This window comes from Halothiobacillus sp., from assembly GCF_028710545.1.
Lineage (GTDB): Bacteria > Pseudomonadota > Gammaproteobacteria > Halothiobacillales > Halothiobacillaceae > Halothiobacillus.
This window is the reverse complement of sequence record NZ_JAQTTX010000013.1, coordinates 1-57671: the sequence shown is the minus strand read 5'-3', so window position 1 is coordinate 57671 and position 57671 is coordinate 1. Positions and strand designations below refer to the sequence as shown.

Genomic DNA, 57671 nt, shown 5'->3' with positions numbered 1-57671 from the left:
AAGCTACTGCATTCCAGTTTTCCCGAACGTGGCATCAAGCTTCGGCTTCTGTTCAGCGAAGGTCCCCCATATTGCATTGCCTGCAATAACGGTAATCGGTGCGACACGCACACCGTAACGGGATTTGGCCTCATCGGCCACACCGGGGTTAGCCACGCTGCGCTCTTCGAAATCAATCCGGTGTTCATTGAGGTAGTTGCGTACGGCAGCACAATCAGGACAACCGGGACTGGTGTAAAGCAATACCGAAGTGCTCGTGGTCTGAGGTGCTGCACTCAAGACTGAACCTCCGCTGTATAGCCTTCACTGGTCACCGCAGAGATGAGATCGGCCGGGTCCATCTCACCATGAATAACTGCGGAACCCGGTTGCAGAGTTACTTCAACATCGGTTACACCCGGCACGTCCCCAAGCGCCTTGTTGACGGCGCGAACGCAGTGTTCGCAGGTCATGCCGGTAATTTTTAACTTGATTTCACTCATTGTTGATCCCCCTGATTCAAAGTGCTTTCATCACATCAACCGCGTACAGCTTCGGCGACGCGCATGAGTTTTTCACGCACCTCGTGACCGATCTTATCCACGCCGGGGTGGTTGACCATCCCCAGAACGGATACCGGATCCATGAATACGACGCTCACCGTGTCATCCGGTTCGGTGCGCACGACAACATTGCAGGGTAAAAGAGCGCCGATATCCGGTTCGGCTTCCATTGCCTGATGGGCGAAGTTCGGGTTGCAGGCGCCCAGAATAATGTATGGCTTTCGTTCGAGACCTAATTTTGCCTTGAGTGTTGCAGCCACATCGATCGTAGTCAGCACACCAAAGCCTTCCTGCTTTAATGCCTCGGTAACCATCGGGATGGTTGATTCGTAATCTTTCGGGCTGGTGACGGAGAAAACATAAGAACTCATGGGAAATACCTCTAGGTTTTGGGGTGAGACGGGATATTGGTTGATTGGGTGATTGGATCTGGTTGGAATGCTTTGAGCCTTTTAAGACGAAGACTGTTCCCCAGCACGAACACCGAGGATAAGCCCATTGCCACCCCGGCCACCATTGGATTGAGATGAATGCCGATCGAAACGGCAACGCCCGCAGCAATCGGTATCAAAAGAATGTTGTAAAAGAAGGCCCAGAACAGATTGCCGCGAATATTGGAGAGGGTGTGTCGCGCGACTGTTATTGCCGTAACCACCTCGCGCAATTGGCCTCGCGTGAGCGTGACATCGGCCGCCTCGATGGCGATATCTGTCCCTGAAGCCAGCGCGATGCCAACATCGGCCTGAGCCAATGCAGGCGCATCATTGATACCGTCGCCAACAAATGCAACGCGACGTCCCTTGGATTGAAGTTCAGAAACCACCCTGGCCTTATCCTGTGGGCGAATTTCTGCGTGTACTTCGTCGATACCCAGCATGGCGGCAACCGTTTGAGCGGTCCGCTTCGCGTCTCCGGTGACCATCGCAATATGGATGCCCCGCTGGCGCAAGGCATCAACCACGCTTTTTGCCTCGGGTTTGATTCGATCAGCAATCGCCAGCCAGCCGAGAAACGTGCTGTCTGCAGAGACAAATACGGTCGTTTGGCCTGCCTCTTCAAATTGAGCGGCTTCTGTGGAATTCGAGCCGAGATCCACGCCTTCACGTTCAAGAAAATGGCGAGAACCGACACGCACCCTGTGCCCTTCGATCATGCCTTCGATGCCATCACCGACGATAGAGCGGAAGTCCTCGGCAGCAGGCAATATGACACCTCGCTGTTCTGCAGCAGTCACGATGGCACGCCCCAGAGGATGCTCGGATGCTCCTTCAAGAGCCGCCGCCAAGCGTAGGGCTTCATCGGGCGAAGGGCCGCCGATATCCGATAAAGTCGGGCGGCCTTCCGTCAATGTGCCTGTTTTATCGAACAGTACCGTATCCACACGGGAAAGCGTTTCCAATGCTTCGCCTTTGCGAAAAAGCACACCCAACTCTGCTGCACGACCCGTGCCCACCATAATGGCGGCGGGCGTTGCCAAGCCCATGGCACAGGGACAAGCGACCACCAGCACGGCGACAGCGGCGACAAGCGCCACACTGACATTGCCGGTCAATACAATCCAGGTAATGAAGGTAATCAGCGCAATGGCCAGCACAACAGGCGTGAACACGCGAACCACGCGATCGGCCAGACCCTGTATCGGCAACTTGCCCGTTTGCGCACTTTCAACCAGCTTGATGATTTGAGCCAGAACGGTATCTCGACCAACCGAAGTCGCCTCAATCAGCAAGCGCCCGTCCTGATCGACCGTACCGCCGACAACCTCGTCACCCTGCCCCTTGGCGACAGGCAATGGCTCGCCCGTCAGCATCGATTGATCGATGTGGGCACGTCCCTCGATCACGCGCCCATCCGTCGGAATACGCTCGCCGGGACGCACGACAAATCGATCACCTTTGTGCAGTTGTGCCAAGGACACATCCCGCTCAACACCGGATTCATCGAGGATATGCGCCGTTTTCGCCTGCAAATCAATCAGTTTGCGTATCGCGGCGGAGGTTCTGCTCTTGGCGAGCGCTTCCAGATATTTGCCTGCCAATACGGCCGCAATGACTACTGCGGACGAGTCAAAATAGACATGCCTGGCCTCGACCGGAAACAAGAAGGGGAAAACCAGCACCAACACACTGTAAGCGTAAGCCGCTCCTGTGCCGGTCGCGACAAGTGAGTTCATATCCGGCGAGAGATGACGATAGGCGATAAAGCCCGGTTTGAAAAAACGTCGCCCCGGGCCGAACAGTACAACCGAAGCGAGGAGCAGTTGAACCCAGTCCCAAAAATTCGGGAACGGGCTGATTCCTGCCAACACGCGCTCCAGCCCGGGGATGAACATGGCGCCCATGGATAGGAACATGATAACCAGAGAGAATCCGGCAGCCAGAATCACGTCACGCTTCATGGCAGAGAGGTTCTTCTGCTGACGGTTATCATCCGGCTCCACACCATTGGTGTGACCATCAGCAAAATCATCGACAAGGCTGGCGCCATAACCCGCCTCTATCACTGCGACGATCAACTCATCCGGCCCAACCATCGCCGGGATATAGCGAACATGGGCGCGTTCGGTCGCCAGATTCACCACGGCATCCAGCACAGCAGGCAAATGCTTCAGTGCACGCTCAACGCGCCCGACGCAAGAAGCGCAGGTCATCCCTTCGATGGCGAGATCTATCTCGGCGACAACCGGTGTATAGCCGACATCCCTGATGACTTCGATCAAGTCGGCGGGATGCACCTGTTGCGGGTCGAATTTGATCGTTGCCTGTTCGGTGGCGAGGTTCAAACTGGCAGAGGCCACGCCTGGAAGTTTGGCAAGACCACGCTCCACTCGCGAACTGCACGAGGCGCAAGTCATGCCATCTACACCGATATCCAGTTCACTGAATTTGGTCATGGCAATCGACGCTCACAAGGTATTAATAAATTCATAGGCAAAGAGTAAACGATTACCAGTTGAAAATCCGGCTTTCGCAGGTTATGGGCGCACGAACCTAAGTAAATGCAGATTTATTCCATCCTTGGAATAAATCAGCTCGCTCATCGCGGTACACGCCCGCGATGGCGCTCACGAATCAAAGACTTATGTCTTTGTTCGTGTTGGGGCATCCTGCCCCAAGCGGGAAGCACTGAATAAATCAGCGCTTCCCTAAGAATCACCTCAGGTTCAAACACAAGCCAGTGCAGAACGTACAGCCGCGTAAATTTTTTGGGCGGTATAGAGATTTGATACGGTGGATCGGCTAATTCCAGTTCAAAACCTGATAGATTGGCGAGTTTACCCATTTCAGTAAGCCCATCCCTTGAAAGACGATTTCCACCAAATTTTGCTCAAACGTATTGCTGCCAGCCCCGATTTTCCCGCCTTTGCACGTACTGTTCAGGAGGCCTATCGCGTCATAGAAAATGATCTCGCCTCATCGCACGAACTCGTCAAGCTCATCCTCAAGGATCCGGCACTGACGCATCGGATTTTGCGACTGGCCAATGCCGTCGAATATCGACATCTCGGTGGTCAGGTCACAACCATCTCTCGCGCAGTCACCTTGATGGGATTCGAAGAAATCCGCATGGCAGCTCTGGCCATGTCGCTTTTCGAGCAAATCGAGTGCAAGCAACACGGCAAGTTGCTTCAAAGCCGTTTCCTGCAAGCCCTCTTTCAGGCCTTCCTTGCCAAGAACCTGGCCAGTCATATCGGTGGTTTCACTGTAGAGGAGATGTTCCTGAGTGCACTTTTCCAAGACCTTGGGGCCTTACTGATCTTCCGCCATGCCCCAGAGTTGCTTTCGGAAATTGAGCGTGCCCGGAATGTTGATGGTTTGGATGAATCGAGCGCGATCCATGCCGTGACCGGTGTTCTACCTGCGGCGCTTGCGCGGGATGTCTGTCAGCAGTGGGGATTGCCCGAATCGGCGCGACGTTTTCTGACCACGCGCGCAACGCCCGGCAAGCTTATGGGGCTCAACCCCACGGCAAAAGCTCAGGCCATCGGTCGTTTGGCCAACGAGACGGCATCGCTCATGGCCAATGCGGCGACCTTTGCGCAAATGCAGCAGGGAATGGCGGAACTGGCCAGGGCGGCGGGGATCGATCCAATCCTGTATCAAAAAGCGATCACCGATGCACGAGCGCACATTCGGGAATACGAGTCCATGCTGGTTCAAACCCAGGTGAAGCCGGCGTTTTTACAACGCATGAGCATGGAAAATGATGATCAACTCCCCATCGACACCATGCCGACAGCCGTCTCCAACGAACAGCGTTCAGAGGTACTGACTCGCTGCATTGAAGACGTCACCGCCAAATTGATGAGCGATTACAAGCTGGGCGATATATTCGGTCTGATACTGAAAGCAATGGCCGAGGGACTCAATCTGGACCTGGCTGCGCTCTACATGCTGGATCGGAATAACTGGCAACTGATACCGAAAATGGGTGAAGGCACCTTGTACGCAAAGCTTCATACACAAATGCCCATATCGCTGAAGGGAAATTCCCGGATTGCCCAAACGTTCCAGTCGGCCGAGGATCGAGCGCTGCTCCGCCCCGCCATGCCTGTTGATGACATCGCAGATTGGCAGTTTTCAGGCAAAGCGGATAGGGCGGAAGTCTTGCCGCTTTACATCAATCGCGCACCTTTCGGGCTTATCTACCTGGAAGGCAAAAGCAATGTCTTTCACGAAGGGAACGCCAACAGCTTGCGCACCCTGCGCAACCAGGCAATTCTCGCAGTCAAATCGAAATCGGTTCGGTAGGTAAACCAGTCACCTGTTTCTGATTTCTCCAATTAAAACCCGTTTCGACGGAACATCGATACAGCACAAGTCCATCTCCGTGACACCATGCCCCAAACCGCATTGGGGCAGGTTGGTTGCTGGCAGGCTGCTAGCTTCGCCGAAGCGGCTCAGAACAGCAACTGAACCCCAGCAGACAATGCGCGCCCGGGTTTCGGCGCCAAAAACCGCATCGTATCGATACTGCCAGCCGAGTACACGGTCCGGTCGGTGAGATTGGACAATGCGACATACCACTGTCCGCCCACGCGCCCGCCTCCAAATGGCGGCGTGAACTGCCGTGTCAACCGGGCATTGACCATGACATACCCCGGCGTTTCCCCAGCCGCGTCACTCGCGGGTACGCGCGTCTGTCGGGCGGCCATGGGCAACTCGAGTTGCGCCGTCCACAAACCGTACTGCCACAACAATGCAGGCGTGACCGTAAGCGGCGCAATGCGGGGTAAAGGTTCATCCGCACTGCGATTTTCGGCACGGACAACATCGGCAACGATACGCGCATCCACGGAATGCCCGGCATGAGAAAATACAGGCCACAACCCGCTGAATTCCAGACCGTAAATCCGCGCACGAACGCCGCTGTAATCGTACTCGGGCAAGGCATCGGCGTTGGTGCAGCCAATGAACCCGCCATCCTCGTCACGACAGCTATCGGTTCCGAGCAAGCCAATGTAATTCTGGTAATCACTCAGATAGGCCGTGGTGGAGAACTGGGCCTTTTCATGTTGCCAGCGCAAACCAAGCTCGACCGTATTGCTGCGTTCGGTCTTCAAGTTAGGATCACCGAGTTCATAAGCGCCGGTCGCATCGTGCGGGCCATTGGCGTAGAGTTCGTCAAATGCCGGAGCCCTTTCGTTATGACTCAACTGGCCGATCACATGCCACTGCGGCAAGAATTGATAAGCCAGACTCAGCGAGGCACTGGCGGGAGTGAATGTGCTTGAACTTGGCGAGCCAAAACGATCAACGCCGGTATCGCCTGCACCATCGGATTGCACCCGAACCCGCTCGACGCGGGCACCGACGCTGTACGACCAGGCACCGCGCTTGCCCTCGCCCACCGCAAATCCACCGATGTTGCGCGTGTGGGTTTTCGGCAAGAAACCCTCATCACCCAGCGCCGAAAAATCAAACTGGCTGTATTGCAGGCCGTATTGCCAGTTCAATCCCATCAACTCACTCTGTAGTGCCAAACGCAGGCTGTTGCCCTTGTTTTTGAAGGTGGTGGCGGGCACGCCGTCATTCAATTCCTGATGTTGATAGTCCGTGTGGTTCGCTTCCAGGGTGACCTGCTGCACGAATCCGGACAAATTCCGTTGTTGCGCTTTGAAATCATATTGGGTGGAACGCATATCGATTCGTGTGGCAGGATCAACGATCACGCCGTAGTAGTCCCGGCTTTGACCAATGGAGAACCCGATGGCCGAATCGGTGCCTGTCAAGCTGAAACCGACCGTGCCGCCGCGCTGACGATCGGCCGAATTACGAATCTTGCCGCCATCCAGTGATGGCCCAGCGTAACCATCAGGCGCATTGTAATCGCCCGAATTTTGCAAAAATCCATCCAGATGCAAGGCATAAAGACCATTACCCGCATTAACGGACGCCGCTGTCGATGATCGACTGTACCCGGTATCCCCTTGCAACTGGGCTCGACCGGATACACCTTCGACTGGCTGCATGGCGATGGCGGAATTATCCGTTTTAATCACGCCACCCGCCGCACCGCCGCTGTAGAGCAATGCCTGCGGGCCACGTAAAATCTCAACGCGATCAAACGATAAGGGATTGACCGGAGCATTGTGATCGTAACTGACCGCAGAGGCATCCAACGCAGGCAACCCATTGCTGAATAGATCCACTCGGTGGGCATCCAGGCCACGAATGACGGGGCGATTGCTGTTTGGCCCATACCAGGTTGAACTCAATCCGGGCAGACCATCGAGCAAACCACCCAAAGTGCTGGCCCCCTGACGCTCGAACAGTGCGGGACCATCGAGCACCATCGTCGGCGCGCCCGGCAAACCGATCACTGTCGCGGGCGCGTTGACCGTAATGCTGCCAAGGTCCGCGGCCTGTGCCACCTGGGTTATCCCACCTGTGATTGTCATCAATAGTGCCGAAACGATGGCTGAAGCCATTGGGGCAGGTTTCGACAAATGAAGGGGTTGGTTCACGTTGAAAAAACAATCAGACATGGAATGCTCTCTGAACTTGTTACAAATAGAACGTTATATTGTTACATTTCCTGCCGCTGCACAAGCCACAGATCCATGGAAAGACTATTAGTTTTATTGATTAATACATAATTAATGCAGTAGAAAAAATTTGTATAGTCCTGCTTTACCCGATAGATTCAGTTGGTCTTTTTAACCCGACGACGGAGACCGATATGAAACGAATGATTATTGCAGCCGCACTTCTAACCACCACCTTGCCCGCACTGGCCAACGATCCCAAGCCGTTGACTCTGGGCGAACAATTCATCGTGCGCGCTTATGCCGGTCAACTCGAAGGCTTGGCACTCAACAACGTTGTCAAAGCAAAAACCCTGGGCATTGCCGTCAACGACAGCACCATTTGTGTCGCCTTGGCTGCATCTATGGCTGGTGAATTTGTTGCCCATAACAAAGCCGATGGTCTGGCTGATAAAACCGAAAACCCCGAGCGCCGACTGGACATCGTGGCTTTTAACAAGCCGGATTCTGCCGCATTCGCCGCCCAGCAGTTCAAAAATAAAGATGCCATTGCTTTGGTATTCGGCGGTCAAATAAGCGATGAAACCAACGCCAGGGAAGTCAAGATGCTGCTGGCAGATTTGGCGAAGCAGGATTACAAAGGCACCCTCTTCCTGCATTTGACTGTATTTGGCAAAAAATGGGTTGAAATGGCCGCGCAAGAAGACAAAGCAGTGGGAACATGGCTGGCAGGCAAAGACAATATCTTCGCACTCGGTGTAAACCCCAAAGAGAAAAAAGGCGTAGTGAACCAAGTCAGCTACAAAGATGGCAAACAAACCGTGACCGGGGCTGTGTTTACCACCGATTTGAACAACGGTTTCATCAACCTGTTCAATCGCCGCTTGCTTAAATAATTCCAGCAGTCATAGCCATGAGCCGTTAGCGCGATGAGCCAAACACGGACAGGCATTTTTATCACACACAACCGAAGCCAAATGCTTCGGTTTTTTATGCTTGAAATATCGTACCAATTTGGTACAGTTAACTTAAGTCAAGAAGGTGATCAAAATGCTCAAAATCAGCCGCATGAGTGATTATGCCATTGTGCTGTTGACGGCCATGGCACGAACAGAAGCCGCGCAATCTACCGCACGGATTCTGGCTGTCGACACCGGGCTTACCCTGCCCACGGTTGGCAAGCTGCTGAAAATGCTTTCTGCCGGTGGCTTGTTGCTCTCTCAACAAGGGAGAAACGGTGGGTATCGCCTCGCGCGCGGCGCAAACGAGATCAGTCTGGCCAATATCATCGAGGCCATAGATGGCCCGATCGCCCTGACAGAATGCTTTACGGTCGATCATGATTGTGATCGTGAAGCCAATTGCGGCTTAAGACCGCACTGGCAAGCCATAAATCAGGGCGTTCGCCAGTTGCTGGACAGCACATCGCTGGCGGCATTGATTCAGCCCGCGCCTCAAGTGCCGGTTTGGTTTGAACGCCAGCCTACAAACATGAATCAAATAGCAAGCAAGACACCGCGCCGCCAAGCCAGCACACAATAGACAAGATCAGATATCGCCGATTCGGGAGAAATAACATGACCGAGCAACACATCACAGAGCAGCAGGAAATCGAACACCTGATGCAACGGGAATACAAATACGGCTTCACGACAGACATCGAGCAGGACATCATCCCGCCGGGTTTGAATGAAGATGTCATCCGGCTGATTTCCGCCAAGAAGAACGAGCCCGAATTCCTGCTCGAATGGCGGCTCAAGGCTTATCGTCATTGGCTGACGATGACCCCGCCGACCTGGGCGCATGTACATTACCCGCCGATTGATTATCAGGCCTTGTCTTATTACGCGGCGCCGAAAACCGCAGACGAGTTGGCCGAAATCGAGGCAAGCAAACCGCAAAGTCTCGATGAAGTTGATCCCAAGTTACTCGAAACCTACGAGAAACTGGGCATCCCGCTGCATGAGCGCGCCGTTTTGGCGGGCGTGGTGCAACCATCAAATGTTGCCGTCGATGCGGTATTCGACAGCGTTTCCGTCACCACGACCTTCAAGGCAAAGCTGGCCGAAGCGGGCGTGATTTTCTGTTCTTTTTCGGAAGCTGTGCACAACCACCCGGATCTGATCAAAAAATATCTGGGCACGGTCGTACCCGCAGGCGATAACTACTACGCCGCGCTCAACTCTGCCGTGTTTTCTGACGGGTCGTTCGTGTTTGTTCCCAAGGGCGTACGCTGCCCGATGGAGCTTTCCACCTATTTCCGCATCAACGCCAAGAACACAGGCCAGTTCGAACGCACGCTGATCGTCGCCGAAGAAGGCGCGCACGTGAGTTATCTCGAAGGCTGCACGGCCCCGCAACGCGATGAAAACCAACTGCACGCCGCCGTGGTCGAATTGGTCGCATTGGACGATGCCACCATCAAGTACTCCACCGTGCAGAACTGGTATCCGGGCGACGAAGAAGGCAAAGGCGGCATTTACAACTTCGTAACCAAACGCGGTGACGCGCGCGGTGCACGCAGCAAGATCACCTGGACGCAAGTCGAGGCCGGTTCGGCGATTACCTGGAAATATCCGAGCTGCATCCTGCGCGGTGATGATTCGGTCGGCGAGTTCTATTCCGTTGCCGTCAGTAATAACTATCAGCAGGTCGATTCGGGCACCAAGATGATTCATCTGGGCAAACGTACCCGCAGCACGATCGTTTCGAAAAGTATTTCGGCGGGCCATTCGCAGAATGCCTATCGCGGCCTGGTACACATTGCCAAATCGGCCGATGACGCGCGCAACTACACTCAATGTGACGCGCTTTTGATTGGTGATCGTAACGGGGCACACACCTTCCCGTACATCGAGGCCAAGAATTCGACCGCGCAGATCGAGCACGAGGCCACCACGTCCAAAATCAGCGACGATCAGATTTTTTATCTGCAATCACGCGGCATCAGTGAAGAAAATGCGACGAACATGATCGTCAACGGGTTTTGCAAGGAAGTATTCAATGAGTTGCCGATGGAATTTGCAGTAGAGGCCCAGGCCTTGCTGGCCGTATCGCTCGAAGGCTCCGTAGGTTAATTCCCGTTCGTTGTTCCCGGACGGTAAATTTTAGAGATAAAGACAATGAAATTATTAGAAATCAAAAATCTGCACGCAAAAATTGGCGACAAGCCCATCTTGCGCGGTATCAATCTTTGCATCAACGCCGGTGAAGTTCACGCCATCATGGGGCCGAACGGATCGGGGAAAAGTACGCTGTGCCAAGTGCTGGGCGGGCGCGAAGGTTTTGAAGTAACCGAAGGCAGCGTCACCTACGACGGCAAGAATCTGCTCGAACTTTCAACCGAAGAACGCGCCACCGCCGGTCTGCTGCTCGGCTTCCAGCACCCGGTCGAAATTCCGGGCGTCAAGAACATCTACCTGCTCAAGGAAGCGCTCAACGCGCAACGTGCGGCACGTGGCCTGGATGAAATCGACACCTTCGCCTTTATGAAGCAGGTGCGCGAACTCACCAAAACGATGGGCATGGACGATGCGTTCCTGCACCGGGGCGTGAACGCGGGCTTCTCCGGTGGCGAGAAAAAGCGCAACGAGATTCTGCAGATGTTGCTGTTGCAACCCAAACTCGCCTTGCTGGATGAAACCGACTCCGGCCTCGACATCGATGCGCTGAAAGTGGTTTCCGAGGGCATCAACATGCTTCGTGGTGCCGATCGTGGCATTGTGCTCGTGACCCACTATCAACGTCTGCTGAGCTATGTGGAACCTGATTTCGTCCACATCCTGTACAAAGGGAAAATCATCAAGTCCGGTGACAAATCACTTGCCCTGCAACTGGAAGCCGAGGGCTATCAGGACATCCTTGAGGCCGCATCATGAGTCGCGCACCGCTTCCCGAATGGCTGGTCAGCACGCTGGATCAGCAGGAACCCGCGGCACCGGGGGAAATCCACACCACAGCGCGTGTGCAAGTGGTCGAGTGGGGCCTGCCCACCCTGCGTGATGAGGAATGGCGTTGGACGAATCTGCGCGCCCTAACGCGTCCTCTGCCAAAACCGCAACAAACCGCGACACCGGAAGGCTCCGGCCTGAACGCCATCCTGCCGCAGGCAATTTTCATTCGCTTTGCCGGAGGCAAACTCGTCGAGTGCCCCGGTGAACTTCCGGATGGTTTGCGTCTGACGCCGTTACGCGAGGCCGATCTCGACCAGCGCGCAGCCGCCTTTGCCCCCAAGGCCGTCACGCCGAACGACGCATTGCTGGCCCTCAATACGGCCACGGCAGCAGAAGGACTGATCATCGATATTGCTGCAAACGCCGATATCAAGCCGCCCATCGTGCTCGAATTTCTCGACGCACCCAGCGAAACCGCCGCACAAACGCGCGTTCTGGTTCGATGCGGCCCGCACAGCCGCGCCACATTGATTGAAACGGCAACAGGTGCCGATGGCGTCACTTCATGGCGCAATTCGGTGCTGGTGGCTGCATTGGCCGCTAACAGCCAGTTGACGCATCTGTCACTGGGGCTGGATGGCGATGCCCGGCTGCTGACCGACCGCAGTTTCGTCACACTCGCGCGCGATGCCCGCTATCGCTCGATCAACATTCAACTGGGCGGGCAACTGGTTCGACGAGAAATTGATGTCAACATCACCGACACGGGCGCGCACTGCGATCTGTTCGGCCTGATGATGCCGCGGGCCAAGCAGGTTCTGGATACCCACACGCGACTTACGCATGGCGCGGCACATACCACCAGCGACGAACGCTATCAGGTCATTGCCGACGAATCCGGACGCGGCATCTTCAAGGGCCGGATTCTCGTGGCGCAGGACGCACAGAAGATCGAGGCTTACCAAAGCAGCCGGAACCTTCTGCTTTCGGACTCGGCCGAAATCGATACCAAACCGGAACTCGAAATCTACGCCGACGACGTGAAATGCAGCCACGGCGCCACGATTGGCCGACTGGACGACGAGGCGCTCTATTACCTGCAAAGCCGGGGGATTTCAACGGCCAACGCCCGCAAGCTGCTGATCGCCGGTTTTGCCCAGGAGATCGTTGACCTGCTTGTGACACCGGAACTGGTCGAATGGATGGGCGGGATCATTTCACGGCGCCTCGAACGCCAGAACGCGCAGTAGGAAGGCACCCATGTCCGCTACCCCTTTCGACCTTGATGCCATACGTCGGCAATTTCCAGCACTGGATCAAACCGTCAACGGCAAGCCGCTGGTGTACCTCGACAATGCCGCCACCACGCAAAAACCGGAATGCGTCATCGAGGCGGTGCGCACGTTTTATCGTCACGATAATGCCAATATCCATCGTGGCGTGCACACGTTATCTGCACGTGCCACCGATCAATATGAAGCGGCACGCGAACGTGTCCGCCTAAGTCTGAATGCGTCCGCCACGGAAGAAATCGTGTTTGTTCGCGGCACCACCGAAGCCATCAATCTGGTGGCCTCAAGCTTCGGTCAAACACTCAAGGCCGGTGACGAGATCCTGATTTCCGCGCTGGAGCATCACGCCAACATCGTGCCCTGGCATCTGCTGAGAATCCGGATCGGCGTGGTTCTGAAGGTGATCCCCGTCACGATCGAAGGCGAACTCGATCTTGGTGCCCTACCCGCTCTGATTACCGATCGCACACGCCTGATTGCCGTCAATCATGTCTCGAATGCCTTGGGCACAATCAATCCGGTTGCACAGATTGCCGCCATCGCCAAACAGCATGGTGTGCCGATATTGATTGATGGCGCTCAGGGCCTACCGCATGGCCCGGTGGATGTTCAGGCCATTGATTGTGATTTTTACACGCTCTCCGGGCATAAGGTGTTTGCCCCCAGCGGCGTCGGCGTTCTGTACGCGCGCCGTCCCTGGCTGGATGACTTGCCCCCCTATCAGGGCGGTGGCGACATGATCGAAACGGTCAGTTTCGAAGCGGTGCGCTACGCGCCGCCGCCAGCCAAATTCGAGGCAGGCACGCCTAATATTGAAGGGGCCATCGGCCTCAAAGCGGCACTCGATTGGCACGCAGCGCTTGATTGGCAAGCCCTCAAGGCACACGAAGCCGCTCTGCTCGAACGAGCGACAGAATCGCTGCAAGGCATCAATGGCGTCAGAATTATTGGCACAGCCAAACATAAGGTGCCGGTACTCTCCTTTATCATTGAAGGCAGCCACCCGCACGATATCGGCACCTTGCTGGATGCCCAGGGCATCGCCGTACGCACCGGCCAACACTGCGCCATGCCGGTCTTGCAGTTTTTGGGCGCGCCGCAAGGCACCGTGCGCGCCTCATTTGCTTTTTACAACACGCTGGATGAAGTCGATGCGCTGGTTCGTGCCGTGCATCGCGCCCGGCAAATGCTGAGCTGAGAAATCGTATGGAACCCCTGGAACGCGTTCGACTGACTCGTGATTGTGTCGCCACCATGGTCCCTTCCGGCCAGAAGGTATTGGCCTCGAAAGATACGCCCGTCGAGATCATGCAGGCTTTGGGCGGCAGCTTTACCATCAAGGCACGCGGGCACCTGCTGAGGTTGGAAGGCAAAGATGCCGACGCGCTCGGTAAAGAGCCACCGCCAAAGCCGGAGTTACCCGAAAATGCCACAGATGCCGATATCGAAAACATGGTATGGGAGCAGCTCCGTGGCGTATTCGACCCGGAAATCCCCATAAATATCGTAGAGTTAGGACTTGTTTACAAGGTAAAGGTTGAATCTTTGCCGGTTTCCGGTCGTCGGGTAGAGGTGGACATGACCCTGACCGCGCCCGGTTGCGGCATGGGCGGCGTAATCGCATCCGATGCGCATCAACGCATCATGGAAATCCCGACCGTGGAAGAAGCCGCCGTCGAGTTGGTGTTCGATCCGCCCTGGCATCGAGAGATGATGTCCGAAGCAGCCAGACTCGCCACGGGCATGTTTTAAATCAGGTTTATGAGCTTATCTGACATGAATTCAAATACCGAAGAACAACAAGGGAACTGGCTTTTCGTTGCAGAAACACGCGAGTTGGCCGAAGGCGAACGGCGCGTTGTCGCCGGGCCTGATGAAGACATCCTGGTTGTTAACGCCGATGGCATCATTCTGGCTGTGAGCAACCAATGCAGCCATCAGGCGCTGCCGCTCGACGAAGGTTCGCTCGATGGCGACCTCATCACCTGCCCGTATCACAACGCCCAGTTCTGTCTTCGCACAGGCGAGGCATTATCCGCACCCGCGTACGAACCCATTGGCTGTTACGACATCAAGATCGAAAATGACCGGATCTATGTCGCCAGTGCGCCTCGTTCGATTTGAATCACAGGTTGCGTCCAACAGGCGCTTTCGGAGATAAACAATGAACACCGTAATCGACACCGCAGTAAAGCAAGCGCAGCAACGCGCGCAGAACCTTCCAACCGATGAGCGATTGAAAATCACCCCCGCAGCGGCATCGCATATTCAGCGGACACTGGCGGATCAGCAGAATGCCCTCGGCCTGCGCGTTGGTGTTGCCAAATCTGGGTGCTCCGGATTCGGTTATGTCATGGATTTCGCTCAATCTGTAACGCCGAATGATTTCGTATTCGTTACCCAGACACCATCGGGCGATGAGGTACTCGTCGTCTGTGATGAATCCAGCTTTACGATGCTCAAAGGCTCAACACTGGATTATGTCGTCAACGGCCTTTCTCGTTTATTGCAATTTTCCAACCCCAATGTCGTCGATAGCTGTGGTTGTGGCGAGAGCTTCACCGTCAAAGAAGAGAATCCGACTCATGTCTGATACACAATCACCAACCGCTGCCATCCAGACGCTTGCCGACGAATTCGCTTTTTTCGATGACTGGACCGATCGGTACCAGTACATCATCGACATGGGCAAGCAACTGCCCGAATTTCCCTCGGATAAACTGGATGACGCGCATAAGTTCCACGGTTGCCAGTCTCAAGTGTGGTTCGATTACGCGTGGCGTGATGGCCGAATCCATCTGCAAGGCACGAGTGATGCAGCGATTGTCAAGGGGCTGATCGCCCTGCTCTTTCGCGTGTACGACCAACGCACACCCCAGGAAATTCTGGACACCTCGCCCGATTTTCTCGATCAGCTTGGTCTTAAATCACATCTTTCCGCCAATCGGGCAACGGGCTTGATGGGCATGATTCAGAAGATTCGCTCGATCGCAATGGAAGACAAATAAAACCTACATCAGGTTCTATTGTCCAAAAGATCAGCGATATAGCTGCCATCCAGATGGATTTGCAGCCAATTTCCATAAGGAAACTCTGCACGAATCCATCCATGGCTTCGCGGGCTTGCGCCATCTCAATGCGAATCAGGCGTAAGCCCGCGTTCACGCCCGTCTTGTGCTCAGCATTTCAATGACTTGCGTCATTGAGCGGCATTGCATCCATACCCTGCACGGGAAGGTCAGCATTTGTGCGGACCTTCGCTAAGGCCAGGCAGGCGGCTAATCTTCAGGGTTTCGATTTGGATTACCGGGAACCTCGAAGGGTTTTCGGGGTACTGTACTGCGCATTTCGACCAGGCATTCACGCGCAACAACGGCTATGTTCAAAGCCAAATCTCAACGGACCAGTGCCTGAATATCCTCGGCCATATGAAAGTACGCAATCATTAACTCGAACATCATGCGCCAGAACAATTCCATCATGAAAAAACACAATATGCAGCCGATGACTATCCCGGCCCTCTGCGCCGGCGAGAGGTAGTCACGCCCCAGTGTGCCGAGTTTATCCCGGGCTTGAGACAACCTGATATATCTTCGCTTTAACCATATCCAAAAAAACCACATTGCCAACGGCATCATCACCGCGCCCAAATAATAGAAGACCATCAGCGCATAAGGGCTGATCAAGTATCTAAAAGTCAAAAAATCCAGAATATGATCAAGCATGGTCGCCGTTTTCATTGAGAGCGAATGAGTAAATATCCATCATATACAGTACGCGACCTGCTGTCATTTGCCCCACACACAACACATCGACGAGTCATTAAACTCTATAAATATTTCTAATATTTATTAATTACAATAACTTACAGTTGGCATAATCAATGCAATATCGCTCCAGCATTAGAAAATGCTGAAAAACAAAAACTTGAGGAGCGATATCTATGAATGAAATGCTTGGGCTCTATCCGCAATGGTATGTGCCCGGAATCGGTACGGCATGGGTCATGGGAATCATAGGCACGATTCATGTGCTTGCCTCCCATACCTCGGTTGGAGCGGCTTGGCTTTTTGCCTTGCTCGCAACCAAATCTGTCCATGAAAACAAACCGGAAATCATGGTGTATCTGAAAAAATATGGCATGTTCCTGCTGGTTTTTTCATACATCATCGGCTCGATCACCGGCCCTGGCATCTGGTATTCGGTTACCGTCGCCAGCCCCCGGGGGATCAGTGGCCTGATTCACAATTTTGTCTGGCTATGGGCATCTGAGTGGGTGTTCTTCTTTGTCGAGGTGATCGGCGTTTATGCCATGGTGTACCTGATCGGCAAGATTGATAACAAAACCTATTTGAAGCTGGCATGGTCTTTCGCTGTGGCGTCCTGGGCCACGATGATTCTGATCGTTCCCATCTTAAGTTTCATGATGTGGCCGGGGAATGATCATTGGTTCCAGACGGGTTCGACCTTCGATGCTGCATTCAATCTGAATTACTTCGCGCATCTCGGGGTACGCACGGCGTTCATGTTCGCGGTTGCCGGAGCTGTGGGCGGTATTATCGCCTCGACCCTCAAAGATCGAGAAACCCGTATCGAAATTACGCGTTTTCTTTCGAAAATGGGTTTGGCTGGCCTGGTCTTAATGAGCTTCATGTTCATGTGGTACACCCTGACCCTGCCCGACAATGCACGGTTGATCATGGATACTCAGATGATGCCGAGATACGGCAAAGTATTGTTGGTGCTGCTCACGACCACCGCTCTTTATTTTATGTTCACGGCATGGAAACCCTTGCAGTTGCGCCAGTCAATGGCAGGCGCGATGACTCTGGCCATCGCGCTGTTCGGTTTGTGGCCCGAGGAGCGTTCACGCGAATCCATGCGCAAACCCTATGTGGCAGGGCAGTACATTTACTCCAATCAGTTCTTCTCTCGCGATGTTCCGGGCAAGGGCGTTAAATCAGATATGCCGCTCATCAAAGCCAATGGTGTACTGGCGACGGATTATTTCGTACCCGCAGATTTGCACACAATTACACCGGAGAATCAGTTGCGCGCAGGCAGTCTGCTTACCCATGTGATGTGTGCCAACTGCCATAGTCTGGAGCCCAATGGTGCGCTGAGGCCACTACCTGCACTCTTTGGTTACTCGAAAGAGCCCAAAATGATCAAGGCATATCTCGATGGTGCCTTGTATCACGGCATGGTTCCTTACATGCCCAAAATGCCTTTACCCGAAGATGAACGGGAAGCCATGGCTGTTTACATCGCCTCGTTACCCGGTGGCAGCAAAAAGCCGGCCAGCGTAGCCATTAATCAAACTGAAATCGAAGCAAAAGGAGTCAACTAATGGATGCCGCAACAACCGCAAACATGCTCCAGACCATGCAGGATCAGGCGGGTATACCGTCGCATCCACTGATTTTCCAGATTCTCATGGTATTTACCTGGATTCCGCACATCCTGTTTGTAAACATCAGCCTGGGCGCCGCTCTGGTGGGATTGTATGCCTTCACCAAAAGGCAGGATCCCAACTGGCAACTGCTCTCCGAAGCCATGACCAAAGTCGCCAAAGTGGGGGTTTCATTGTTGGTGGTACTGGGGGTTGCGCCGCTGCTCTTCACCCAAACCATTTATGATCCATCGTGGTACGCATCTAATGTGCTATCCGCCGCCTGGGTTATTGGTTTCATCTTTACACTTACCATCGGCTATCTCGCCTGGTTCACGTTTTACCTCAAAAATCACGGGGCTCAGGCACCGGGCTGGATTTTCTGGCTGGGTGTGTTCGGTTTAGCCATGTTCCTGCTAGATGGCTTCATCATGCATGTCCTGGCATATCAGGGATTGCACCCAGAAAAATGGCTCTCCTGGTACACACCGGGTGGCCACGTCGATATGTCAGGCACTGCTATTCATGCCTTTGAACTCCCACGTTGGGGATTCTTCATGGCCATGAGTCTGACCGTATTCGGTGCCTTCCTGATCGCTTATGGCGATTATTTCAAAGTACGTGCAGACCGGGCCCCTGCCTACCTTGATTTCGCCCGGGCCTTGGGGGCCAAAATCGCCATCACCGGGGCGCTTCTTCAGGTGGTTTTGTTGCTCTGGTGGTTAATCGATGTGCCCGCTCAAGTTCATGTTTGGACACACCCGATGACATGGTTGCTCGCAGCCTATCTATTTGTTCTGTTAGCAGCGTTTTGGTTGGCGCGCTCAAACAATGCCGGACAGGGCTACCGTCTGCTTGCCATGAGTATTGGCATGGCCGCCTTGGTGTCCATCTTCCGCGAAGTTCTGCGCATGGCGTACCTGCATCCGTTCAATTACGACATTCTGAACTACAAAGTCTTGTGGGATATACCCTCTTTTGCCCTCTTCCTCTTCACCATCGTCGTCGTCGGTGGATTGATGGGCGGCTTCATCATCACCCTCGTATACAAAGCCGGTCGGGTTCAAGGACCCTATGAAGCCGATGCCACGGTGACCAAACTCGGCAACGGCTCACTGGCATCAACCGCCATCTGGGTTGTCGTGTTTATCGGCACAGGCATCTGGATATGGCTGAGAAATAACGGTTAATCAGACAATCACAGGGGCCAGTAACGCTTGGCCCTCGACAGAACATTTCAAACACAAGGAACCAAAATGAAACCATTGATTTTAATCACTGCTCTAATCGCTCTCACCTCGGTCAATGCGCTGGCTGCCGATATAGCCGCGGGCAAGGAAAAGGCCGCTGTTTGTATCGCCTGTCATGGTGCCAATGGCAAGGCGGCAATACCCACTTATCCCAATCTTGCCGGACAACATCCACAATACCTGGTTGATGCGCTCAAACAGTATCGTGACGGCGGACGGAACAATCCAATCATGGTACCAATGGCCAAAGCACTGACCGATGAAGACATGAAAAACGTTGCCGCTTATTTTGCAAGTTTCAAATAAGTTCTAGCACTGAATTGAATGGAAAAAAGCCTCGCTTCCATGCGGGGCTTTTTTATGGACGAATGCAAATTACACACAAAAGGAATCTGATTAAATCAGCAATTCCGTGCGGCATAGGGATACCGCCATGAACGATCACATAACTGATTGTTCATGAAGAAAATAAAAAATCACATTTTTTGATTATCGCCCTCTGAGAATTCCAGGATGGAATTATTCAGAGGTTTCAAAAATGATGGCAATACATCCTTATATCGCACCTCTGGATAATCAGAGATCCGAATAGCCCAATCGGCGACGAGCCTCACTATGTAATGCAGGCGTCGCCGCTGCGCACACAGTCGTCGTTTCCAACCCAACCGGCTTACCTTCAAGATCGGTAAACACGCCACCGGCCTCGCGAACAATGACCGACAGTGCGGCGATATCCAGCACGTTGACATCGGACTCGACAACCAGATCAATCGCGCCACGGGCCAGCAAATGGTAATGATAGAAATCGCCATAACCCCGCGTGCGATTGACTTCGCGCACCATACTCGCCAAACCGGCCCAGCCGGTCGGATTGGCGGCCAGCGTCTTGAGATTGCCCACAGATAATGTAGCCGCGGCTACCGTATCAATCCGGCTCACCTTCGCTGCCTTATCCATCCAGAAGGCACCGCCGCCCTGCTCCGCATAGGCATATTCGCCAAACACCGGGGCACTCGAAACACCCAGAATCAGTTCGTTGCCACGCATCAACGCAATCTGGGTCGAAAAAAACGGGTATTCCCGCACAAAGCTCTTGGTGCCATCGATGGGGTCGACCAGCCAGGTATATTCAGCATCAGGACGGGTTTTGCCCGTCTCCTCACCATAGAAACCATGATCGGGAAACTGCTTGAGAATAACCGCCTTGATGGCCTCTTCCGTTTCCACATCGGCCACCGTAACCGGCGAGGCATCCGCCTTGATGGTGATATCCACGTTCTGCCGCCAATATTTGCGAACAACCGTTTCAGCGGCACGGGCGGCGGCAAGTGCCGTTTCTAAATAGATGCTGGACATGGACCCCTCACAGATAGAAATAAAATAGCCGCTAATTTACCCGATTACCCGTTGGATTTGTGAATTACCCGCCAGCAAGCCCAGCTTGACCGACCGCCTGGCGCAAACAGCTGGATTTCATCACTACCCGAACGATCATCAAACGAGATGACCGGGGAAAAATTTAGCTGTCTGATTTTGGTGGTTCTGAAGACCCTAAGTAAATGCTGATTTATTCCATCCTTGGAATAAATCAGCTCGCTCATCGCGGTACACGCCCGCGATGGCTCTCACGAATCAAAGATTTGCGTCTTTGTTCGTGTTGGGGCATCCTGCCCCAAGCGGGAAGCACTGAATAAATCAGCGCTTCCCTAAGCTTATTGCAGTAATTGGGCATGAGCCGATTCCGAACATCATATCTGACCGGTTTCGCCTTGGGATTACATTGCGTGCCGCATCCGCTCAAACGGGCTTCGGTCACGGACGGCTCGATGTGTCTATCGAGCCGCCATTAAGAGCGGGCAAGGACGGCACTTCACGCAAACCAACGCGGAATCATGAAGCCGATGCAGAGCCGCAATCGCCTGCGGATATTTCATTCCGCTCAGAGGCACCCTCCTACAGATCGATATCAAATATGAAACTTCCCTGTGCAATTCATGATTGACATCGATTGAAATTCTGCCTAATATTCGCGCCTCAAAGCCTAGGTGGCGGAATTGGTAGACGCACTAGTTTCAGGTATTAGCGAGTAAAATCGTGGAGGTTCGAGTCCTCTCCTAGGCACCATACACACGTTAATAATCAATAAGTTAATTATTCAAAGGTGCATGTATGATGCATCGATTTCAAAAAAACCCAGCTAGTCTGGGTTTTCTTTTGCCCGGATTATTCCTCGTTCCGGGCCGCAACACGAGTTGGTTACGTTAGAAGGCATCTTGTGCTTTAGTTTTGGAGCACTAATTTCAAGCATCCCAACAGGAAAAGCCCTTAATAACAAAACATTGAATAAAATCAGGCCTTTGTGTCAATTTGATGACCGAAGGGGAATATGAAGTCTCGTGCGGAAAGATGCGGGTTCCTGCAAATCGGAGAGGGTTCATGCCCGCCCAGGCGAGGGCTGCATGAACAGCTGGCGCGGCAGCCACCACAGGTAGAACACCATCCCGAACAGTTCGACCAGCGACTGGAACACAATCACCACCACGGTCGTCTCCCAGCCTGCCGGCAGGGCCAGCGCGAACGGCAGCACGACGAAGGAGTTGCGGGTGCCGAGACTGAAGGCCAGCGTGCGCCCGGCATCTACCGGCAGCCGCAGCCAGCGCGCAAGGCCGCGTGCCAGCAGCGCGGCCACCAGCAGGAAGCCGACAAACACCGGCAACACCGTCAGCAGCACGGGCCCGGCATCGAGGACCGTACCGACCTGCGCACCTGCGATCAGGAATACCACCACAGCCAGCAATGGCACTGGCAACCAGCCGAGGCGTTCGCGCCAGACGTTTCGTTCTGGCCGGGCTTCGACCCAACGCTCGGTGAGTGCGGCAGCCGCAAGGGGCAATCCGATCAGCACCAGCGCGGCAGGCAACATATCTTCAGTCTTGAGTGCGGCGCTGAAATTCGCCGCCGGCAGCATCAGCCACAAGTAGGCCGGCAAGAGCAGCAGTTGCAGTAGCAGGTTGAGCGGCGTCACGGCGATCGCTCGCGCGGTGCTGCCGCGCCCGAGCTGGGCGAAGGTGATGAACCAGTCGGTGCAGGGCACCAGCAAGACCAGCAGCACGCCCAGTCGCAGGGCCGGGTCGTTCGGCAGAAATTGCAGCGCCAGCCACACGAGCAGCGGGATGAACACGAAGTTGCCGAGCAGGATCGCGAGGACGAAGCGGCCATCGCGAAAGGCGTCACGCACATGCAGCAGCGGCACCTGCACGAAGGTGGCGTAAAGCAGCGCCGCCAGCACCGGCCACAGCAGCGCCTCGAAGCGCGGCCCGATGCCGGGGGCGACACTGCCCAGCAGCAACCCGCCCGCGATGGCGGCGAGGTAGATCCAGACCTGGTGGCGCTCCAGACTCAGGCGATCCATCAGGCGCGCACCCGCAGCAGGGCGAGCGTGCCCGCCAGCATGAAACCGGCGGCCAGCGCAAACGCCAGCACCGGCGAGACCGCCGTCCATACCACCCCGACCGTGGCGCTGGAGAGGAACTTGGCTGCGCCGTTGACCGTGCCCAGCGCACCGATGGAGAACGACATGGTCTCGGCCTGCACCATCTCGGCGGTGACGGTGGATTCCAGCGCCTCCTGCACCGCCACATACAGACCGGCGATGAGGAAGATGCCGGCAAGCAACGCCACGCTGTCGATGTCCGACCAGAAGGCCAACGCGGTCAGCGCCGCCATGGCGACGCCCAGTGCATAGCCCACCAGCAGCACCGATGAATGGCCGACACGGTCGGCAAGCCAGCCCACGGGCCACGACGCGGCCAGCTGCACGACATTGCGCCACACGTACAAGAGCCCTGCCACCTGTGCCGCCTGCACCACGCCCATGCTGGGCGTAAGTAGCGTGGTGGCGGCCAGGATCAAGAGCGCATGGGAGAAATCACCCACCCCGAAAAGACCGACAGCGCCGAGGTAACGTTTGAATCGCAAGGGCAGCCCGCGCAAGGAGCCGAAGAACTTCAGCGCCGGGTTGGGCGAATGCTGCGGGTCCTGCACCAGGGTGAGAAAAGCCAGCACCGCCAGCACGCCGGGAACGAGCGACAACCACAGCACGAAGCGGAACGGCCCGGCATCGTCGCTCCAGTGCCAGCCCTGCGCCAGCCCCAGCAAGGCCACCCCGAGCAGCGGGCCGAGCACGGCGCCGACGGTGTCCGCCGCGCGATGAAAGCCAAAGGCCCGCCCGCGCGTTTCGGGGCTGACCGCCTGGATCACGATGGCGTCGCGCAGCGGGCCACGCAGCCCCTTGCCGAACCAGGACACCATGCGCCCGAGCAGGATCAACGGCCAGCCGACCGACAGTGCGATCAGCGCCTGGCCGAGCGGCGTCAGGCCGTAGCCCAGCAGGACCAGCAGTTTGCGATGACCCAGTTTGTCGGCGATGTAGCCCGAGACCATCTTGGTGAAGCTCGCCACCGCATCGGCGATGCCCTCGATCAACCCAAGCGCGGCGGCGGGAATGCCGAGCACGGCCAGAAAGCCGGGCAGAATCACAGTGGTGGTTTCGTAGCAGAAATCGCCCAGCGCGCTGGTGATCCCGGCGCCAACGACGGTGCGGTTCATCCATCCCTTGGGCTGGACCGAGTCGTCATTCGCGGTGTTTTCTGCCCGATCCTTTGCTGTCATCGCCGTGGTTCATTGCCTCTTTTTTGGGTCATTTTCGCGCATTCTCCACTCTCCGAATCGGGGCGGGTTCCAGTGACCTGTCATCACCAGCATTACCAAGCTAAATTAGAGAAACTCGTCAATCCAAAAGAATGACAGACCTGAATAACAGCTGCTTCCGGTAGTGAGTAACCAGTGCCGTCCTTAGTCGTGGGCACATGGCGCCCGCGAACAAATCCAGAGCTTATTTGGAGCTGGCAGACGAAGTGAAGATCACCTTAGCATCAGAATACGCCGAGCACCACTTAGCACCACCAAGCCGATAATGGTGCCAATGATCAGATCGGGGTAAGGAGAGGCGGTCAAGGCCACCAACACGCCAGCCGCGATCACGCCTAAATTTGCGATGACATCATTGGCTGAGAAGATATAGCTGGCCGTCATATGCGCGCCCCGGTCCCGCTTACGCGCGATGAGCACAAGGCACGTCACATTGGCCACGAGAGCAACGAGCCCAATAGCCATCATCAGGCTGGATTGCGGCTCGCTACCAAACGCAGCCCTGCGCGCGACTTCCACGAGAGCGCCAAGCGCCAAAGCCAATTGGAGCCAGCCAGCGATGTGGGCAGCCCTGATCTTCAGGTTTGCTCCGCGCCCGACAGCGTAAAGTGCCAAGCCGTACACTGCGGCATCAGCAAACATGTCGAGAGAATCGGCGATCAGGCCTGTCGACTGAGCGACCCATCCTGACAGCATCTCTAGGACAAACATGGCGCCGTTGATGGCCAGCAGCAGCTTGAGTGTCCTGGCTTCAGACGCATCGCCATCTGCGTCTGTGTCGGCCAATGCTTCATTGTCTTGGCGCACTGACTCGATGAGCTGCACGCCCAGATTCAGGCGTGCCAACTTTTCGAGAACTTCCTCAGACGGTCCCGCGTGGATGACCGACAACTCTCGCTTGTTCAGATCGAACGATAGCGCCCCAACGCCGGGCAAGTTCGCCAGCGCCATGCGAATAAGATTTTTCTCCGCTGCACAGTCCATCTTGGGGATCGAGAAGCGCGTAGCGTTGCGACTGGTTGGCGTTGCTTGAGCAGTCTCAACCAATGTCGCGCCAAGGTTGAGCGGCCTGAGCTTCTCGGTGATGCGCTCCGCCTCGCCGGTATGCGTAACCTTCAGACGCCGTGCTGCCAAATCAAACTCAAGTGTCGCGACGGCATCGGCTCCCGCCAATGCCATCCGGATCAGGTTCTCTTCCGACGGGCAATCCATCTTGGGTATGACAAAAACACTGGAGAAAGTTTTTGAGCGATCCACCGACACGGCATCGTTCGAAATATTTGAGTTGACCGGATTTGGTGTGCAGCTGCTCGAACAGCCACTGTTTTGGCATGTACTCATGAATTATTTCCTGACGATATCGAAACCAGTCCTGTCAACTCCCTCACCCTCCGGGCCAGCCCCAATCGCACCCGACTGAAACCTGCCGTTCTGGTTGCGATGATACCTGCATTCTCTAATCTCCGAATCGGGGCGAGTTCCTCCGCCTGCCGATGCTGAAAATCAACCGCTTGATTCGTTCGCGCGTGACCTGTTGAATCGTCAGAACTTGTATCGCGGCCTTTGCGGACTTCCGGTCACTCTCACAGAGCGAGGCCGAAGCGAGGAGAGAGTGAAAACGGGCGTTTTAGGGCGTCCGGGTGCCCAGGCGAAGTCCGTAAGAATCCGCACGAACCCGCGCAGATACGCGGGGAGGCAAGAAAAAACCCTAACCGTTCTCGGTTGGGGTTTTGATATTGGTGGAGGGAACAGCTCTCGACCGCAACTCAGTCTCCGACTCCAATCAACCCCGTAACACATTGAAAACAAAGGGCTTCACATAGGAAGTCGAGTCGCGCCCCAAGTTCCCAGCCGGGAAGCAACTTTTCTCTCCCGATTTCCAAGCTCCGGACGAGGATGCTGGGTTTGCAACCCGAGCGAATACCAAGAACAATCTCCCAACGAATCTGATTCGATTCCGAAAACGGGAATCGAATCGACCTACCTGCCCGGCAGCTCCGTGCCACGACTCATGATCTCGATATAACCCGCGTAGCTGAACAGGCGGTTGCGTTTCTGGGCGGTCAGTTCCTTGACGATGCCGAGCTGCTCCAGGTGACCAAGAGCCTTGTTGACCGTGGCCGGGGTGATGCCGGTCTTCTCCACCAGCGAGCCCGAGGTGGCAATAGGATGCTCCATAAGCGCCCGGTGGACCTGTAGGGTGGATGCCGCCGCCCGGCCGAGGCCGCTGATCTTGTCGCGATCCTGGTTCGACAGATCGAGAAGTTGCTGGGCCGTTTCCACCGCCTGGGTGGCGGTGACAATGACAGCCTCGGCAAAGAAATCGAGCCAGCCTTCCCAGTCGCCGGTCATGCGCACGTTGTTGAGCAGCTCGTAGTAATACTGGCGATGTGTTTTGAAATAGAGGCTGAGGTAGAGCATCGGCTCCCGCAGCACCTTCTGCTCGCACAGCAGCAGCGCGATCAGCAGACGACCGAGACGGCCGTTACCGTCGAGGAACGGGTGGATCGTCTCGAACTGCACATGGGCCAGCGCCGCCTTTAGCAACACTGGGGTCGGCTCCGGTTGGTCATGGAGGAAGAGCTCCAGCTTGCTCATGCACTCCAGTACCTCTTCGGCCGGAGGCGGAACGAAGGCCGCATTGCCCGGCCGGGTACCGCCGATCCAGTTCTGGCTGCGCCGGAATTCCCCCGGTGTCTGATTGCTGCCACGCCCCTTGGTCAACAATACGCCGTGGATTTCCCGGAACAGCCGCAGCGACAGTGGCAGCCCTTCTTCCAACAGCCGCAAGCCATGGTCAAGGGCGGCGACATAGTTGCTGACCTCCCGAACGTCATCCAGCGGCACGCCGGGTTCCTGGTCCAGCTCAAACAGCAGCAGATCGGACAGGGACGACTGTGTTCCCTCGATCATCGAGGAGAGTACCGCTTCCTTGCGGACGTACATGTAGAGGAACAGCGAGGTGTCCGGCAGCAAGGTCGAGACGCTGTCCAGACGTCCAAGGGCCAGCAGCGCCTGGTCAAACTTGCTGCGCAGCTCCGGCGTCCAGTCGACGGGTGGACGTGGCGGCAGCGGCGCGGGCACGAAAGCCTGGGCCTTCTCACCCACCGTCGATATGGTCACGTATCTGCCTTGGAGTTCTCGCTTCATCCTGCCTGCCTCGAACCTAAAATAAGGTTCGTCTTTATTTTATTTTCACTGCGCATCCTAAAATATAGAGCCGGGAAGGAAAAATCAAGCGGATTTCCTGAACGGCCACTTCGATTTCCTCAGACGAGCGTTCGACGCTGCAACGCATCTGCTAAAGCGGAAAAAAATTACAACCACGGCTCCGATTTTTCGGTTGCCGGAAAAGCCCTGTTATCAAATGGTTTCGGGCCGTTGGCCGAAATGGGCATTCTCCGGGGGCGGGAAGTACCGTTTCAACCCCGTTTCCTTTTCGGGGTCGCTTTCGGACGTGCGTTTTCTCCGTTCCACCGAAAAATCTCTCGAACTCGTCTTGAACCGCTCTTGACGCTCAACTCATTGTAAAATCTGGGTTTCGATGCGAGGCGGCTTCGGCGGAAGGTCGGAAACGCGGGAAATCCGGGTGAATAATTTTTGCGGTTTTGAGGTGAGTCCGATTTGCGTTAGCTCTCAGACCGGCAAAATCGGAGGGAACGTCGACCTACCGCAAAACAGTCTCAAAGCCCGCGCTCCTCGTAACTCATTGATAATAAACGCCGAAGTCATCTCGCACAACCACTTCCCGACAACCCGACCAGAGAAACGAATTTCTCCCCTGATTTCCCGGCACCGGACGAGGGTGACGGGTTTGCAGTAAAACCGGATGCCTGGTGCTTCTCAGCAACAACTTCGAATCCGGCTTTCGGACGCCGGTTCGGTTCCCAAAACGGGAATCGAATTGACCCGGGCATCAGCCCTTCGGCGGATATGGGTCGTTCCCGTGGCTGTCCTTGTTCTGGATCTTCCCGTCCTTGCCGTGGATGTAGAACTCGGTGCCTTGGTTCTGGCTGATCTTGCGCCCGGCATCGACGGCATCCTGCTTCCTGTCGAAGTGACCGCTGCTACGGGTCGCACCGTCTTTCTTGACGTCCCAGCCGCCGTCGGCGTTGGGCACAACATGATGTGATCCTGGTTTCTTTGTCATAGTCGCCTCCTGTTTACATGGTTTTCGTTGAGATGTCTGGCTAAGATTGAATCAGCATTCTCTCCTCAGCATGGTCAACGCGCCATTCCTTACCTCGGTCATCGGTCAGGATCACGGTGAAAACGGATCTGCCAATCGAGGCAGAACGCCCGTCCTCCGAATAGTCATCGATCCCAAAGTGGGCAGAGAGGACCGCCGAAACAACAGCGCCGGGTGGTGCCAGTTGCCCGGCGTTTCGGAGGAGTGTTCTCTGACACATCCCGGCAAGAATCCGGTTCCTCTCAATGTCGAAATCAGCGGGTTCGATTCGCAGTTCCAAGAGGTCAATTGTCACCGTCGGCAACCGGTGGTGGTACGCCAGCCAGGCATAATGCTGAGCCGAGCAGGCAAACATATGAGCGATGCCGCTGGCGAAGCTCTTGATATGCTTGCGACCCAATTTTTTCTGCTCGAATGGCATATCTGCCGTTTCCATTGATCAATCTCCGCGCTGTGACTCAACCAGACAGGTTCACTCCGGCTGCCAGGCGCAATCTGCCCAGTGCGCTTCGTAGCGTTTCACAAAGTCTTTCATCTCCCGGATGTTGGAGGTAGGTTCGCGGCAGGCCCGGGCGCAGGTAGAAACAACATCCCGGTAGAACTCCGGAGCGACAGTCTTGATGCCCCCATAATTCATAAGCAACTCAGGAAGGCGCTCCGTGATTTTTGCTCCGCGAGGTGCCATCACAATGCTCGGGGGCTCTCCATAAGTGTTGATCAACACGTATCGCCAGCTTGGATCGGCGGCTCCCTGACGAGGAACAATCTCACAGGGACATGCATCTCCACCGCCGGAAATGCCTTCATAGACTTCCTTGAGGGCCAGTGGTTTGTGGGCCACCAGGACATAAGGTCCGGCCTCTACATATCTGCCCATGCTTTCGTCGTATTCGATGCCGAGCAAGGCTTCCAGGTCAAAACGCGCATGCCGGTCAAGGGACGCCTTCCCCGAAGTGAACCATTGAAGTTCCCGCAGGGTGATCCCGGCACACTTGGCAATCTCTGCAGGTGAATTGGGCCAGCACGCCACGAGGTTCTTGGCGATTTCGGCCGCGTTGTCATAGTCACTGTCGGCCCAAAAATCATCATCCTCGACGATATCCTCCGGTGCCTTCTCACCTGTCAGTAGCCAGGTACAGCCATCAAACCCATCGTGGTTGAAATATCGGGGCTGATCGGGCGGCAGAGAGGTCTCCCAGGATGACAGCCATGGACCGGGTTCCCAGTCGAGTCCACCCGCCACTATTGGCACCGGCACTTGCGCCGGTAAGGTCAGCCACTGCTGGACTCTGTATTCAACCTCGCGGCTATTGACGCCTCTGTGGCCATCCCTGACACGGAAATCGTGGTCAATTTGAGCGTATCGGCAAAGGGCCTGAATGGCCCCGGCAAGAGACCGGTCATTTCCGTCGTGCTTCCTCAGCAACCACCGGCTGGAGTCCTGGGCTGAGCGCAGGGAAGCTGGAAGGGATTTCTCCTTGGCATCGGCGACCTCGACCCGGACTCCGATTTTTGCCATATCCTGTACCAGTTCAGGGCTGGCCGTCGCGAGGTGGCGGTTGATCCGCAGGATGTCCGGTCGGCCACGCAAGCCCTCGGCGTTATGCCACGCTTCCAGAAGAACCTCCCGGAATGCTCTGGGCTGAGCGACTGGAGCAAAGGTCATCCACCGAATGGGCAACCCGGCCACGGTCAATCCATAGAGTATCAGCGGGCTGAGCCCGTATCGCTCTGCGTCCTTGATCTTGATCGGGTCCCGCACTGATACGATGCCATGCTCCGGATGGTAGAAAAGGAACTTGGCTATCGCAACGTAGAAATGATGCTCTCTTGGTGAAATCATCGCCTGTCGATTCATTCTCAAGTCAACCTGCTTCTACGGCCCGTTCTGTAGCGCCCAACCTGCCGCATCCAGGCCCGGATATATGGCTTCTGCCACCGGTTTGAGGCGTTACCTGGATTTGCGTGCTGATCCGCTCCTTCAAGGCGGGCACGTGCGAAATGACGCCTATCAGCTTGCCATCCTGCTGCAGGCCCGCGAGGGTTTCCAGGGCGGTGTCGAGGGCTTCCTCGTCCAGGGTGCCGAAGCCTTCATCCAGAAACAGCGAATCCACCCGGACATTCTTGCTGGCCATATGGGACAACCCCAGCGCCAGGGACAGGCTGACGATAAAACTCTCCCCGCCGGAAAGGTTCTTCGTGGACCGAATCTCCCCAGCCTGATAGTTGTCGACCACGTTGAGCTCCAGGGGCTGAGCGTCGTCCCGGGCCAGCAAGTAGCGGTCGGTCATTTTCTGCAATTGCCGGTTGGCGTGACCAATCATCATTTCGAAGGTCAGCCCCTGGGCAAAATTGCGGTACTTCTTACCGTCTGCGGAGCCGATCAATTCGTGCAGATTTTCCCACCTGCGACACTCTTTTTTCTGGGACTCGATAGCTGTCTGCTTTTCCTTTATCCGCTCTTTTGCAGCCGTATTCTCACTTAGCTTGTGTTTGAGACCGGCGATGATGTCCCGCAGCTCTTTCAGGGCTTCCTCGTGCTCTTTGAATTGCGGCTCGAGCTCTTCCAGCGAGTTGTCGGTGATCTTTCGGGCCATCTCCGTGGTCAAGCGCGTTTCCCGATCCTTCTGCCTGGCTTTCAGATCCGTTTGGCGCTCATCCAGATCCTTGGCCGTAGCCGCCAACTCAGCCTTCCGTTCAGAGGGAAGTCTAGCCGCCAGAAACTGTTCTTCATCTGTAAAATCAACGGGCGCGAGCGCTGCGGAGAATTCGGTTTCAAGGCCCCTCAGTTCCGGCTCTCGTTGGTCGATGCGTTTCTTCAGAGATTCGACATGGGTCTTCGCGGTATTCCATTTTTGTTGGAGCTCACTGTGCAGGTCTCTGACCTGTTTTTCGGAACCTTCAGCATCCGAAATCGCCGTGTTCAAACGGTGCTCCTCATCGTCGGGCTTCTTGTCGCCGTAAAGCGCATTACGCTCATCACTTCCGGTGGCGAGTTCCTTTTTCAAGGTCTCCAGGCGCTCCAGCTTTTCGGCCAGGGCAGTACTTTGAGTTTCGATAACCGCATCCAGACGCTTCACCTCGCTGTCGATGTCGGCAATCTGTTTCTCGATGTCCGCCTTTTTCTTGACCTGGGCCTGCCACGCCTTCAGCCGCGCCTTGAGGGTTTCGATCAGTGATGAAATGTCCGTTTCAGGGATGTCCGCAATACCAAGCGGCTGGAGTTTGGTAGTAACAGCCTGCCTGCGTTCGGCAAAATCGGCACGGAGTTTCACCAGGCCGTCCTTCACCTCGTTGAGGGCTTTCTCGGCAGCCTTCTTGTCATTAGCTGCTGCTGACTCCAGCTTTTCAGACTCCGTCAGGTTCTTGCGGGCCAGGCTTTCAGCTTCTTCGAGTTTCTTGATGGCGGCTTCCTGATCCTCGGCTTTGCTGATCAGCCTGGTTAGGGCGTCGATCTTCTTTTCGGTTTCATCGGGAACAGGGACATTCCCTTCCGCAAACGGGTGCTCGGTTGCACCGCAGAGTGGACAGGGCTTGCCGTCTTCCAGTTTTTCCCGATGATCTTCAAGCTCCGCAATTTTCGTCAGGAAGGCCATTTCTCGCAGCAGGGTTTCCTTTTCGGTGCGGTATTCCCGCAACAAGCGGTCTCCCAACAACTGGCTCAAAGCATCCTTGCCCTGCTGAAGCTGTTTTGAGGCGTCCTCCAGCTCCTGCTTCCGAGTGCCGGATTGCTTCTGACAGTCGTCGAGTGACTTTGCCGACAGTTCCAGAGTCGTCGTGGCCGTTTCTTGAGCCGCCTCCTTTTGAACGATTTCATTTTGTTTGGAGAGCAGGCCGCTCAACTGTTCTTCAACACCAGCCAGACCGCCGATCAGCCATTCATCCTGTGCATGCTCCTTGAGGTAGCCGCCCACAAGCTCCAGCGTCTCGTGAGCCTTGGATCGTTTTTCCTGTTCTTCAAGTCGGGCTTTTTTGTCAGCGTCAATCTTGGCCGCATCCTTCTTACAGCCCTCATCACCTTCCGAAACAGCTTTTTTCTGATCGGCAAGTTTCTGATCCAGGGAGCGAACCTTCTGCAATGTAGGCGTGGCCGCTTTCAGCTCTTCTTTTGCCCGAGCGGTTTGTTGCTCAGCCGATTTCAGTACTTCGGCCTGTTCCTTGGCGGAGGATTCCAGTCCAGGAAGAGCCTCTTCCTCGGCTTTCAAGCCTGCTCTGTCATCCGCCTGTTGTTTGCGGGTGGTGGTGAGCGTTGCGTATGCGCCGTCCAGTGAGGCGGCATTCAAAGCCCGGCCCAACTTTTCACGATCCGGTTTGAACGCCTCGATATCGCCCTGCAGCTTGCTCGCTTCATCGGCCAGGTTGATGATTTCCTTCTTCAGCCCGTCGATGGTGGTGAGCCAGGCAATGGCCTTCCCAGTGTCAGCGGATTTGGCGGCAAGGTCTGTCTCTTCCTTCTGCTTTGTCTTGAGTGCCTGCTCAATCTCTTGTTCCTGCTCCGGCTCAAGAATCACGATGCCAGCCGTTTCAGCCTGGAGCAGGTTCAGTTTTTCCCGCTCTTCGCGCTGGCGCTCATGGACACGGATGGATATCTGGCTGTAGATCTCTGTGCCCGTTATCTGCTCCAGAATCGGAGCACGATCATCCGGTGCCGCCTGAAGGAACGCGGCAAAGCCGCCCTGGGCCAGCAACATGGAACGGGTGAAACGATCAAAGTCCATGCCGGTAGCCGACTCGATCTGGTCGGCTACACCTCTGATCTTGGATTCAAAGATTTCGCCGGAATCGGCATTGGCAATTTCGTGTTTCGGGGCCTGGAGTTCGCCATCCGGCTTCTTGCGTGCCCGGTGTTGGCTCCAGTGACAGCGGTAACGCCCGGCCTGGGTTTCGAAGGTCACCTCGGCAAAACATTCCCCGGTCTGGCGGGACATGATTTCGTTTCCGCTCTTGGTGACCTTGTTCAGGCGAGGCGTCCGCCCATAAAGGGCGAGGCATATAGCATCGAGGATGGTGGTCTTCCCCGCGCCGGTGGGGCCGGTGATGGCGAAGATGCCGTCAGACGCGAAGGCCGGATGCATCAGGTCGATTTGCCATTCGCCGACCAGTGAGTTCAGATTCTTGAAGCGTACCTGCAGGATTCTCATCGACAGCCTCTCTATTCCGCCTGCACATCGTCTTCATAGAGAGACGAGACCGTTTCTTGGTAGGCCCGAAGCAGCTCCGGCCGCTGCTCTTCGGGCACGTCATGGACGGCGAGGCATCGTTCGAACACGTCGTTCACGTTCAGATCGTCGAGCGTTTCCTCTTCATGGATTTGCCCCAGCACGCGGTCGATGATGCGGTTGTTCTTTATCCGGAGAATTTCCATTTGGGTGCCGGAAATCGCTGCCTCCAGGCGCTCACGCAGGTCGCCAATAACCTCAGTGCCGTCGTAGATGACTTCGAGCCAGACTCCTGAACCATTTGGGGAGCCCGTTGCCGACAATTCAAGGATGCGGCTTGAGATGCCGTCCCAGTCACCCTTGACGCGCTCGAGCCGTTGAAACACCGGCACGTCGATCAGTTGTACGGATGCTGCCGTGCTGTGGAACTCAACCTGGCAAACGCTCTTCGGCTGTTTTGCCTCTCCGAACCCCATGGGCAGTGGTGAGCCGCTGTAACGTATGGTTTTGGAGCCGTTCACCTCTTGCGGGACGTGGAGGTGACCAAGCGCCAGATAGTTGAAGCAGGCTGGAAAAATCCCGGCCGTCACGTGAGCCAAGGAGCCGACATAGAGTTCGCGCACGCCATCACCATCGACGGTTTGTCCGCCAGCGGTGAACAGATGCCCCGTGCCAACGATGGGAATATTGGCCCCGAGTTCCTCGCGCTTCTGTTCGGCCAAGGCGGCGACGGTGGCGTAGTGAGTGCGGATGCCGTCAATCAATTTCCGCTCCTTGTCCTCGACGCTCTCACCAGCTTCCGCCACGCGGATATCCCGGTCGCGAAGGTAGGGCACGGCACAGACAATCAATTCCGGAGTGTCCTGATCATTGCGGAGCACAAGCACTTCGTCTTCCGGGGATTCCGTGCTACTACCGACCACATGGACATCAAGGGCTTTGAGCAGCTCCTTGGGAGCATTGAGAAAGGACGGTGAATCGTGGTTGCCCGCGACGACAACAACATGCCGACAGCATGAGGCGGCCACCCGGCATAGGAAACGGTAATAGAGCTCTTGGGCGCGATTGCTCGGAGCGCTGGTGTCAAAGATATCTCCTGCCACGAGCAGTGCATCAATTTCATTCTGCTGAATCGTCTCAGCCAGCCAGGTCAGAAAAGCTCCGAACTCCTCGTAGCGTTTTCTGCCATAAAGAGTGCGCCCAATGTGCCAGTCGGATGTGTGAAGAACTTTCATACTGTTACCCGGCCACCGCAGAGGCGGGGCGCTTCGCGTATTCTTCACGCCAGTTTTTTAGCGATGTCATGTCGCCCAGAAGATCGTCTGGCTTCGGCAGCTCCACTGGTGATTCTGCTGGCTGTGAGTGTTCGAACCCGGAGTATTTGGTCATGAGCGAATCAAGGAGATTGCAATCCGTGTCCTTCAACTTGGCCAGATCCTTGAGCTTCAACGTATGCACCGGTCGCTGGAATCTTTGAACCACTCCGCACAGCAGATCATTTTCAATGGAGCGCTCCACCAATGTCCTGAAATCGCTGCATATCGACTTCAGCAAGATTTCAGCATGTTCAAATTCTCCGTTCTCACTTGCCTTCTTTGCATCCTGATACCGCTGATTCATGAGTGTGTTCAGGGCGGATTTGATGTCGCTCTGTGAAAGTGGAATGGGAGCTGGCTCTCCGGTCCCCCAGTCTGCAGAGCGAATGCTCACCACATCGGGCTTGATGGTCTTTTTCTCGGCAAAATGCCGGACCGTTCCCAGCAAGGACAGGCGGTGAGTAAAGACAATGACCTGCTTGTCCTGAGACAGCTCGATCAGTCTTTGAACCACGGCCTCCTCATAGCTTTGGTCGAGTGAGGATATTGGATCGTCAAAGATAAACGGGGCCTGGTTGCTCTTTCCGGTGACGTCGGCCAAAAAAGCCGCAATGGAAACGATCCGATTTTCTCCCTCGCTCAGCACATCGGCGAGGCCATTCTGAGAGGCCCCCCGAAGCTGGAGCTTATGAAGGACTCGGCCCTTGGAGACTTTTGATTTCACGAGCTCAACCTTGACCTGAGATGCGCCCAGGGCCTTGAGCTCCGCGTTGAACCTTTGTACGAACGCATCCGTGATCAAGGCTTCTGCCAGCTCTCCTTTCTTCTGAGACAGGGCTTTGGTGTTGGTCGACTTCTTGGCTTCCTGAATCTGGTTCAGTAGCTTCAATCGGGCGACTTCTTCATCAATAGCGGTGCGGTGCTCCGACAACCACTTTCTGGCCTGCAGGCTGTTTAGCTTTTTCTTGATCTCCTCTCGATTGTCGCTTTTGGCGTCTTCGTCATATTTTGCTGCGAGTTCGCCGAGGCTTTTCGACTGGGCGTTGGCTTCTTCGATCCATTTCGGTGAGAGCAGAGGGTCGGGAATGGCTTCTTCGGAATCGATCCCAGGGAGTTGGTCTTTCCTGGCCTGCAATTGAGCAAAGAAACCCGTCACCTGGCTGGCGACTTCATCCTGTGGAATGCCAGCCGCATCGATACGTGTCTTCAGCGTCTCCGATGTCGGTAACGCCTCAATAGTTTGACTGGCGGTCTCGTATTCCTTGGCCGCATCCGTTGCGGCTTTCTGCATTTCGCCCTTCACGAAATTTTCGAAGGAGATCAGTCTCTCTTTGGCCTCCTGGGTCAAGGTCTGGTGGCACAGGACACAACGGGAGCCATCAGAAACATTCGGGTACTCGGCCTCTTTGTATGCAGCCGATACGGAGTAGTTCCGAGCCGCTTCCCATAGCTCTTTCCAGACATCAGACCCGATGCCTTCCAGCTCGCTGCCGGAGAACACCTTTTCCGCCGCCGTATCTGCCGCTGTTTTCTTGAGGATCGACTTCTTCTTGGCAGCAATGATCCGCCGGTAATTCTCGTCCGATAATTGCTTGAGATACTTTTGGGCATCCTGGACCAGAGTGTCGATATACTGTTTCTGCTTTCTCAACTGCTTCGCTTTTTCCGCCGGTGCCTGTTCGGCAAGGCGCTGCTGCAGCGCTTGCATCTCGGTCTCGTCAGCGCTGCCAAATGTGCAATGCTTGTCGATGTCCTGGGTACTGGTTTTGGCGCTGATGGCTTCGTACCAGATGCCTTCAGGAGTTGCCTTCTTGTCAGTCGGGATATTCGGCTTTTTGGACTGGTGCCGGTTGGCCTCGGCATCCAGGGCCGATGCGACCTTTTCGCATGCGAGGATGAGCGAGCTGAAAAACGATAGAACCGGCGGCTCGTAGCTCACCTCGTCTTCGCTGCTGACAAACACCTTGCCAAAGGAGGTGTCGAAAATATCAACACTGTTGAGGTCATCGCAGATCCCTTGTCCCGACCACGTATGACTCTTTGGAATGCCGTCCTGCTCAAACGAAATGCAGGCTTTCTGTACGGCAGAGCCGGGCTTATAGACATTGCGGTGGAGGGTACCCGTCTCGCGGGCTCCGCATACATGTTTGAGGAGTCTGACGTAACCGGATTTGCCTGACCCATTGTTGCCATAAACAATCGTGATATTGCCCTTGCCAAACTCAAGTGGCTTTTTCGGAGCAAGGGCGTTTACTCCTTCGACATCACTGATTGAACACAAACGCAGGGAGCCTGCTGCGCCCGGGGAGAACGCGGTAGCAGGAAAGGAACAGGTCGTTTTGGGCAGCTTACCTTCGGCTTCCTGCTGGCATATGGTTGCGAGCTCAGAGACATCTTTGTCGGTAAGCTCAGATTGCTGAAGTAGCCGAGTAGCCGCGATCTGGAGCCACTGGGGGCGCTCTGAAAACCATTTTGTCAGTGATGCCGATATCCCGCTCATTTTATTCCCCCTCAGCTTCCCGCTTGTGTTTAATGAACGTCACCTCGAACGCCTTGCATGGGCGGTATTGCTGCAGGCGATTGGCGAAGGTGAAGGCATCGTTCATCTCGTAGTGCTGGAAGATGTCGAGGCCGCGATCCAGGGAGATTTTCCAGCCGTGGTCGGTCACGATGTGGCGGGCGTGGATCGTGCCGGTGCCGTCGAACTCCCAGGTGAAGTTCACGCCCACGCTGCCTGCGGACTCCTTCATCTTCTCGAAGTTGTCCTTCTGCTGTTCGCCTTTGAACTCGTCTTCCGTCGTCACCAGATGCACGGACACTTCCTCATCCGGGGCCTTGTGTTTGACCACGGTCTCCAAAAATTCCATGAAGTTGCGCACCTGGTAGAACAGGCGGATGTACGGATCGGTGACGGTGATCGTGGTCGCGCCCTTGAGATAAGGGCCGAGCAACGTATCGAAGGAGAGGCCCTTCTGGTTCTCCTGGAATATGAGGTGCTTTTCCTTGAGGACGGGCTCGGCCGGAGCCAGGGGCTCGGATGGACCTTGGGGCGAGTCCGGTTGCGCAGCTTCCAAGATTTCCCCGTCTTCACCCTCGGCGATGGTCTTGTGGTAGTAGCCGGGGTATTCCTCTTCTTCGAGGGTGGTGACAGGCTTGGCCCGACCATCAGTGTCTTGATAGGTAAAGCGGACGTTGCCGTAGGTGGAATCGATGCGCATTAGTTGGTCTTTGACGCGCTTGCGACCCTCAATCGCGAACCGTAGCAGCTCCTCGACCTCTTCCTTGGTTGCTCCCCCATGTGGAAAGAGGATCTTCATCAAACCAGAAAATGTCTTGTTGATGCCATCGCGGTCCCGCGTCGAGATATCGGAGGAGAGAGAGAAGTGCTCCTTGTAGCGGTCCGAGTAATCGTGATTGCGCAGCGAGCGAAGGATCTCGGCCAGGTAGTCCACTACGAAGCCGTAACCGCTGGAGAACATCTCGCCCCGGATGATGTCGACCTCCCAGCCGGGGATGTAGAAGTGGATGCGGTCCAGAAACGCGGAGTCGTAGAACTTGTCGGGCAGCTCGCAAAACAGGTCAGAGTGCTTAAGCATGTAGGGCACGGTGTGCTGAGTGTTGCCCACGAACACCATGGAGGCCTCCGCGCCCAGCGTCTCGACGCCCCGCGAGAAGGACTTGTTGGCCATGTAGTTCTTCATGATGTCGACGAGGGCCTTGTCGACGCGTTTTTGCTTTCCGGCAAACTCGTCGAAGGCGACACAATCCCAGTAGCCGACCAGGCCGATCTTTCCGGAAGAGTTGTTCACGAACAGCTTGGGAACCGTAACCTCGCCGCCGGAGATCAGGATGCCGTGAGGCGAAAACTCCGGGTAGATGTGCGATTTGCCGGTTCCCTTGGGGCCAAGCTCGATCAGGTTGTAATTGCGCTCGCAAAAAGGGATCAGGCGGACCAGTTGGGTCAGCTTGCTTCGCTTGCCGAACATCTCCGGGTTGAAGCCGATGCTTTGCACCAGCAGGTCGATCCACTCGTCGGTGGTGAACTGTTTGCGGGCCTCAACATAGCCGTCGAAATCGAAATGGGAGAGCTGGATCGGCTTGAGGGTCGATAATATCCAGGGGCTGGCGCTTTTGTCTTCGGTAAACTCATATTCCAGATCAGCGATGCACCACACGCCGCCGACCAGGAGCTTGGGGTGTTTTTTTACCGTTCCGGAATCAACAAGAACCTCTTTTAGCCCTAAGTTGGAGAACTGCGCCTGATAGACATCCTTCTTGTCGTTCAGATCGACACTGATCTTGTCGATGACCTTGTAGCGCCCCTTTTCCTTGATGTTCGAGCGGACCAATCCGGCTTCGTTCCGGTGAACATAATGCTTGGCAAGGATCTCCTTGACCGTCTCGATACCGGTCTGGATGGTCGGCTCATCGCTGGTGGCGCAATACTGGCCCAGCAGGTATTCCAGCACGTAGGAGGGAACGATGGCGTTGCCCTTGACCGTCTTGACGAGATCCTTGCGGACAACGAGTCCCGGGAAGTGTGTGTTGATTTTCTGGTCAAGTTCGTTCATCGGTCACCCGTCCTTTAAAAGTCGAAGTCGCTGGTAAATGAGCGCCGCATCAAGTACCGGAGCGACTTGTATTCCTTGTAATGTGAAGTCCCGGCGTGTTTTTCCTCCAGCCGTAGAATGACCTCCTGGCCATTGGCCTCGTCGGCCTTGCGGGTCAGCACGAAGCGCACCTGCAGCTCCCGCTCCCGGGGATTGTCCGAGCTCAGATCAAAGGTCAGGTCGTGGCTGTCGGAGATCAGGTCGCCTGCCTCGGTGTAGATACCAGCCCGCAGCACACGCGGCTGGATCTTGTCCGTTACCGGCCCGACCTGGTACATGGTCACCGCCAGTTGCCCGGAGGTAATCACCGAGCTGGCTCCACGCAGGATGTCCACCTCGACGGCGGTGACATCGCTCTGGCGCTTCTTGTTGATCTTGAGCACCGGAATCACCACCTCCTGCAGTGACGCGCCGCCATGCACAAAGCGGCTGCCGGAGCCCTTCAGGCGCAGGCGGTTGATCGATTTGGGAATCTGCACCTCCACCTCACCGGCCAGGCCAAGCTGTTCGGGGGTGAACTTGTGCAGGCTGGATGCCTCAGCAAGCCCCTTGCCGAGCACGAAGCGGCGGTCCCGGAACAGAATCTGGTCGCCCTCGGCGTCGACTCCGGAAAAGTCGCTCTCGTCGATAGCGCGGTTCTGGTAGATAAAGCCATGGTCCGAGGTCACCAGCAAGTTGTTGGCGTTGGCCCCGGTCAGCTTCTTGATCAGGCGAATCAGCTCCTGCAGGGTTTCTTCCACCGCCTCGAAAACCCGCTCCTCGGATTCCCGCTTGTCGCCCGTGGCATCGATGCGGTTGTGGTAGACGTAGATCACGTCATGATCGCGCACTAGTGCCCGGCAGTCGTCACCCTTCATGGCCATCAGCTCATCGGCCTTGCAGGCAGTAGCCCGTTGACGGATCGCCTGGCCAAGGATCTTGATGCGATTGGCCGTACCCTGCGAACTTTGCCCATCCACCAGCACGGTGCCGGTCTCGTTGTCGGCAATCGCCAGTGCCTTGTTGGGCAACAGCGCCGCCATGCCGAGCTGGGTGTAGCTGGGCAACATCGAAAGCGCCGGTTCCAGTTCGGCGCTGTACCGATCCTCCTGGCGGATCAGGCTCAGCAGCTCATCACCGATCTCGTAGCGCATGGCGTCGGAGATAATCACGCAGACCTTGTTGTCCTTGCGCAGGAACGGCCGGACCCAGTGTTCGAAAAACTCCTTCTGCTTGCGCACTGGGAAGGCTTCCCACTTGGATGCCGCATCCACGAAGGTCTGGAAACGGTCGCCCAGCTTCAGCAGGTAGTTGTTGGAGTAAAGGTTTTCGACCTGGTCGGTCAGGCTACCCATCAGCGACGCCTGTCCCGACATGCGAACATGGTAGGTGAACTTGCGGTAGAGCTGATCGAGCAGATACCAGAAGCGGCTGTAGCGCTGCACGCCTTCGGCCAGACTGTCCATGGCGAGCTTGGCCTCGCCCAGGGCATGGGTAAACTGGGCGGCGTAATCGACCGCCTCGTACAAATGCCGGTATTCGCGATACCAGTGGCCCTGCCGCCGCTGGCGAACCCAGATCGCCACGTCACCGCTGGAGGCCGTGCGGGCTGCCACTGCCCGCACCAGGTCGCTGATGATCTTCTGGTCAATCAGTCGGAAGTAATCCAGCTCGATTAACTCGCGGAAATCCCGCTTGGCCAGATCCTGCTCAATCCCGAGCACCTCGGCGCATTCCCCCGAGAGGGTCTCGAAACCGCCTTCGAACTGACGGCTGTCCTTCCAGCGCTTGAGAAACACCATGGCGTCGCCGGTCAGTTTCACCTGGCCGTCGGTGCCCATGGCGTAGCATGACTTGAACAACTCAATGGTGAAGTCGCGGATGCCCGGCTCATCGGACTTGTAGCCGTAGCAGCGGGTCATCTGTTCCCAGAGAAAGCCGTCCAGGCTGCACCGGCCGATCAGCTTGATCTTCTCATCCCGGCCGTCGGCCAGCTCCTGCAGCAGGTTTTCCACCACCGCATCCATGCGCGACTCGCTGCCGGTGCATACCGCCAGCATCTTCAGGCGAATCTGTCCGGCGGTGTCGTCCGCTTTCAGCAGTTTCTTGAGGGCGTCCTTGCGCTTGATCGCCTGGAAGAACTCCGCATGGGCCTGCACCACATCCGTGAACTCCAGGCCGAGCTCCAGTTCGGACAACCAGATGGCCACCTGATCGGTGCGGAACTCACCGTGGGCCAGTTGCACATCCAGCAGCCAGTTATCCAGATCGGCGGGCTGAGGGCCTTCGCGGTAGAGCAGGAATTTCTGTTCCGGTTGCTCGCGAAGCAGCTTGTACTTGATGCCGTACTCGTTGTTGATCAGCTCCAGCTTCTCGACGCCGGGAAGCTGAAGCGCCTCGAAATCGTCGCGCAACTCTTGCTTGGCGTCGTACCAGAAAACGATCCGGTGCCGGTCGAAGAGTTTGGTCAGGGCCTGGGCAATGCGGTTTTCCATCAATGGCGCTCCTTAATCCTCTTTCGCATCCAGGCCGACGATCTTCTTCAAGGCCGCGCCAAGCTTGGGGTAGTTGGGCAATTCTGTTCTCATTGATCAGCGTCCTCCACTTCCTTCAGCTTTGTCGCCAGAAACTGCTCGATTTCTTCCCGCTTGGGCAATTCCAGTTGGTACTTGGAGACAAAGAGCTGGTTGTCCATCCCGGCCAGGGCAAACTCGACTAACGAGTGTTTTTTGTGGGTGCAGAGCAGGATGCCGATGGGCGGGTTGTCGTTCTCGATCATCATGTTCTTCTTGTACCAGCTGACATAGGTATTGAGCTGCCCGATGTTCTCATGGCTGAACTCGGCCAGTTTCAGCTCCACCAGCACGTGGCACTTCAGGATGCGGTGATAGAACACCAGATCGATGAAGTAATGCTCGTCGCCGATCAGTATCCGTTTTTGCCGGGCTTCAAAGCAGAAGCCATGGCCCAGCTCCAACAAGAACTCCTCGATCTTGCCGATAAGCTGGTCTTCGAGGTGGGATTCGCTCATGACCTCGCGGGGCTTCAGCCCCAGGAACTCGAACACATACGGATCGCGCACCGTGAGTGCCGGTAACGACTGCTCTGCGCCTTGCTGAGTCAACTCGGTGAGTTTTTTCTTGTTCAGCGAGAGGCCGCAGCGCTCGTAGTACAGGCTATGAATCTGCCGTTTCAGCTCACGCACCGACCAGTTGCCCTGGATGCACTCGACCTCGTAGAAGGTTCGCTTGCCGCTATCCTCCAGGTTGAGCAGTTCCACGATATGGCTGAATGAGAGTCTGGAGATCAGGGTTCTGCCATCGAGTTTCAATGGTGGAGACGTCTCCACAATCTGTATTGCGGCCGCATCCGGTGGCATGCCGCTGAGGGACCCTGGGGAGGCCCCGACCACAGGGGGCAATTGTGGCGTCACTGCCTCCACAATCTGTGGGTAGATGAGGTAGAGCTGGCGGTAGCGATAGAGTTCCCGCCGCTCGCAACGGGAAACGCCGTGCTGGCTCAGACTCTCGGCCAGCCTGTCCATCAGTCTATCCCCGTATTCAGCCCGGTCCACCCCCTGGCGCTCGTACTCCTCCACATGAAAGCCAATCAGCCAATTGCGCAAGGTGAGGCTGGCATTGACCGCCCGGCTGGCCTGAGAGGAAAGCGTGTCGTGCACTTGGCGGATCGTGCTGACCAGTTGCCCGAAATTTAACGCGGTGGCGGTGATTTCCTTGGTGCTCATCGCCGTCTCACTCCTCGCCCTTGGCATCCAGGCCGACGATCTTCTTCAAGGCCGCGCCGAGTTTGGGGTAGTTGAGCTTGACGCCGTCGTCGAGGTCGATCTCCACCTGCTCGGTGGCCAGCGGGTAAAGCACCTCGCGTTCGTACTCCTCCATCTCTGCGATCATCTTGGTGATCTTCTCGATCTCCTTCAGAGCCTTGGTCTTCTCACCCTGGCTGCTGCTGGCGCTGATGCTGACCGCCTCCAGGTGGTTCTTGTGCGAGGTGAGCTTGGTGCGGAACTCGCGCAGGTAGTCGTTGAGCACCACGCTGACCGTATCCGGGCGGTAGCGGTGCATGTAGATCAGTGCGTTGAAGCTGCCTTTGGGGCTGGAGAACAGCCAGTAGATGGGGCGCTTCTTGTAACGCCTCACATGATCGCTGTAGAAATCCTTGAGGAAGTAATCGCGGATGTCGCGGGCCTTGCCATTCTTGCCCAGCGCCTTTTCGACGAACTTGAGGTTGGCCTCGTAGTGTTCGTCGCCAAAAGCCACGCGCAGGAACTTGCGGAAGCGCTCGGCGATATCGTCGGTGAACCAGTCGCCGTCGAGCATGGGGATGACGTTGTCGTCATCGGCCGGGAAGCTGGGTTCCGGAACTCGCTTCAGGTAGTCCTCGATGGTCTCGCCCTGATTGGCGAGGAGCAGCCCAGGCTTGTCCAGTGCGTAGCGGCCAAACATGCAGCCCACGGCGTAGGAAACCAGTTCCCGCATGGTGTCGGCCAGCAGCAGCGCCTCCAGTTCCTCTTCGCTCTTGTCGCCGCCGTAGCGATAGTGCGGGTTGCAGGTCAGGGTGATTTCCGTGAGCGGCACCTCGGGCGTCAACTCGTCCTGCAGACCGTAGGCCTCTATGAAGATGCGGTTGTTCTCTTTCTCCAGTTGCTGCATCTCCAGCGTTATCTCCCGCCAGTGTGCGCGAAGATTCTGGTAGGTTGCCTTTAGGGTTGGCTGGCGGTATTCGGGCTGTAGCAATTCCAGCAAACGGAAATCCCAAGATGTTTCATAGGAGTCCCAGTCGTGTTTACCAAGGGAGATCAATCGCTTAACATTGATATCTAAATTTTGCTTGCTATCTTCAGGGGGTTGAAACGGAACACGTGCCATATCCCCGACCTGAAACGTTGTAGTTGGATTGAGAATTTGCATAAATCCAAGCATTAGTTTGCTATTCATCAATCCGATTACTTGTTTCAGCATACTTCTTGCTGGAAAACCTGAAGAGCCTTTAACGTCAAAAATAAAACCATTAGGTGCGTGTCTCGCAGCAAATGAGTTCGTCGTTATGTCAGCCCATGTGATTCCTTCTCTGAAGTAATATTCGGTATTTTGAGGTCTGGATCGTACTTTGCCATTTTCATCCTTAAAATTGCGGATGCGAATTCCGTCATCTTCCCAGTCAACGACATATTCACAATTACCGTACCATTTACGCCAGTCGCCACCCTTGTTGTATGGGAACCACTTTAGTCCTGTTTCGACTGCCTCATCACGTGAGGCGAGTCCAAAGCCAATCTCTTTAAGAGAGACTTCATGCCATGCACGCAGAAAAATATCGTTACACCCAGTAGCCAACCCCTGCCTTGGTTTGGCAATTTCTCCAAATTGTGGTGCATGGGTGAAAGTATTACGAACAGTATCGCTTACCCAGTAGGCAATAGGGCTACCTGGTATTTTCTTGAAATCTTCTGTTGAGGCGAGAAAGGGATTTGAACGCCTCTCTTTAAGGTTCGTATCTTTCTCCGCTTCACTTCTTCCATCAGTGAGCCTCAAAAAAGAACCTTTGAATTTAGTGTCTTTTGAGTTGGTTATTACAAACGCAGTTGTTGAAACAACCTCTCCGCCAATGCTGTCAAATGCTCTTGCACCTAAATGAGCCATGGAAACAATTGTAGATTTTTGGAGCATCGCGGTGCGCAAAGTCTCAAACGAGGATAGAAACATCCAACTTTGCATAGTTATCATTGCAACTGAACCTCGCTTGTTAGCAAGATCCAAATTGCGCTCGATAAACATGGCAAATAGGTCCGATTTGCTGTTTGGATAACTATCTTTTGCGAATGCTTGCAATCGCCCCGCCATGCTTCTATTTCCCATATACGGCGGATTGGCAATCACAACATGATATTTCGGGCTCAGGTAATCGGCCTGCCGCAGGGCTTGCAGCACCTTCTGATGGGTCATGCTGATAAACAGCTGCCCGGAAACATTCTTTGATTTCAGAATCCTGAGCATGCCGTCCACGTCGGTGACATCCGGACGGATCAGGGAGCCGAAGTTGTCGGCCTCTTCGAACTGGCGCAGGGTGGTTTGCAGTGGCGCGGTGAACAGGTCGCGCCCGACAAAATCCATGTAATCCTTCAACTCATTGCCGTCGAAGTGAACGTTCTCCAGCACGCAGATGTTCGGCTTGACGCCCTTGTTGAAGAACCGGCGTTGCTTGGCGCGGGCTTTCATGGTCAGGGCAAAGGCGGCCAGCTCCCCGGCGCGCTCGTCGATCTCGATGCCGTAGAGATTGTGGGTGAGAATCTTCTCTGGAATCTCGGCGGGTTCGTAGCCTTCCTCCTCGTAGATGGTGTAGAGCAGGTCAAAGGCATAGGTGAGCATGTGGCCGGAGCCGCAGGCCGGGTCGCAAATCTTGATCTCTTCCGGTTTGCCGATGCGTAGGAAGTCCGTCTCGGCCTGTTCGGGCTTGATGTAGTAGTCCATCTGCTCGACCAGCTTCGAGCCGGGGCGATTGAGCAGCCACAGGCGGCCGAGGGAGTTTTCCACCAGGTAGCGCACGATCCAGTGCGGGGTGAAGAGCTGGGTGGCTGCGGGAATGTTCTCGGGCGTGATTTTCTTGTTCTTCTTCAGGCCATCGAACACCTCGTCCTTCTTCTCGGAGATGTAGAACTGGTAGAGCCAGCCAATCACCTCGACATCCTCGCAGGCATCCGGCGTCATCGCCTCGCGGGTGTAGGCGAGGATGGAGTTGCCCGAGAGCAGGTCGTCGGGCATCAGCAGTTCGGTGTAGTCATCGATGCGCTGGAACAGGAACGGCATCGCCTTGTTCCAGAAATTGCAGGCGGCCACCACCAGCAGCCGGTAGGCCTCGCCCTGCGGGTCGCGGCTGGGCGCTTTGCCGTCGAGCAGGGCGAAGATCTGCTGCCGGATCTTGTCGTGCACCATCTCGTCGTCGATGTGGCCCATCTTGGCCTCGGCCAGAATCTCGGGCTGGAACTGCCCCTCGGAGGGCGACACCACGCCGATGCGGGTGTAGCGGTTCACATCCATGAAACGCAGGGCGCAGAAGCGGTTGAACCAGATGTAGGCCACCCGCTCGATGACCTGTTCCTTGCCGTGGCCCTTGATCGCCTCTTCCAGTTTCTTGATGGCCTCGGCACGTTCACGCCGGGCGGCGCCGTTTTCAGCGAGCACAAGTTTCAGCTTGGCGGAGACCTGCTCCAGCAAGCTGCGCCGGGCGAACTGGGCGAATTTTTTTAGTTTTGCCGTTTCCATGGACTAAGCCCCCAATCCTGCGAGTTGGCCGAACTGAAGGTAATTGGGCCAATCTATCTTCATTGCTCTGTCGGGGGCATCGTGTGGTTCTGCATCTCTGGTAATTCGCGTTTTTTTCTTCGCAATACTGGTGTGCCCAATGCTGATAAAGCGGCTTTTATAACCAATTAAAAAGTTCTTCTCGTTCCAGAAGCCTTTGCCAACCTCCTGGCAATATTTGACAAAGCACTGCGATCCTAACAGTTGTTTTACAATTTGATTCCACCCATCTTTTGTGCGCTTCATCTCGATATAGATGATGCATTTCTTCTCCTCGCTGATTATGACGTAATCAGCGCGTTTACATTCACCATTTCCACCATTGAAAACATCATCTGGCGAACGAAATGCGTCGACCTTGATAACCATTGCGTCAGTTGGCAGATTTCTTATAGTTGCACTGGAATCTGGCGCTTGTGGTTCACTGAGTTTGACAATCGGCTTGCCGTACTCTTCTTCCAGTTGTACCAATGCAGTGCCCTTGATCATTTGGGAAAGGATATCCATCTCCGACATCACTCATCTCCTCCCCAAACAATTTCTTCCTGGATTCGATTCATATCTTCTATCGTCTTATCGAAGCTACGCGCTTCTATCCCAAGCTTGCTATCAATGTCGGCTTGAACGAGTGTCTGGCATCTTGTTTTGCGCTGCGCCCCATCCAACTTAATGAGTGCTTCTTCCGCTATGTAGACTCTTACCTTGTCATAATTCAGCATTTCAGAGGCCTTGTAATGCTCGCGATCGGCAAGTGACCCTAGCCGTTCTCCTCCCTGATTCAACATAATCAAGGTATTCAGCTCTTTGATGATGTAGTCGCTGTGCGTCGTGATGAATACATTTATTCCGACATTGACCAGTCGTGCAAAAAGCCGTGCAACCCTCCGCTGATTTTCTGGATGCAGATTCAGCTCCGGCTCATCAACCATAAGAAGGTCGCCAGGAGCAGCTACGTGCCGAAGGTAGAATCCGATATCCAATAGCGAGCGCACCGCACTTGAACTTTCATCCATGGTTAACTTGATGCGCTTGCCCTTGGGGACGTAATAAAGCTCATCGTTTTTTGTAACGAGATAGTCGCCGCCAATAATATCGGTGAAATCATTAAGTATTCCCGAGTGTTCCTTGGTTATAAAGCTATCCTTCTTGGCGAGCGCTTCAAGCTGGCGAGTGAAGTCAACATTTGACTTAACAGGCAGTGCGTAGTCGGTATAAACCTTTGAAAGTAATTCAAAAGGATTTATGTCCTTTTCCATGGAACCCATTTCTTCAATTAGTCTGTTACGTGCGAAATTGAGTTCCTTTCTGAATATTGCTGCGCCGGTTCGTTCCGCACTGGCAATAAACGGATGAGGGAATAGGTGCCCAAAGACAATATCCTTTAAGGCATCCCCAATGATCCGGCTTATGACATCCTGCGGTATTCTGACTTTTTCTTTCTCTACCAGCAGTGAAATCGTTACCAACGATGAGTCCGCTTTTTTCGAGATGGAGAACAGCTGTGTTTTTGCTGCTCCCATTGTGCGTTCAAAGGTTGGAACTGGCTGAATTTCGCTTGAATCCAAATCAACAGAGAAGTGGCTTTCAGAAAAATGTTTATCCGACGACGCAAAAACATGGGGCAGTTGCGCTGTAAAGGCCGCGCAACCATTTTTTAGTATTGATTGCGCGTTGCCAATATAATCCTGGATATCCAACTCAACGCTTCCGTCATTCAAGAGGCGTCGAATATCTGCATCTGGCACTTTGATTGAAAACGCATCTCGCCAAAAAGACAGGAAACCAAACAGCGCATAAGTGGCGTAGGTCTTCCCGGTGTTATTTCCGCCGCAGATTATCGTCAGTTCGCCAAGCGTGAACTCCGCCTGTTTTATAGCGCCGAGATTTTTTATCGAAATCTTCATTTCGCTGATCTCCTTAAATTTGAATTCGTTTTCCTTTGCGGATTTCATCCAGCAGCGCCTCACGCATGGATTCCAGGTAACGTTCCACGTCGGTCTCGTCGGCCAGCCAGGCTTTGTCGAAAGAGACCTTCACCGAGCGGCTGGGCACATACTCAATGCGTGGCTCCGCAACCTTGGGTGGCATGGGTTTCGCACCTTCATCCGGGGTGGCGGTCTGACCGGGTTCCGGCTCGGCCGTTGGCGCCGGTTGCGCCCAGGATGTCATCTGCGATAGCAGCCGCTGGTAGTCGCTTTCCTCGAACCGGCGCAGGGTGTCGCGGATGACGGCAATCAGTTTTTGGCGCTCTATACCTGAGTCGAATTCGTTGAACGGACGAGTGATCTGCTCCTGCTGCTCGCCGTTCAGTGCGCTGAATTCAGTCATGCCGCAGAGGCGGCCTTTAAGGGCGGCGACCGTCTCCTTGGCCTTGGCAATCTCGGCCTCGATCTGGGCCGTGACCTTCTCCTGCAGGGTTTCGACTTGCGTCTTCACCTGCTGCATGCGGTTGCCCTTGAAGCACTCCGGATCGGTCAAGCTGGCGACCACCTGAGCGGTTTCGTCGCCTTCGATGTAGGCGAAGTTGGGCTCCTGGGTTTGAACGAACTTGCGGGCGTTATCGAAAATGCCTTTCTGCGGGCCGCTCATGAATTTGCGGACAGGATCGATGACGCTTTCCTTCATATCGAGCAGCGCGTTTTCCTGGCGGGTGAGTTCGGTCAGATACCAGGTGTAGGGCTTGCCGGTCAGCTCCTTGAGCTTCTCAAGCACCGGCGTCAGCGTATTCAGGAACGGATACTGGGATGCCTGGGCCGCCAACGGGTTGAGCTGATGCATGAGCTCCTGAAGTGCGGTGCCGGTTTCCTTGCCGAGCGCCTTCGCTTCACTGGAGCGGGGCGGGGCATCGAAGAAGTCCTCAAAGAACTCCTTGAGGGCGCGGACCTGCGATGCGGTAAATTCGACCTGGGGTTCCAGCACCACATTGCCGTGGCCATGGGTGTTGCGTAGCGCCCGTTCCAGCTCGTCCTCTTCCAGCAGGTTGCCGTCGGTGCGAACCTCGACCTTGCCGCGAGCGCAGAGGTTGGCCAGGGTGCAAAGCACGGCGGCGTAGTACCAGCCATAGGGTTTGCGCTCGAATTTCTCCAGCAGGTTCTTCAGCGTGGTACGCACGCCACCCCGATTGTTGCTCTGAATAAACGCCAAAAGTTCCTGCTCGGACTCGGCCAGGGAGGTGGCGTCGTTGCCGAACAGCCCCTGCTGTGAATGCTTGAGGCATTTGGCGATGTCGTTCTCGGTGTAGGTGATGCCGCGCAGCATGCGAAGGTTCGGATAGGCGCGGGAGATGAGTTCGTGGAATCCGCGCAGCACCCGGGTCTGCGCATCCTCGGAACCGATCTCGATGTCGGCACCTGCCACGAACAGCTTGGCCTTGCCCATCAGGCTTTGAACTCTCTGCTGAAGCTCGGCATACCGTTCCCGGTTCTGGAAGCCCTTGTCGGTCAGGATGCGCTTCACCGCCTCCTGCTGGGTGATCGAGATGTTTTGACGGATGTATTTCTCCGTCCGCTTGTACATGAGGATGTCGCGAACGAGGCGCTCGTCCGCAGGCATCAGGACGAGCAGTTCGTCCCGGCCCATGCTCTGCATCCGCAGGATGGACTCGCTTTCGGCGTTTTCATGAAACGGGCTGATGACATGAATGGCCAGCTCGTATTCCCGCCCGTGCAGCCGATCATCGAGTTTTCTGGAGAACGGGTAGTCCTGGCCATTCTCGTCATAGCGGATCTTCCGATGCTTGATGACGTGGTCGAATACGATCTTCTCAAGCTCGGCGGCAACGTCTGACGACTCCACCTCGGTGTTTTTGATTTCCTGCTCGACGTCTTTTTCCTCGTCGGTGAGGTATTCGTAAAGCTCGCCATTGCGCTGCACATAGGTCTGCTGTTCCAGGAGACTGAGGGCTTCTTCGACACGTTTTCTCAGCGCGGGCAGATCCTGATTGAAGCCGTCCAGCATCAGGACGCACAGGTTGCGAAGAGTCGGCTTGAATTCCTTGACGTATTTGACCAGGAAGAGCGTTTTCAACAGCCGGATCGCGAAGGGGCCATCCAGATGGTTTTCGGCCTGGATGATGGCTCGTTGAATGTTGGACTTCAGCGCGGTGCGAATGCCCTCGAACATCAGGTCGAAGGTCGCCAGTTGACCGATTTCATGATCCCCGATCTGGATCGCCACCTGCTGGAATACACCCAGCATGGAGCGTTCGCCCACCGAGCTGTGCTTGCCCTCAAAGGCGTTATGCTGCGACAAGTTCTGAATGACCGACTGGAACAGCGCGAACTGGTACGGAATGAACGGATAGCTGTGAATGAAGTGATCCCGATCCTGATAGTTCCGGTAGGTTTGCGAGCCGTCGGCAAAGTCGAACAGGGTCTTAAAATTGTTGGACTGCGCGTGATAAATGTCCGAGAGCAGGCGAACGCCTTCTTCGGTTTTCATGAGCAGACGCTTCTGGATAACCTCCGCCACGTCGGCGCTGGTCAGCTTCATGCGGTTGGCGAACCGCGCCTGGATCTTCGAGAAGTCGTTGCCTTGCTGCTTGCCCATCTCGCCGACAACCGTTCCCATGTCCTCCTGGGCGGTCACGATGACCCATGCGCGGCCCCGGCATTTGGTGGCCATGCTCTCGGCGATGGTCTGGAGGTTGGTCATCAGCTTGACGTTTTCAGCGATGTACTGACCGACCTCATCAACAAAGAAGTTCAGACGGAAATCAGGCGATTGCCGCTCGATATACGCATGCACCTGTTCGGCAAAATCTTCGATGGAGACGCGGTACTGGCTGCGGTATTTATCGAGTATCCCCATGGCCGATGTCTCGTCACCACCGGTTGCCTGGGCATAGGCTTTGGCAATGTTTTTCGCCTCCAGCAGCGCCTGCTCGCGGCCCTTCTGCCATGTTCTGCCCGCAGTGGATTCATAGGCTGATTTGAACTGCTCATAGAGGCCACGGCTGTCGAGATCGCGCTCGAACTGGGCGATGTGTCCCTGCTTGCCGTAGTAACCGCACATCTCGTCAAAGACCTTGACGAAGACAGCGAGGAGCGCATCGATCTGGGTCTTGCTGATGACGTCCGCTTTCTGGTCGATGTTGAACAGAATGCTTTTCGACGGAATGGCGACGGCTCGTTTGAGATCACCGCGCAGGATTTCGTTGTCGCCACACTTGGGCAGGAACAAGTCAAGTGCGGAGGCCCCGTCGATCTGCCGGTTTTCGAGCAAGAGCGCCAGCATCTTCAACAGGTGGGATTTACCTGAACCGAAGAAGCCGGAAACCCAAACACCATTGGCACCTTCATAGTTGTTGTAGGCGTCCAGAAAGGATTCAAGCCGCTTCTCGACTTCGTTGGTCAGTACGTATTCTTCAATTTCGAGGCGAAGGCTGGCTTCATCGTCAGCTTTGATGACCCCTTCAATCGGGCGGTCAACTGGCTTGTTAAAAATGGTCTTAAGAGTCATCACGCTTCCCTCGTTTATGCTTCGCAGTGAAAGATGTTGAACGCCCGGTAGTACTTGTCGTCATGCAGCCTTCCGAAGAGATCGAGCGATGCTCCGGACTCCAGGGAGTGGGTGTAGGCTCCCGGGAAAAACATGACGGTCGGCTTTTCTTTCGCCGTGCTCTGCAAATTGTTCAAAACGTTGTGCGAGCGGATGTAGGGGAACACCTCGCCAACGCCGGACAGAAAAAGAACCTCGAAATCCGTGCTTGCCAGCTTGGCCGCAATGGCCGGAACAAGATGCGCTTCGGGGTCTAGCACGCCTTGCAATAACTCTTTGAGCTGCTCTTTGGAGACAGAATCCTCCATCTCGACAATCTGGTCCCAGATGTCACGTTCTTTGAGGATTTCTATCGAAAGGTCGTACAGATTGATCTCCAGAATCCGAACACCAGCCTGCTCAAGGCGATTGACCAGCTGACGCTGGAGCCGCTCCATTTCAACAGACTCTTCCGGCTTGAAGGGGCAGATGAAAAATGGAACCTCGTTACCGAGACCTTGCTTGTTGAGAAAACGCTGGCCTGAGATCACAGCAAAGAGATGCTGAAATCTGTCCTGCATTGGCTTTCTGGCTATATCTGCTGTCACTACGCCATCCCCTTCAGTTCTGATTCAAATACAGGGAAGTACAAAACATCCCTGCGGCTGCCTTGATGAAACAGTTCCAACAGTCTTGGACTGAGCATGGCAGCGTGGATCATGTTGTTGGCCGTTAGGAGATCGGCCTCGCGAAGCATCTTGAACAGGACCTGCCGCAATTTGCCTCGTGTCGCCGGGGTGATCTCATCCAGTTCCAAATGCCACTCGGATTTCCGGTTGAAGAAGGAATCAAAATCCTCGTGGGTCAGATCGCTTTTCAATGTGATGTAGCGCTCCCGAAGCACTTCGACGGCAAAATCAGCGATGAATCTGTACCGGCGGCAAACGGCGAGCCACAGGAGATAGGCCTGCTCTTGGTGGCTGCCCTCAACAAGGAATTCAAGTTCGCCTGGGCTCAGCGTTCTAAGCCGAGAGATGACCTCGCGGCAGACACGTTTGAGCGTATTCAGCGTTCTGGTCTGTAGTAAGTTTTCTGCGATGACTTTGTCTCGAACAGCGTTCCAGTCGCCAAGATCAAGATACAGCGCGGCCAGCTCCACCGATTCACGGTGAAAAAGACTGCCCGTTGTAAATGACATGCTGTACCTATCGTTACTCATTCTTGGTCAGGATTCCTTTTTATAGTGTTCGGCAGCGCCACCGGCCTTCACCCATTCGTCCACCTCATCCTTCTTGAACTTCCAGAGGCGGCCCATGCGATGCGCGGGCATTTCATGTTTATCAATCCACTTGTACACGGTGTCATTGCTGACCCCGAGGTACTTGCAGATCTCACTTATCGATAACCAGCGGTCTTCCATCTCGGCCATTTCTCAAGCTCCTCGTGGGCGATTGGGGTTAAGCCATGCGCTCGCCAGAGGCGAAGTAAGGGAAAACAGACGGAGTTCTCCCAATCAAATCACTTGAAAATATACGAATTGGCCGTCGGATGTCAAACGATCTTTACCGATTAAAGCCGATTATTTGCTAACAAGGTCGATGCCATACGCCTGATCCGAGCCTGATCCCGGTGTCAATGCGGGGCATCCAGTAGGTCCAGGCTGGAATCGAGGTGCGCCCAGACAGCACCGCCACCATCACCCGCTGATACATGCTGTGCCCACCGGGCCGAAAGCCTTCCAGCCGGTCGATGGGCGGCAGGTCGCGTTGCGGGTCGGTGAAGGTCACCAGCTCCCCGTGGATCAGATCCCAGTCACCGGTCGGACGGCCGAAACGTGGTATGTCGATCTCCTGCTGTCTGCGGGCGTCGGCCAACGGATCGGCGGTGGCCCGGGCCAGGATCAGGCCTTCCGGCACTTCGAGGGCCGGGAACCCGGCGTGGAGATGGTAGAGCCTGCCCCAGACCACGGCCGGTTCGATGCTGCGGGCCTGGGCGCAGAAGCGTTGATGGTTCCAGTAGCCCCGTTTCAGGGTGCCGTAGACGAAGAGCCGGAGGATGGTCTCGGGTCTGTCTTCCGGGTTTGTGTTCAGCTTCGCGCTGTCTCCATTGTTCATGCATTCACTCCTTCGGGCAGTGTCCCTTTGCGCTCCTGGGGTATGAAGCGGAATTCGCTGTTGTCGATGGCCCGCACATCCTCGTGGCGGATGGTGAGCATGGTCATGGGCGGCACCTCCAGCTCGCGCCAGCCCTTCTCGTTGTCCACGGCAAAGTCGATAAAGGCGTCGTCCGAGGCGTAGAGCACCACCCGATGCTGGCGGTGGATGCGCAGGCAGAGCGGCTTGTTGCCCTTGAGCACGGTGATGGTGCCGGGGTCGAGTCGCGAGGCCAGCACGGCGCTCATCTGGCCGCGACAGAGGGCAAGCGCCTTCTTCAGCCCCTCCTGGTCGATGGGGCCTTCAGGCGCGAAGCGGTCGGCCAGGCGGAATATCAGTTCGCTGTCCACCTCGGCGTAGCGCGGCAGCCCGAGACGGCGGAACAGATAATCGGCGTTGTAGATGGTGCCGTTGTGAGTGCCGATGACGATCCCGGCCCGGATGGGATGGTTGTTGCGGTTGTTGAACTCATTGCCCCGGGTGCGCCAGCGGGTGTGGCCCATGAGGATGGTGGTCTCGTTGTCGACCTGCCCGAGCAGCTCCTGGAACGGCTTCTCGTAGACCAGCTCGTGCGCCCGCATCGGCCGCTTGAAGATGCGGTGGCTGCCGTCGGTCTTGAGCCAGGCCAGACCGGAGGCGTGTGGGCCGCGTTCCTCGCTGTGCAGCAGCATGCGGATGAATACCTCGCACAGGTAATCCCGCTCGTCGGGCCGTCTGCGCTTGCGGCCGAAGATGATGCCTACTTGTCCGCACATGGAGCCGGGTCCTCCTTGCCGCCGAAGTTCTTACCGAGCGGTCTCGTCCCTTCGAGAACAAAGGCCGCGTATTCGCGCCGGTGGTCCGCCAGCCACTCGGCCACCTCCGGGTAGCCCATCTCGGCGGTCAGGCGGGTCACCTCCGGGTGGTCGAGCATGTTGGTGAGTCCGGAGAGACGCACCGTCTCCAGGGCTTCGAGGAAGCGCTCCGGCCAGGGATCGCTGGCCTTGTCGTCGGGCAGAAACTCGATCAGGCCGTGCCGCGCCAGACGGGTCAGAAACTCGGCGGCCGCAGCGGCGGCATCCTCCGGCAACGGTTGGGGCGGCCCGCCTTCGATGCCGGAAAGCACTTCGGTCATGTAGTCCCGGGGCGCTCGGCTGGCGGTAAACGGCGTCTGGCCGCGCATCAGCTCGATAACTTCGAGGCAGTCGGCGGCCTGCAGGGTTTCCCCGCTGCCGGGGATCGGTTCGCCGTTCAGCGTGGTGGAGCGGATCAGAATCTTCATGGGGCACCTCCTTAAACAGTGAGGCCGGGAACTTGCCCGGCCTCGTTGGTGAGAGTGGTGGTTGTTTCGTCCGGAAGGACCTCCTCCGGTTTGGGCCGTCCGTTCTTGAAGGCGGCGTCGCCGGGCATGTTGGCCATCAGATGCTTGCGGGCGGTCTTGAACTCGTCGCCGATCAGGCCGAGGTGGAGCAGGAAGACCCGGAAGTCGTACTTGGCGCTTTGTGGGTCGAAGTCCCGCTTGCGGCTGGAGGCGGCCCGCCCGTTGAGCGCCTTGGCGGCGACGGCGAGGCAGAATTGCAGGTAGGCCTTGATCCGCCCCGCGTGGAGGGTCGCCTCGAACCAGCGGAACTCCACCGTGCCCCGGTACCAGACGTTGTGCAGGTTGACCCCGTGGTAGCGGCTGTTGTCGTAGTGCTGGGGCTGGCGGTTGTGGTAGCCGTACCAGATGCGGTTGAGCTGGTCCTTGGTGCGGGGGCGATGCTGTTCGATGCGCTGGATCAGCTCGTCGCTGACCGGTCGGGTGTAGCGGTTGAGCCGGTCGCGGCTGATGCCGAGGGCGTGGAGGATCAGCGGTTCCTGCTTGTAGATGATCTTGGCCAGGTTACCCAGGTGCCTGCCGTCGAAGGGCGCGGCGTCGATATGGATGTGGATGCCGCACTGGCTGTTGATCTTGCCACCGGCGCGGCGGATGGCCCGGACCGCCTCCTGCAGTTGCGGGATGTCGTCGTACCCGAGCACCGGGCTGACCACCTCGGCCCGCAGATGGGCCGGGACGCTGGTCAGGGAGGCGTCCCCCACCACCTTCCAGACGCGGCCGCGCAGGTCCTCGACCTCCCAGGGGTCATAGCTGCTGGGGATACCGACATGGCGGACCGTGCCGCCCACCACCGAGTGAATGGCCCAGGCGATCTGCTCCCGGGTGCGTTTTACGGTCTCGATCTCGATCCCGTAGTGGATCTCTTTCAGGTTCATGCGTGCCTCCGTCGTTCATGGCGCTTCTAAGTCCTTGTCGGGCAAGGCTTTTTAGCCTCCGCTTACACCATGAATGAATGCTTCTTTCCGGACACAAATCAAGTAGAAGAACAGCCGAAGCCGACATTTAACACGTTTAGTTTCAATGACTTGCGAACTTGGCCGGATTGGGCGGCGCACAGGCGGCAGAAACCCCGGAACGGGCTGGCCGTATCCGGGGTTTCTGGGTTGGCGGTGGCAGTGAGCCGGTCAGCCGGAGGCGGTATCAGGGGTGATCAGGCTGGCGTGCAGCTCGAGGTTGCGCGACTCGTCGGCCCGCATCCGCGCCAGCAGCGCCGTGAAGGCCTCCGCTTCGTCGGCCGGGAGCTTTGATGCCCGTTCCAGCCGCGCCAGGCGCTGGTGAAGATTCTCCAGCAGGCCCAGGGCGTGGTCACGGATCAGCCCGTCGCGCTTCTCCTGCGGCGTGGGGATGAACTCGGTCAGTCCGCCTTTGCGTCGAACGATCATGGACGTGCCTCCTTAGCTCAGGGTCGCGCCCAGCGAATGGATGCGCGGGTAGATCAGCGGTGTTCCGGTCATCTCGGCCTTGTAGCGGACCTTGTTGCCGGTGTTGTCGGTGAAGGTGCGCACCAGGGTGTACTCGGTCCAGTTCTCGTCGATGGGCCGGGTGTCTTGGTTGGTCATCGCCTCCCAGGTCTGGCCGCCGTCGTTGCTGGCGAACCATTGCAGGGTGGTGCCGCTGGGGATTTGCATCTGCACATAGGCCTTGGTCGATTCCACTCCCTGGGTCAGCTCGTTCTCGCGGGTCAGGTAGGCCCCGGTGGTCTTGTTGAGGTAGCCCACCAGGTTGACGTCCCGGAAGTTGATGGCCGGGGTGTCGTTGGCAAGCGAGCTGCTCAGGCGCACGCGGATCTGGACCCGGGTGGCGAGGTTGGGCAGCCGTTCCTCCTCGGCGGGAACCATGGCGTCCCAGGTCACACCGCCGTCGGTGGAGTATTCCCAGTCGAGGCCGGTGCCCTGGGGGATGGCCGAGTATTCGTCAAGGTTGATGTCGGAGAACTGCACGCCGGTGATCGGCTGGAAGCGGATCATCCCCTCGGACTGGAAGTTGTAGCCGTAGATCTTCATCGCCAGGTCGGAGCCGTTGAGCGGCGTCCAGGTCTCGGCGT

48 protein-coding genes and 1 tRNA gene are annotated in these 57671 nt (G+C 56.0%); 15 read left to right on the top strand and 34 right to left on the bottom strand.

What is annotated here, in order from left to right:
• Positions 1–3: 3 nt before the first annotated feature.
• From PHD44_RS04110 to PHD44_RS04090, 5 genes are all read right to left on the bottom strand, one after another.
• Positions 4–279 (bottom strand): glutaredoxin family protein, encoded by a 276-nt coding sequence (locus PHD44_RS04110; protein WP_300188331.1) that lies wholly within the window; start codon positions 277–279, stop codon positions 4–6.
• Positions 276–482, bottom strand: coding sequence for a heavy-metal-associated domain-containing protein (locus PHD44_RS04105; protein WP_300188329.1), 207 nt, complete (start codon positions 480–482; stop codon positions 276–278). The genes PHD44_RS04110 and PHD44_RS04105 overlap by 4 nt, the downstream gene beginning before the upstream one ends.
• A 35-nt stretch (positions 483–517) precedes the next feature.
• Entirely contained in the window at positions 518–913 is a 396-nt protein-coding gene (locus PHD44_RS04100; RefSeq protein ID WP_300188327.1) for a DUF302 domain-containing protein, read from the bottom strand.
• A gap of 11 nt (positions 914–924) precedes the next feature.
• On the bottom strand, positions 925–3435 hold the full coding sequence (locus PHD44_RS04095) for a heavy metal translocating P-type ATPase (protein ID WP_300188325.1): 2511 nt from the start codon (positions 3433–3435) through the stop codon (positions 925–927).
• A 143-nt stretch (positions 3436–3578) separates the two neighbouring features.
• Positions 3579–3824 (bottom strand): hypothetical protein, encoded by a 246-nt coding sequence (locus tag PHD44_RS04090; RefSeq protein ID WP_300188323.1) that lies wholly within the window; start codon positions 3822–3824, stop codon positions 3579–3581.
• Positions 3825–3865: 41 nt separating this feature from the next.
• Between PHD44_RS04090 and PHD44_RS04085 the strand changes: the two genes are divergently transcribed.
• Complete coding sequence (locus tag PHD44_RS04085; protein ID WP_300188321.1) at positions 3866–5293, top strand: HDOD domain-containing protein; 1428 nt, start codon at positions 3866–3868, stop codon at positions 5291–5293.
• Between the two features lie 149 nt (positions 5294–5442).
• Here PHD44_RS04085 and PHD44_RS04080 read toward each other — a convergent pair whose 3' ends face one another.
• Positions 5443–7473: a TonB-dependent receptor gene (locus tag PHD44_RS04080; protein ID WP_300188319.1), complete on the bottom strand. Its 2031-nt coding sequence runs from the start codon at positions 7471–7473 to the stop codon at positions 5443–5445.
• A gap of 251 nt (positions 7474–7724) precedes the next feature.
• On the opposite strand from PHD44_RS04080, the gene PHD44_RS04075 reads away from it, so the two are divergent.
• The 10 genes from PHD44_RS04075 (at position 7725) to PHD44_RS04030 (ending at position 15723) form a co-directional block, all read left to right on the top strand.
• Complete coding sequence (locus PHD44_RS04075) at positions 7725–8426, top strand: hypothetical protein (protein ID WP_300188317.1); 702 nt, start codon at positions 7725–7727, stop codon at positions 8424–8426.
• Positions 8427–8580: 154 nt separating this feature from the next.
• Positions 8581–9072: an SUF system Fe-S cluster assembly regulator gene (locus PHD44_RS04070; protein WP_300188315.1), complete on the top strand. Its 492-nt coding sequence runs from the start codon at positions 8581–8583 to the stop codon at positions 9070–9072.
• A gap of 35 nt (positions 9073–9107) precedes the next feature.
• Positions 9108–10607 carry a Fe-S cluster assembly protein SufB gene (sufB, locus tag PHD44_RS04065; protein WP_300188313.1) on the top strand — a complete coding sequence of 500 codons (1500 nt, stop codon included), beginning with the start codon at positions 9108–9110 and terminating at the stop codon, positions 10605–10607.
• A 45-nt stretch (positions 10608–10652) separates the two neighbouring features.
• Complete coding sequence (gene sufC, locus PHD44_RS04060) at positions 10653–11408, top strand: Fe-S cluster assembly ATPase SufC (RefSeq protein WP_300188311.1); 756 nt, start codon at positions 10653–10655, stop codon at positions 11406–11408.
• Positions 11405–12673, top strand: a complete 1269-nt coding sequence (gene sufD / locus PHD44_RS04055) for a Fe-S cluster assembly protein SufD (protein WP_300188309.1) — start codon at positions 11405–11407, stop codon at positions 12671–12673. The genes sufC and sufD overlap by 4 nt, the downstream gene beginning before the upstream one ends.
• Positions 12674–12683: 10 nt before the next feature.
• Positions 12684–13913: an aminotransferase class V-fold PLP-dependent enzyme gene (locus tag PHD44_RS04050; RefSeq protein WP_300188307.1), complete on the top strand. Its 1230-nt coding sequence runs from the start codon at positions 12684–12686 to the stop codon at positions 13911–13913.
• A gap of 8 nt (positions 13914–13921) precedes the next feature.
• The gene (gene sufT / locus PHD44_RS04045) at positions 13922–14467 is read left to right on the top strand and encodes a putative Fe-S cluster assembly protein SufT (RefSeq protein WP_300188305.1); all 546 of its coding nucleotides are present in this window, start codon (positions 13922–13924) and stop codon (positions 14465–14467) included.
• 24 nt (positions 14468–14491) lie between these two features.
• Positions 14492–14839: a non-heme iron oxygenase ferredoxin subunit gene (locus PHD44_RS04040; protein ID WP_300188303.1), complete on the top strand. Its 348-nt coding sequence runs from the start codon at positions 14492–14494 to the stop codon at positions 14837–14839.
• Positions 14840–14879: 40 nt separating this feature from the next.
• Positions 14880–15308, top strand: a complete 429-nt coding sequence (locus tag PHD44_RS04035; RefSeq protein WP_300188301.1) for an iron-sulfur cluster assembly accessory protein — start codon at positions 14880–14882, stop codon at positions 15306–15308.
• On the top strand, positions 15301–15723 hold the full coding sequence (locus PHD44_RS04030; RefSeq protein ID WP_300188299.1) for a SufE family protein: 423 nt from the start codon (positions 15301–15303) through the stop codon (positions 15721–15723). Before PHD44_RS04035 ends, PHD44_RS04030 begins: the two co-directional genes overlap by 8 nt.
• A 387-nt stretch (positions 15724–16110) precedes the next feature.
• Here PHD44_RS04030 and PHD44_RS04025 read toward each other — a convergent pair whose 3' ends face one another.
• Complete coding sequence (locus PHD44_RS04025; protein ID WP_300188297.1) at positions 16111–16440, bottom strand: DUF4282 domain-containing protein; 330 nt, start codon at positions 16438–16440, stop codon at positions 16111–16113.
• A 218-nt stretch (positions 16441–16658) separates the two neighbouring features.
• Here PHD44_RS04025 and PHD44_RS04020 point away from each other — a divergent pair, with 218 nt between their 5' ends.
• The 3 genes from PHD44_RS04020 to PHD44_RS04010 all read left to right on the top strand — a co-directional run bounded on the left by PHD44_RS04020 (position 16659) and on the right by PHD44_RS04010 (position 19663).
• Positions 16659–18065: a cytochrome c gene (locus PHD44_RS04020; protein WP_300188296.1), complete on the top strand. Its 1407-nt coding sequence runs from the start codon at positions 16659–16661 to the stop codon at positions 18063–18065.
• Entirely contained in the window at positions 18065–19297 is a 1233-nt protein-coding gene (locus PHD44_RS04015; protein WP_300188294.1) for a hypothetical protein, read from the top strand. Before PHD44_RS04020 ends, PHD44_RS04015 begins: the two co-directional genes overlap by 1 nt.
• A 66-nt stretch (positions 19298–19363) precedes the next feature.
• Positions 19364–19663 carry a cytochrome c gene (locus tag PHD44_RS04010; protein ID WP_300188292.1) on the top strand — a complete coding sequence of 100 codons (300 nt, stop codon included), beginning with the start codon at positions 19364–19366 and terminating at the stop codon, positions 19661–19663.
• Between the two features lie 270 nt (positions 19664–19933).
• Here the strand turns inward: PHD44_RS04010 and PHD44_RS04005 are convergent, their stop codons facing one another.
• Complete coding sequence (locus PHD44_RS04005) at positions 19934–20713, bottom strand: inositol monophosphatase family protein (protein ID WP_300188290.1); 780 nt, start codon at positions 20711–20713, stop codon at positions 19934–19936.
• 683 nt (positions 20714–21396) lie between these two features.
• Here PHD44_RS04005 and PHD44_RS04000 point away from each other — a divergent pair.
• A tRNA-Leu gene (locus tag PHD44_RS04000) sits at positions 21397–21481 on the top strand.
• A 310-nt stretch (positions 21482–21791) separates the two neighbouring features.
• On the opposite strand, the gene PHD44_RS03995 is transcribed toward PHD44_RS04000, so the two are convergent.
• The 26 genes from PHD44_RS03995 to PHD44_RS03870 all read right to left on the bottom strand — a co-directional run.
• The gene (locus PHD44_RS03995; RefSeq protein ID WP_300188288.1) at positions 21792–22769 is read right to left on the bottom strand and encodes an arsenic resistance protein; all 978 of its coding nucleotides are present in this window, start codon (positions 22767–22769) and stop codon (positions 21792–21794) included.
• On the bottom strand, positions 22769–24028 hold the full coding sequence (locus PHD44_RS03990) for an MFS transporter (protein WP_300188286.1): 1260 nt from the start codon (positions 24026–24028) through the stop codon (positions 22769–22771). Before PHD44_RS03990 ends, PHD44_RS03995 begins: the two co-directional genes overlap by 1 nt.
• 252 nt (positions 24029–24280) lie before the next feature.
• The gene (locus PHD44_RS03985) at positions 24281–25408 is read right to left on the bottom strand and encodes a cation transporter (protein WP_300188284.1); all 1128 of its coding nucleotides are present in this window, start codon (positions 25406–25408) and stop codon (positions 24281–24283) included.
• Positions 25409–26047: 639 nt separating this feature from the next.
• Positions 26048–27217, bottom strand: a complete 1170-nt coding sequence (locus tag PHD44_RS03980; protein WP_300188282.1) for a Fic family protein — start codon at positions 27215–27217, stop codon at positions 26048–26050.
• Positions 27218–27983: 766 nt separating this feature from the next.
• Positions 27984–28217 carry a DUF2188 domain-containing protein gene (locus tag PHD44_RS03975; RefSeq protein ID WP_300188280.1) on the bottom strand — a complete coding sequence of 78 codons (234 nt, stop codon included), beginning with the start codon at positions 28215–28217 and terminating at the stop codon, positions 27984–27986.
• Between the two features lie 40 nt (positions 28218–28257).
• A complete protein-coding gene (locus tag PHD44_RS03970; protein ID WP_300188278.1) occupies positions 28258–28692 on the bottom strand; it encodes a hypothetical protein in 435 nt (144 codons plus the stop codon).
• Between the two features lie 36 nt (positions 28693–28728).
• Positions 28729–30114: a hypothetical protein gene (locus tag PHD44_RS03965; RefSeq protein WP_300188276.1), complete on the bottom strand. Its 1386-nt coding sequence runs from the start codon at positions 30112–30114 to the stop codon at positions 28729–28731.
• A 7-nt stretch (positions 30115–30121) separates the two neighbouring features.
• Complete coding sequence (locus tag PHD44_RS03960; protein WP_300188274.1) at positions 30122–33397, bottom strand: AAA family ATPase; 3276 nt, start codon at positions 33395–33397, stop codon at positions 30122–30124.
• A gap of 11 nt (positions 33398–33408) precedes the next feature.
• Positions 33409–34650: an exonuclease SbcCD subunit D C-terminal domain-containing protein gene (locus tag PHD44_RS03955; protein WP_300188272.1), complete on the bottom strand. Its 1242-nt coding sequence runs from the start codon at positions 34648–34650 to the stop codon at positions 33409–33411.
• 4 nt (positions 34651–34654) lie between these two features.
• The gene (locus PHD44_RS03950) at positions 34655–37231 is read right to left on the bottom strand and encodes an AAA family ATPase (RefSeq protein ID WP_300188270.1); all 2577 of its coding nucleotides are present in this window, start codon (positions 37229–37231) and stop codon (positions 34655–34657) included.
• 1 nt (position 37232) lies between these two features.
• Positions 37233–39302: a BREX system Lon protease-like protein BrxL gene (brxL, locus tag PHD44_RS03945; RefSeq protein ID WP_300188268.1), complete on the bottom strand. Its 2070-nt coding sequence runs from the start codon at positions 39300–39302 to the stop codon at positions 37233–37235.
• Between the two features lie 14 nt (positions 39303–39316).
• A complete protein-coding gene (pglZ, locus tag PHD44_RS03940) occupies positions 39317–41815 on the bottom strand; it encodes a BREX-1 system phosphatase PglZ type A (RefSeq protein ID WP_300188266.1) in 2499 nt (832 codons plus the stop codon).
• Between the two features lie 89 nt (positions 41816–41904).
• Positions 41905–43065, bottom strand: a complete 1161-nt coding sequence (locus tag PHD44_RS03935) for a PDDEXK nuclease domain-containing protein (RefSeq protein ID WP_300188264.1) — start codon at positions 43063–43065, stop codon at positions 41905–41907.
• A gap of 7 nt (positions 43066–43072) precedes the next feature.
• Positions 43073–46600 carry a BREX-1 system adenine-specific DNA-methyltransferase PglX gene (gene pglX, locus PHD44_RS03930; RefSeq protein WP_300188262.1) on the bottom strand — a complete coding sequence of 1176 codons (3528 nt, stop codon included), beginning with the start codon at positions 46598–46600 and terminating at the stop codon, positions 43073–43075.
• A 3-nt stretch (positions 46601–46603) separates the two neighbouring features.
• On the bottom strand, positions 46604–47155 hold the full coding sequence (locus PHD44_RS03925; RefSeq protein WP_300188260.1) for a hypothetical protein: 552 nt from the start codon (positions 47153–47155) through the stop codon (positions 46604–46606).
• The gene (locus PHD44_RS03920) at positions 47155–48543 is read right to left on the bottom strand and encodes an AAA family ATPase (RefSeq protein ID WP_300188258.1); all 1389 of its coding nucleotides are present in this window, start codon (positions 48541–48543) and stop codon (positions 47155–47157) included. The genes PHD44_RS03925 and PHD44_RS03920 overlap by 1 nt, the downstream gene beginning before the upstream one ends.
• 13 nt (positions 48544–48556) lie before the next feature.
• The gene (gene brxC / locus PHD44_RS03915) at positions 48557–52099 is read right to left on the bottom strand and encodes a BREX system P-loop protein BrxC (RefSeq protein WP_300188256.1); all 3543 of its coding nucleotides are present in this window, start codon (positions 52097–52099) and stop codon (positions 48557–48559) included.
• Positions 52100–52113: 14 nt separating this feature from the next.
• Positions 52114–52725 (bottom strand): DUF1788 domain-containing protein, encoded by a 612-nt coding sequence (locus PHD44_RS03910; RefSeq protein WP_015038867.1) that lies wholly within the window; start codon positions 52723–52725, stop codon positions 52114–52116.
• A complete protein-coding gene (locus tag PHD44_RS03905; RefSeq protein WP_197538232.1) occupies positions 52725–53315 on the bottom strand; it encodes a DUF1819 family protein in 591 nt (196 codons plus the stop codon). The genes PHD44_RS03910 and PHD44_RS03905 overlap by 1 nt, the downstream gene beginning before the upstream one ends.
• 27 nt (positions 53316–53342) lie before the next feature.
• Positions 53343–53546, bottom strand: coding sequence for a helix-turn-helix domain-containing protein (locus PHD44_RS03900; protein ID WP_091778023.1), 204 nt, complete (start codon positions 53544–53546; stop codon positions 53343–53345).
• Positions 53547–53703: 157 nt separating this feature from the next.
• The gene (locus tag PHD44_RS03895; RefSeq protein ID WP_300188249.1) at positions 53704–54231 is read right to left on the bottom strand and encodes a gamma-glutamylcyclotransferase; all 528 of its coding nucleotides are present in this window, start codon (positions 54229–54231) and stop codon (positions 53704–53706) included.
• The gene (locus PHD44_RS03890) at positions 54228–55025 is read right to left on the bottom strand and encodes a hypothetical protein (protein WP_300188247.1); all 798 of its coding nucleotides are present in this window, start codon (positions 55023–55025) and stop codon (positions 54228–54230) included. Before PHD44_RS03890 ends, PHD44_RS03895 begins: the two co-directional genes overlap by 4 nt.
• Positions 55010–55531, bottom strand: a complete 522-nt coding sequence (locus tag PHD44_RS03885; RefSeq protein ID WP_300188245.1) for a DUF5049 domain-containing protein — start codon at positions 55529–55531, stop codon at positions 55010–55012. The genes PHD44_RS03890 and PHD44_RS03885 overlap by 16 nt, the downstream gene beginning before the upstream one ends.
• Before the next feature lie 11 nt (positions 55532–55542).
• Complete coding sequence (locus PHD44_RS03880) at positions 55543–56502, bottom strand: amidoligase family protein (RefSeq protein WP_300188243.1); 960 nt, start codon at positions 56500–56502, stop codon at positions 55543–55545.
• Positions 56503–56751: 249 nt separating this feature from the next.
• Entirely contained in the window at positions 56752–57009 is a 258-nt protein-coding gene (locus PHD44_RS03875; protein WP_300188241.1) for a VrlD, read from the bottom strand.
• A 12-nt stretch (positions 57010–57021) separates the two neighbouring features.
• Positions 57022–57671 (bottom strand): hypothetical protein (locus PHD44_RS03870; RefSeq protein WP_300188239.1); only part of this gene is annotated, 650 nt, incomplete at its 5' end.

Coding starts and splice junctions, on each gene's coding strand:
- PHD44_RS04105 (WP_300188329.1), bottom strand. CDS start 482: ATGAGTGAAATCAAGTTAAAAATTACCGGCATGACCTGCGAACACTGC.
- PHD44_RS04100 (WP_300188327.1), bottom strand. CDS start 913: ATGAGTTCTTATGTTTTCTCCGTCACCAGCCCGAAAGATTACGAATCA.
- PHD44_RS04095 (WP_300188325.1), bottom strand. CDS start 3,435: ATGACCAAATTCAGTGAACTGGATATCGGTGTAGATGGCATGACTTGC.
- PHD44_RS04090 (WP_300188323.1), bottom strand. CDS start 3,824: ATGGGTAAACTCGCCAATCTATCAGGTTTTGAACTGGAATTAGCCGAT.
- PHD44_RS04080 (WP_300188319.1), bottom strand. CDS start 7,473: ATGGCTTCAGCCATCGTTTCGGCACTATTGATGACAATCACAGGTGGG.
- PHD44_RS04075 (WP_300188317.1), top strand. CDS start 7,725: ATGAAACGAATGATTATTGCAGCCGCACTTCTAACCACCACCTTGCCC.
- PHD44_RS04070 (WP_300188315.1), top strand. CDS start 8,581: ATGCTCAAAATCAGCCGCATGAGTGATTATGCCATTGTGCTGTTGACG.
- sufB (WP_300188313.1), top strand. CDS start 9,108: ATGACCGAGCAACACATCACAGAGCAGCAGGAAATCGAACACCTGATG.
- sufC (WP_300188311.1), top strand. CDS start 10,653: ATGAAATTATTAGAAATCAAAAATCTGCACGCAAAAATTGGCGACAAG.
- sufD (WP_300188309.1), top strand. CDS start 11,405: ATGAGTCGCGCACCGCTTCCCGAATGGCTGGTCAGCACGCTGGATCAG.
- PHD44_RS04050 (WP_300188307.1), top strand. CDS start 12,684: ATGTCCGCTACCCCTTTCGACCTTGATGCCATACGTCGGCAATTTCCA.
- sufT (WP_300188305.1), top strand. CDS start 13,922: ATGGAACCCCTGGAACGCGTTCGACTGACTCGTGATTGTGTCGCCACC.
- PHD44_RS04040 (WP_300188303.1), top strand. CDS start 14,492: ATGAATTCAAATACCGAAGAACAACAAGGGAACTGGCTTTTCGTTGCA.
- PHD44_RS04035 (WP_300188301.1), top strand. CDS start 14,880: ATGAACACCGTAATCGACACCGCAGTAAAGCAAGCGCAGCAACGCGCG.
- PHD44_RS04030 (WP_300188299.1), top strand. CDS start 15,301: ATGTCTGATACACAATCACCAACCGCTGCCATCCAGACGCTTGCCGAC.
- PHD44_RS04025 (WP_300188297.1), bottom strand. CDS start 16,440: ATGCTTGATCATATTCTGGATTTTTTGACTTTTAGATACTTGATCAGC.
- PHD44_RS04020 (WP_300188296.1), top strand. CDS start 16,659: ATGAATGAAATGCTTGGGCTCTATCCGCAATGGTATGTGCCCGGAATC.
- PHD44_RS04015 (WP_300188294.1), top strand. CDS start 18,065: ATGGATGCCGCAACAACCGCAAACATGCTCCAGACCATGCAGGATCAG.
- PHD44_RS04010 (WP_300188292.1), top strand. CDS start 19,364: ATGAAACCATTGATTTTAATCACTGCTCTAATCGCTCTCACCTCGGTC.
- PHD44_RS04005 (WP_300188290.1), bottom strand. CDS start 20,713: ATGTCCAGCATCTATTTAGAAACGGCACTTGCCGCCGCCCGTGCCGCT.
- PHD44_RS03995 (WP_300188288.1), bottom strand. CDS start 22,769: ATGGATCGCCTGAGTCTGGAGCGCCACCAGGTCTGGATCTACCTCGCC.
- PHD44_RS03990 (WP_300188286.1), bottom strand. CDS start 24,028: ATGACAGCAAAGGATCGGGCAGAAAACACCGCGAATGACGACTCGGTC.
- PHD44_RS03985 (WP_300188284.1), bottom strand. CDS start 25,408: ATGAGTACATGCCAAAACAGTGGCTGTTCGAGCAGCTGCACACCAAAT.
- PHD44_RS03980 (WP_300188282.1), bottom strand. CDS start 27,217: ATGAAGCGAGAACTCCAAGGCAGATACGTGACCATATCGACGGTGGGT.
- PHD44_RS03975 (WP_300188280.1), bottom strand. CDS start 28,217: ATGACAAAGAAACCAGGATCACATCATGTTGTGCCCAACGCCGACGGC.
- PHD44_RS03970 (WP_300188278.1), bottom strand. CDS start 28,692: ATGGAAACGGCAGATATGCCATTCGAGCAGAAAAAATTGGGTCGCAAG.
- PHD44_RS03965 (WP_300188276.1), bottom strand. CDS start 30,114: ATGAATCGACAGGCGATGATTTCACCAAGAGAGCATCATTTCTACGTT.
- PHD44_RS03960 (WP_300188274.1), bottom strand. CDS start 33,397: ATGAGAATCCTGCAGGTACGCTTCAAGAATCTGAACTCACTGGTCGGC.
- PHD44_RS03955 (WP_300188272.1), bottom strand. CDS start 34,650: ATGAAAGTTCTTCACACATCCGACTGGCACATTGGGCGCACTCTTTAT.
- PHD44_RS03950 (WP_300188270.1), bottom strand. CDS start 37,231: ATGAGCGGGATATCGGCATCACTGACAAAATGGTTTTCAGAGCGCCCC.
- brxL (WP_300188268.1), bottom strand. CDS start 39,302: ATGAACGAACTTGACCAGAAAATCAACACACACTTCCCGGGACTCGTT.
- pglZ (WP_300188266.1), bottom strand. CDS start 41,815: ATGGAAAACCGCATTGCCCAGGCCCTGACCAAACTCTTCGACCGGCAC.
- PHD44_RS03935 (WP_300188264.1), bottom strand. CDS start 43,065: ATGAGCACCAAGGAAATCACCGCCACCGCGTTAAATTTCGGGCAACTG.
- pglX (WP_300188262.1), bottom strand. CDS start 46,600: ATGGAAACGGCAAAACTAAAAAAATTCGCCCAGTTCGCCCGGCGCAGC.
- PHD44_RS03925 (WP_300188260.1), bottom strand. CDS start 47,155: ATGTCGGAGATGGATATCCTTTCCCAAATGATCAAGGGCACTGCATTG.
- PHD44_RS03920 (WP_300188258.1), bottom strand. CDS start 48,543: ATGAAGATTTCGATAAAAAATCTCGGCGCTATAAAACAGGCGGAGTTC.
- brxC (WP_300188256.1), bottom strand. CDS start 52,099: ATGACTCTTAAGACCATTTTTAACAAGCCAGTTGACCGCCCGATTGAA.
- PHD44_RS03905 (WP_197538232.1), bottom strand. CDS start 53,315: ATGTCATTTACAACGGGCAGTCTTTTTCACCGTGAATCGGTGGAGCTG.
- PHD44_RS03900 (WP_091778023.1), bottom strand. CDS start 53,546: ATGGCCGAGATGGAAGACCGCTGGTTATCGATAAGTGAGATCTGCAAG.
- PHD44_RS03895 (WP_300188249.1), bottom strand. CDS start 54,231: ATGAACAATGGAGACAGCGCGAAGCTGAACACAAACCCGGAAGACAGA.
- PHD44_RS03890 (WP_300188247.1), bottom strand. CDS start 55,025: ATGTGCGGACAAGTAGGCATCATCTTCGGCCGCAAGCGCAGACGGCCC.
- PHD44_RS03885 (WP_300188245.1), bottom strand. CDS start 55,531: ATGAAGATTCTGATCCGCTCCACCACGCTGAACGGCGAACCGATCCCC.
- PHD44_RS03880 (WP_300188243.1), bottom strand. CDS start 56,502: ATGAACCTGAAAGAGATCCACTACGGGATCGAGATCGAGACCGTAAAA.
- PHD44_RS03875 (WP_300188241.1), bottom strand. CDS start 57,009: ATGATCGTTCGACGCAAAGGCGGACTGACCGAGTTCATCCCCACGCCG.